The organism is Actinomadura chokoriensis, assembly GCF_041463665.1.
Lineage (GTDB): Bacteria > Actinomycetota > Actinomycetes > Streptosporangiales > Streptosporangiaceae > Spirillospora > Spirillospora chokoriensis_A.
Window position 1 is genome coordinate 1 of the sequence record NZ_JAXCEJ010000015.1, and the last position, 56,138, is coordinate 56,138.

Below are 56,138 nucleotides of genomic sequence, written 5' to 3' on the forward strand. Positions count from 1 at the left end.
CCCAGCACGACCTCGACGAGATCGCCCGCCAGCTCAACGGACGCCCCCGCCACACCCTGAACTGGAAAACCCCAGCCCAAACACTCAACGAGTACCTCGTTGCAACAGCCGCTTGACATCGCCGCGCCGGAAGCAACAACACGCCGCAAGTCAACGAAGTAGCGACCTGGTCGACGTTCGTGGACACCGCACTAGACGTTCAGGTCGAACTCGTTCGCCTTCACCCGACGCGCGAACGTCCGCCACTCAGCGGCACCGAACGCCAACCGCGGACCGTCCGGGTCCTTGGAATCCCGCACCGCGATCTCCGGGGCGAAAGTCGCGACCTCTACGCACTCACCACCCTGGTGTCCGCTCCGGCTGCTCTTCCGCCACTGGCTGCCCGACACCTCTGAGGTGCTCATAGCTGCTCCATCGTGTGTTGGATCATGGCCAACGACTCCTTGGCGGAGAGCGTGTGGCCTTGGACCAGATCCCACGTTACGACTTGCAGCGCAACCCTGTCGCGCTGCTTCAGCAGCATCCCCTCCCCCGAGGACTCTGTGTAGGCGACTTCCGGCCCATCCTCAAAGCCGAGGAGAATAAAGCTCCCCGTCAAGCCCGCGTGATATCCCGCGCTATACGGCACGATCTGGACCTGAGTTCTCTTGCGGCGCCCTACTTCCAGCAGAGCAGCGAGTTGATCGCGCATCACCTCCTGGCCTCCTACATTTCGACGGATGACACCCTCGTCCAGTATGAGGAATGTGTGTGGAGGGTCTGATCTATCGAATATCGCCTTCCGTTCCATACGCTCGGCGACGAGCCTTTCGGAGGCCGATCCCATGATGCCGCTGATCACCATGGTCGCGTATGCCTCGGTCTGGAAGAGGCCGCTGATCAGGTTAGTGCTGAAAATGCGGAGGTGGCTGGCCTTCTTTTCGTAGCCGAGATACTCCGGGAAGCCCGGCGGGAGGATGGCGAGGTGGCGGGTTTCGTTGATGCGTTCCAGCAGGCGCAGGAACAGGCCGTCCGTCTTGAAGAACGTGTCGAGGGCGGCGGCGAACTCTTCGGACGGCAGGTTCTTGCACAACTCGACCTGGCCGACGTAGGAGTCGGCGAAGCCGAGTTTCTCGGCGAGTTCTTTCTTGGTGAGCCCGGCCTGCGTCCGGCGGAACTCGACTTCCTTGGCGAACGTGACGATGGCGGGGGCTTCGTAAGGCTCTGATTTGGCGGGCATCTCGACCTCCGGGGACTGCACCCGGGGGGCGGGTGCGATCGATCTTGCCTGTGGTGCATTGCAGGTAGTACTCGGTCCATTTCTCAGCGTAGCCGACCGTGTGAAGGTGGTCACACCAATCGGTCAAGGCGAGCGATCAGAGGGTTCCGGATGGATGCGCGCGAGCGGGATGAGCAGGAACTGGGGCGGCTGCGGGACGACTTCGGCGGGTGGCGGATCTGGCGGGCCGTGAAGCAGGACGGCCGGCTGGGCGAGTGGGTCGCCAGCCTGCACGACCCACGCGTGGGCGTCGAGCCGACGCTGATGTTCCCCACCGCGCCTCTGCTGCGTCAAGCGCTGCTCCAGCAGGCCGAGCAGGCGCAGGTCCGGGCCCGCTGATGCGCGCGGCGGTGGCGCGTCCCGCCATCGCCCTACGAGCGCGGCGCGGCCGGTGGACGTCCCCCCGGGCTCACCGGCCGCGCCGTCCCACGAAAGGAGAAGACATGACCGCGGGAAAGCACAGCGCGACCGGTGTCCTCGCCACCAGGCGCAACGACCGGCATGCCCACCTGGACGCGTTGCGGGCCGGTGTGGAGGCGCGGCAGGAGCTGGCGTGTGAGGTCGTCGTGCGGCGCGGTGTCGCTTGGGTGAGCGTCATCGGGCCGTCCCAGGCGAGGGTCGAGGTCGGGTGCGACTACGTCCGGTCGGGATGGTGGTTCACCTGGGCGGACGGACGACTGTTCGCACCGGTGCGGGACGTCGAGGGCGTCATCGCGCGGCTCGTCGGCGAGTTGGGGGACGCGTGAGCGCGGGAGAGCTGGGTTCGCTCGCGTTCCAGGTCGTCCTGCTCGGGGGTTCCTGCACGGCGACCGGGTGGTTTTTCGGCTTCCTCGCCGGGAGCCGGGAAGGCGGACGGGCCCCGCCGCTGGTGAAGGGTGCGACGGGGCCGTCCGGTCAGAGGATCAGGGGGTCAGGGGCAGGGTCAGGGTGGTGTCGTGCAGGTCGACCTTGACCTTCGTGCCCGCCGGGTAGCGAAGGGTGTAGGCGTGATCGGTGGCGAGGAGCATCAGGCCGATGCGGTGGCCCTTCTTGAAGACGTAGTCGTACGGCTGCATCGGCCAGGTGAAGGTGTACTCCTTGCCCGCCTTGACGGGTGTGCTGCGCCAGATGGAGTCGCGGTTGCGGACGTCCGTCCAGCCGCGCGTCACGATCTTGAAGGGGCTGACGCCGGTGGTGTACTTGCGGACGGTCCGGCAGCCCTCGTCGCTCGGGATCGAGTCGCCGTAGCACCACCTGTCGGACGTCGGGACGAAGCCGGACACGCGCTCGTCGGTGCCGTAGTCGATCAGGACGGCCGACAGGTACGGCGATCGGCCGTCGAGGGAGGCGCGGAGCTTGATCTGCGCGGTGCCGCTGAGCTTGGTCGCCTTCGTCAGCTCCGGGGTCAGGTAGACGAGCCGGTTCGGGTCGGCGCTGCCGGGGTCGGCGGCCAGGTCTTCGGCCCTGCGGGACGGGTCGTCCACGATCTGCGCGGTGCCGTTCCCGTGCTTTCCGAGTCCGGCGGACGACAGGCCCAGCCGGACGGGACGGGCGGAGGCGTCCGGCCAGTCCTTGTGCGTCTCCCAGTTGCCGGGGGTTCGCTCCAGGTCGACGCGGGGCTGGCGCATGATGTCGTTGCGCACGTCGTAGAGCTCATGCGCGAACCACAGGTTCAGCGTTTCGAGCCACACGCTCTGGCGGACGTCCAAGGGCTCGTCGTGTGCGGCCTGGTGTATCCACAGTTTCCGGTCGACGCCGGCCTTCTTGAGGCCGTCCCAGAGCAGGGACATCTGGATCGGCTTCACGTTCCAGTCGGCGAGACCGCTGGTCATGAAGACGCTGGCCTGGAAGTGCGGCGCGGATTCGGCGAAGTTCCGCTCGTCCCAGGTTCGGTTGTAGTCGCCGGTCACGCGGTCCATCTTCTTTTCGAGGTCGTGCATGACGGGCGCGCAGACGGCCGGGTCCCGGCGGGTCAGGACGGCCTTGGCGTGCAGGTCGAGGTCCTCGCCCTCCCAGCCGTCCGGAGCGACGACGCCGCCGTTGGCGCGGTACTCGTCGTACCAGTTGGAGACACCCGAAATGGAGACGACGGTCTTGAGGCCGCGGACGCGGGTCGCGGCGGTGGCCAGGGGCAGCGTGCCGTCGTAGGACTTGCCCGCCATGCCGACGTTGCCGGTCGACCAGCTCGCGCGCACCTCGCGGCCGTTCGCGTCGTAGGCCGTCGCCTTGCCGGTGAGCCATTCGACGACGGACTTCATCCCGTTCGTCTCGTTCGGGCCGACGGCGGTGGGGCAGCCGTCGGAGTCGCCCGTCCCCAGGGTGTCGGCGGCGAGGACGGCGTAGCCGCGGGAGACGAAGTAGTTGTCGTAGTAGACGCGCGAGTAGCTCGTCGCACCGGGCGGGCCTGGCGGCGGCGTCCACGGGGCGAGGCGCGGGTAGTCGGTGACGTCGGCCGGGTGGTACGGCGGGTCCTGCGTGCCCGCGAAGTAGGGGCTGCCCTCAAGGATGGAGGCGACCTTGAGCCGGCCGTCCGTCTCCTTGGGACGGGTGATGTAGACGGACACGCGGTCGCGCTTGCCGTCCCCGTCACTGTCCACGTCGGTCTCGACGAACACCTTCTCCCGGATGGCGTCCGCGAACGAGAACGTGGGCTGCGTCTTGCCGTCCTTCACCACGATGTGGGGAGGTTCGGTGTCGGCGTGCGCGGGCAGTGTGCCGGCGACCAGGCCGGCCAGGCCCGCGAGTGCCGCTACGGGCAGGAGTGATGGTCTCAACGTCCGCTCCCTGAAGGCTGACAGAAACCTGATCAGCGTCCAGAGCGGGCATAGCCCCCGTCAACGGTGATTGTTAACAAAGCGGTTCGCAGCGGGGGCCCGCCTCGCCACGTGCGGGGGCCGACCCGTCAACCGACCTGGAAACCGAGAACGATCGACCGCTCGGGCTCCGACAGGTACTGGGTGTAGATCTGGACCTGGTTCAGCTTCGGCGGGCCGTCGGTCGTGACGGTGAACTCGCAGCCGGGGTTCTCCTCGCACCTGCTCTTGGGACCGTCGAAGTACACCGATTTCACGTTGGGCTGTGCCCGCAGCCAGTTGCCGACGGCGGTGACCATGCCGTCCACGTCGCATTCGTTGCGGGAGAAGCTGGCGTCGTCGCACAGTTCCGACTCGACATAGGCTTTGCCCGCCTCGTTGGACTGGTCGATTCGCACGACCTTCCCGGGGATCGACGTCATCTTTTCGGCCAGTCGCCTGTTCGCTTCGAAGCGCGCGTGCTCCCGATCCTTGCGGGCCTCCTGCCACCGGTCCTCGATGAACGCCGCCGCGACCACCGCGAGGCCGAGCGCCAGGACGGTGGCCACCACGGCGAGCACCAGGCGGACGGCCTTCCCCTTGCGGAGGCGGGCCGGACGCCGCGACGGGTCCGGCGGCTGGGGGACGGTCGGCGGCCCGGCCGGCCGGTCTTCGGCGAGCGCGGTGAGCCGGGTGTGCAGCTCGGCGGCGGTCGGGCGCTGCGACGGAACACGGTGCAGCAGCGCTCTGAGCACCGGTTCCAGCGGGCCGGCGCGCACCGGCGGCTCGGGGTCCTTAGTGGCGATGGCGACGAAGACCGCCCCGGTGCCCGCACCCCCGAACGGAGGGCGTCCCTCCACCGCGGTGTAGAGAGTGGCTCCCAGTGACCACAGGTCAGAGGCGGCCGTGACCTCCTCACCGTGTACCTGCTCGGGTGACATGTAGGCGGGAGTGCCCAGGACCGCGCCCGTCGCGGTCAGGGTCGCGTCGCCCTCGACGGCGGCGATGCCGAAGTCGGTCAGGACGACGCGGTCCTCCTCCAGCAGGACGTTGGCGGGCTTGATGTCGCGGTGCGTGATGCCCGCCTGGTGGGCCGCCCGCAAAGCGTCCAGCACCCGCAGTCCGATCTGCGCGACCTGGCTGGGCGGCAGCGGCCCCTCGGCTTTGAGCAGGTCGTCCAGGGAACGTCCGCGCACCAGTTCCATGACGATCCAGGGCCGCCCGTCCGGGCCGGTGACGCGATCGTGCACGGTGACGATCCCCGGATGCCTCAGCCGGGCGGCGGCGCGCGCCTCCCGGTCCAGCCGGGCGATCCAGGTCTGCCGCCCGGCGTCGTCCAGCTGCTCGGGGAGGCGCAGTTCCTTGACCGCCACCTCGCGGTCGAGGTTCTCGTCGTGGGCGCGCCAGACCGCGCCCATGCCGCCGCGGCCCAGCAGTGACACCAGCCGGTACCGGCCGGCCAGCACCCGCGTCCCCGCTGCCGCCTCCTGCCGCGTGGCGTCCTGTCTCAGCGGCTCCACCGGCGGCTCCCCTCACCGGAACATCCATGTCTGATCGACCCGAATTGAGATCATCTCAGACGCCGGGAGCCACGGAGGCCCGACGACGCATCGGTGGGGTCTCCCGGCCAGGTCAGGCGATGCGGTCGATGATCAGCGGGTGGAGGGACGGGACTCCGCCCTCCTCGATCTCGTAGGCGCCGTCCAGGGATTCCAGGGCTCGGGCGAAACGCTCCTCGTCGTCGGCGTGCAGGGTGAGGAGGGGCTGCCCCGCGCTGACCGTGTCGCCCGGCTTGGCGTGGCAGATCACGCCCGCGCCGAACGACACCGGGTCCTCCTTGCGGGCGCGGCCGGCGCCGAGGCGCCAGGCGGCGACGCCGACGCCGTAGGCGTCCAGCCGGGTCAGCACGCCCGAGGACGGGGCCGTGATCGTGTGGGTCTCGCGGGCGGACGGCAGCGGCGCGTCCGGGTCGCCGCCCTGGGCGGTGATCATGCGGCGCCAGACGTCCATGGCCGAGCCGTCCTTCAGGGCGTCGGCCGGGTCCGTCGACGTGAGCCCGGCGGCGGCGAGCATCTCGCGGGCCAGGGTCAGCGTCAGTTCGACCACGTCGGACGGGCCGCCGCCGGCCAGGACCTCGACCGACTCGGCGACCTCGACGGCGTTGCCGACCGCGTTGCCGAGCGGGCGGTCCATGGCCGTCAGCAGCGCGACGGTGCGCAGGCCGTGGTCGGTGCCGATCGCGACCATCGTCTCGGCCAGCTCGCGGGCGTTCTCCGCCGTCTTCATGAAGGCGCCCGAGCCGACCTTCACGTCCAGGACGAGCGCCCCCGTCCCCTCGGCGATCTTCTTCGACATGATCGAGGAGGCGATGAGCGGGATCGACTCGACGGTCCCCGTCACGTCGCGGAGGGCGTAGAGCTTGCGGTCGGCGGGGGCCAGGCCGCCGCCCGCCGCGCAGATCACCGCTCCGGCGGAGCGCAGGACGTCGAGCATCTCCGCGTTCGACAGCGACGCCCGCCAGCCCGGGATCGACTCCAGCTTGTCGAGCGTGCCGCCCGTATGGCCGAGGCCGCGGCCCGACAGCTGCGGGACGGCCGCGCCGCACGCGGCCACCAGCGGCGCCAGCGGCAGCGTGATCTTGTCGCCGACGCCGCCCGTGGAGTGCTTGTCGGTGGTCGGACGGTCCAGCCCCGACCAGTCCATCCGCTCGCCGGAGCGGATCATCGCCTCCGTCCAGCGCGCCACCTCGGCCCGGGTCATGCCGTTCAGCAGGATCGCCATCGCGAGCGCCGACATCTGCTCCTCGGCGATCGCGCCGCGGGTGTAGGCGTCCACCGCCCAGTCGATCTGCGCGGGGCTCAGCGCCCCGCCGTCGCGCTTGGCGCGGATGACGTCAATGGCGTCCACGGGTCACGCCCTCTCGATCAGGTCGTCGGGGCCGAACGCGTCCGGCAGGACGTCCGACATCGGCAGGATGCCGCGGGCGGTCTCCAGCAGCATCGGCGCGCCGCCGTGCTCCCAGAGGAGCTGGCGGCAGCGCCCGCACGGCATCACCGGGTCGCCGTGCTTGTCGACCACCGACACGGCGACCAGGCGCGGCCGCTTCGACCTGCCGGGGCCGTGCAGCGCTGACACGAGCGAGCATTCCGCGCAGAGCCCGACCCCGTAGGAGGCGTTCTCGACGTTGCATCCGGTGATGACCCGGCCGTCGTCCGCCAGCGCGGCGGCGCCGACCGGGAAACCCGAGTACGGGCAGTACGCGCGCGTCATCGCCTCCCGCGCGGCGTCGCGCAGGGCGGGCCAGTCGATCTCCATACCGGCTATTTTGCCTCGCCCCGCCGGTACCGCAGCCCGTTGGCGGCGGGCATCCGGAGCCGCTGGCTGGCCAAGGCCAGGACGAGCAGCGTCGTCAGGTGCGGGGTGAAGGAGACCAGCTCACCGGGGACGATCTCGCTCAGCAGGAACCAGCTGAGCAGCCCGGCGGCCGCGACCAGCGACAGGACGGCGCCGAGGTAGGCGTTGCGGACCTCGCGGCGGCCGAGGTCGGTGACCACCTGGCCGCGCAGCCGGTTCGCCCTGATCGCCTGCCAGACGGCGACGCCGATCAGCAGGATCGCCACGAACAGCAGCAGCGCGTGGACGGACTGCCCGCCGCCGCGCACGTTCATCGCGTCGGTGTAGCCGAACAGCAGCGACCCCGCGGCCAGCCCGCCGGGACGCCAGTTGCCGAAGATCATGGCGGCGAGGCCGATGAAGCCGCGGCCGTTCGTCTGGCCGTCCTGGTAGAGCGCGCCGGCGACGATGACGAGGAACGCGCCCGCCAGGCCGGAGAACGCCCCGGAGATGATCACGGCGGCGTACTTCATCCGGTACACCTGCACGCCGAGCGACTCGGCGGCGTACGGGTCCTCGCCGCAGGAGCGGATCCGCAGACCGAACGGCGTCCGCCACAGGATCAGGAAGCTCAGCGGGACCAGCAGCAGCGCCACCAGCGTCAGCAGCGACATGTCGCTGGTCAGCCCGCGCAGGATGCCCGCGATGTCGGAGACCAGGAACCAGTGGTGGCTCTCCAGCGAGCCGAGCCAGTCGGGGCTCTCCCAGCCGCCCAGCTTGCCGCCGGACAGCACCGGCAGCGTCAACGTCGTGATCGGATCGACCGGCGGCGACTGCCGGGGGCCGCCGCCGAGGGCCTTCGCCTCGCCCGTGTCGAAGATCAGGCCGGCGAGGAACTGCGTCAGCCCCAGCCCGAGGATGTTGATCGCGACACCGGACACGATGTGGTCGACGCCGAACGACACGGTCGCGATGGCGTGCAGCAGCCCGCCGAGCGCGCCGCCGATGATCCCGGCGAGGACGCCGATCCACGGGCCCCACTGGTAGCCGGCCCAGGCGCCCGTCCAGGTGCCGAGGATCATCATGCCCTCGAGGCCGATGTTGATCACGCCGGACCGCTCGGACCACAGCCCGCCGAGACCGGCGAGGAAGATCGGCACGGCGAGGCGCAGCGAGGCGCTGACCGTCCCGCTGGAGGTCACCGGCTCGGCGTCGTCGATCACCCGGACCAGCGACAGCAGCACCAGCAGACCGGAGGCGATCAGCAGGTAGTGCGGCCAGCGCAGCCGGAACTTGCCGTTCACGGCCTTCTTGACGGGGGCCGGCGTGGTCACGGCGCTCATGAGGCGCTCCCAGCGGCCTCGCGGGCCAGATCGTTGCCGGTGGCCAGCTCGGCGGCGACGGTGCGCTGCTGGAGCCGGATCTCCCAGCGCCGGACGAGCTCGTACACGATGACGACGGTCAGCACGACCACGCCCTGCATGACCCCGACGATCTCCTTCGGCACTTCGACCTCCTGGAGAATGTCGGAGGTCTGGTCGAGGAACGCGAACAGCAGCGCGGCGAGCGCGATGCCGACCGGATGGTTGCGGCCGAGCAGCGCGACCGTGATGCCGGTGAAGCCGAGCCCGGCCGGGAAGTTCTGGGAGTACTCGAACGAGGCGCCGAGCAGCTCCGGCATGCCGATCAGGCCGGCCACCACGCCGGACGCGATCATCGTGTAGACGATCATGCGGCGGGCGTTGACGCCGCTGGCCTGCGCGGCGGACGGCGACAGCCCCGAGATCTTCAGGTCGAACCCGAACCGGGTGTAGTTGATGACGACCCAGAACGCGATGCCGACCAGGATCGCGAGCGGCAGCAGCCCGTACACGTCGCCGGGCAGGTCGATGCCGATCGAGGACAAGAAGCCGTTCAGCGACCCGACCCGTCCCGACTCGGGGATCTGCGCGGTGGCGACCTTGTTGCTACCCGGCAGGACATCGGCGAGCCGCTTGTCGTTCAGCAGGTAGGCGATGAGGCCCGTCGCGATCGCGTTCAGCATGATCGTGGACAGCACCTCGCTGACCCCGCGGGTCACCTTCAACACGCCCGCGATCGCGGCCCACAGCCCGCCGACGACCATCGCGGCGACGATGACGAGGATCTGGCCGAACGGCGCGGGCAGCGTCAGCGCGCCGCCGAGCGCGGCGGCGAGGAACGCGGCCATCCGGTACTGGCCGTCCACGCCGATGTTCAGCAGCGCCATCCGGAAGCCGATCGCGACCGCGACCGCCGACAGGTAGTACCGGGTCGCGCGGTTGACGATGTCGACGATCGAGTTCTCGGTGGTCCCGTAGTCGATCATGCTCTGGATCGAGCTGATCGGGTCGGCGCCGGTGACCCGCAGCAGGATCATCGTGATGCCGAGCGAGATCAGCAGCGCCAGCACCGGCGCGCCGATCTTCAGCCCCAGCCCGGTCGGGCCCAGCCCGCGCAGGATCGCCTTCCAGGAAGGCACCGTCTCCGGCCCCGCCGGACCGGGCGCCTCACCGCCGGGAGCGCCGGACGTGTCACCGCCGGACGCCGCCTTCGACGGCTCCTCCGGCAGTTCCGGTTCCTTCGTGCCGGTCATGAGGCGCCGCCCGCGCCGGTCATGGCGGAGCCGAGCTCCTCGGGGGTGACGGTCCGCGGATCGACCTCCGCGACCAGCCGTCCCCGCAGGATCACGTGCAGGGTGTCGGACATTCCGATGAGTTCCTCAAGATCGGCGCTGATCAGCAGCACGGCCAGCCCGTCCGCGCGGGCCTGCCGCAGATGGTCCCAGATGGCGGCCTGGGCGCCGACGTCGATGCCGCGCGTCGGATGCGCGGCGATCAGCAGGCGCGGGTCGCCGGACATCTCCCGCCCGACGATGAGCTTCTGCTGGTTGCCGCCCGACAGCGCGGCGGCGGGCACCTCGATGCCCGGCGTCCGGACGTCGTACTCGCGGACGATCCGGGTCGTGTCGCGGCGGGCGCCGCGCCGGTCGACCCACGGGCCGCGGACGTTCGGCTTCTGGGTCTGGTGCCCCAGCATCCGGTTCTCCCAGAGGGTCCCCTCCAGGACGAGGCCGTGCCGGTGCCGGTCCTCGGGAATGTAGGCGATGCCCGCTTCGCGGCGCCGCCGGGTCGCCCACTGGGTGATGTCGTCGCCGCCGTAGACGATCGTCCCCGCGTCCGCCTTGCGGGTGCCCATGATCGCTTCGATGAGCTCGCTCTGCCCGTTGCCCTCGACCCCGGCCAGCCCGACGATCTCGCCGCGGCGGATGCGCAGCGACACGCCGTCCACCACCGGACGGCCCTCGCCGGTGAGCACCGTCAGCCCGCCGATCTCCAGCTGGACGTCCTCGGTGACGGTGGACTCGCGCAGCTCGGGGGTGGGCAGCTCGGACCCGACCATCAGCTCGGCCAGCCGCCGGGAGGTGACCTCCCGCGGGTCGATCCGGGTCGCGACGGTGGTGCCGCGCCGGATCACCGAGATGGTGTCGGCGACGGTCAGCACCTCGTCCAGCTTGTGCGAGATGAACAGCACGGTGAGGCCCTCGGCGCGCAGGTCCCGCAGGTTGCCGAACAGCTCCTCGACCTCGTGCGGGACGAGCACGGCGGTCGGCTCGTCCAGGATCAGCACGCGGGCGCCCCGGTAGAGCACCTTGAGGATCTCCACGCGCTGCCGCTCGCCGACGCCGAGGTCCTCCACCAGCGTGTCCGGGGCGACGCGCAGCCCGTACGCCCGCGACATCTCCGCGATCCTGGCGCGGGCGGCGGCGAAGTCGATCCGGCCGCGCCGCAGCCCCTTGCCGCGGGGCTCGGCGCCGAGGACCACGTTCTCCAGCACGGTCAGGTTGTCCGCCAGCTTGAAGTGCTGGTGGACCATGCCGATGCCCCGGCCGATCGCGTCGGCCGGGGAACGGAAGGAGACCTGCTCCCCGTCGACCTCGATGGTGCCCTCGTCCGGCTTCTGCATCCCGTAGAGGATCTTCATCAGCGTGGACTTGCCGGCGCCGTTCTCGCCGCAGAGCGCGTGCACCTCGCCGCGCTCGATGACGAGGTCGATGTCGCGGTTGGCCACCACTCCGGGGAACCGCTTGGTGATCGATGTCAGCCGTACGGCCGGCACCTGGTCAGGCACGAGTGCCCCTCCTGCCTCGAACATGCTGTGTACAGGGCGGACGCGCCGCCGCACCGGGAGCCACCCGTCCAGGTGACTCCCGGTGCGCGGTCAGGGCCGACAAGGCCGGCCCCACGTCACCGTGCGGGTGGGTTCCCGCACTCCCGGACCGCCGGGTCAGGCCTTCGTCGGGACCTTGATCTCGCCGCTGACGATCTTGGCCTTCAGCTCGTCCAGCTTGGCCTTGATGTCGTCGACGCCGCCGCCGGACGTGGAGTAGCCGACCCCGTCGTTGCTCAGGTCGTAGGTCGTGGTGCCCGCCTTGAACGAGTTCTTCGCGACGCTCTCCACGAAGTCGAACACCGAGACGTCCACGTGCTTCACCATGGAGGTGAGGATGTGCTGCTTCACCCCGGCGACCGCAGGCTGGTTGTACTGGTCGGAGTCGACGCCGATGGCCGACTTGCCGGCCGCGCCGACGGTCTTGATGACGCCGATGCCGGCGCCGCCCGCGGCGTGGTAGATGACGTCCGCGCCCTGGTCGAGCTGGCCCTTGGCGGCCTCGTTGCCGAGCCCGGTGTCCTTGAAGCCGTTGAAGTTCGGCGGCTGCGTCAGGTACTTGGGCGGCAGGACCTTGATGCCCGGCTTGGCCTGCTTCGCACCTGCCTCGTAGCCGGCCCAGAACTTGTGGATCAGCGGCACGTTGACGCCGCCGATGAACCCGATCGTCCCGCTCTTGGACTTCAGCGCCGCGGCGGCGCCGACCAGGAAGGAGCCCTGCTCCTCGGCGAAGCAGGCGCCGCTGACGTTCGCGCCCTCGACCTTGCACTGGTCGGCGTCGACGACGAGGAACTTGGTGTTGGGGAAGTCCTTGGCGACCTTGTTGATCGAGGCGGTGTAGGCGAAGCCGACCCCGATGATCGGGTTGTAGTTCTTGTTGGCGAGCAGCCGCAGGCGCGACTCCTTGTCGGAGTCCGGCTCGTCCGGCTTGGCCGAGATCTCCTCGGTCTTGACGTCCAGGTCCTTCTTGGCCTTGTCCAGTCCGGCGGCGGCCGAGTCGTTGAAGGACTGGTCACCGCGGCCGCCGATGTCGAAGGCCAGGCCGATCTTGAGGGCCTTCTTGCCGCCCTCGCCGGCCCCTCCATCGTCGTCCGCCTTCTTGCCACCGCATGCGGAAGCGCTGAGCAGCAGCGCCGCACCCGTCACGGTGACGAGCGAAGTCTTCAGTCCACGGCGCAAGGTAGCGCTCCTTCCGTTCCCCACCCACGGTCCGGCGACCGGTCCGGTCACCGAAATCGATCGGACGCTACCCCGCGAAAGAGGGCAAACTTCCGCCCTGCACTGATTCGCAATGCGTCCGTTACCAATGCGTACGCATATCGCCACAGGTCAGCGGCGACGCCCGTGTCTCGGGTCGGCTCGCGGACGCATCGCGGCACGTGGGAAACGGTGGGGGACGAGGATCACACTGGGTGATCGCCGTGGTGAGAGTCAGGCCAGGGCCGCGCCCTGGATCGGCTCGGCGTCGCCGGGACGGCCGCCCTCCCACAGCGCGGTCAGCGCGGTCGCGCTCAGCACCCGCAGGCCGACCGCGACGCACCGCTCGTCGACGTCGAAGTCGCCGCGGTGCAGGTCGTACTCGCCCGGCGAGCCGGGCGTGCGGACGCCGAGCCGGGCGAGCGCGCCGGGGATCGACTCCAGGTACCAGCCGAAGTCCTCGCCGCCGAGGCTCTGCGGGGTCGGGACGACGCCCTCCTCGTCCATGACCTGCGCGGCGGCGTCGCGGAACATCTGCACGCTGGCCGCCTCGTTCACGGTCGGCGGGACGCCCCGCACGTATTCGAGGGACGCCTCCACGTCGTAGGCGGCGGCGACCGACTGCAGCAGCGCCTTCATCATCTCCGGCGCGCGGTGCCACGCCTCGTCGTCCAGGCAGCGGACGGTGCCCTCGGCGATTCCGTCGTCCGGGATGGCGTTGGCGACGGACCCGGCCGAGACGCGCCCCCACACCAGCGACAGGCTGGAGCGCGGGTCGACGCGCCGCGACAGCGCGGACGGCAGCTCGGTGACGATCTTGGCGAGCGCGTACACGAGGTCGGCGGTCAGGTGCGGCCGGGCGGTGTGCCCGCCGGGGCCGGTGACCTTCACGTACACCTTGTCGCAGGCCGCGGTGATCGGTCCGGTGCGCAGGCCCAGCTGGCCGACCTCGATGCGGGGGTCGCAGTGCAGCGCGAACGCGCGGTCCACGCCCGCGATGCCGCCCGCGGCCATCACGTCGAGCGCACCGCCGGGGGTCTCCTCGGCGGGCTGGAACAGCAGCCGGACGCGGCCCGGCAGCAGCCCGGCCTCGGCCTGCTGCGCGAGGAACAGCCCCGCGCCCAGCACCATCGTGGTGTGGACGTCGTGGCCGCACGCGTGCGCGACGCCGGGGATCGTCGACCGGTAGGGGACGCCTTCCTTCTCGTCCTGCAGCGGGAGGGCGTCGATGTCGGCGCGCAGCGCGACCGTGGTGCCGTCGGCGGGGCCGATGTCGCAGAACAGGCCGGTGCCCTTGGGCAGGACCACCGGGTGCAGGCCCGCGGCGCGCAGCCGCTCGGCGATCTTCGCGGTGGTCCGGTGCTCGGCGTAGCCCAGTTCGGGGTGGGCGTGCAGGTCGCGGCGGAACGCGATCAGCTCGTCCTCGTGCGCGGCCAGGAACGCGTCGAGCTGCGGTTGCAGGACGGCGCCGCCGAGCACCGCGGGCACGATCGGGTGGCCCCGGCCGGGGACCGCCGGGGCGCCTGCCGCCGGCCCGTTGACCGCTCCGTTGAGACGCGCGGCGTCGGAACCGGCGTCCCGGTCCACGGGGTCGGCGGCGGTGGGTGGTTCAAGGCCGGGCATCACCCCGGGTCCCGGATGTGTCATCTGCGCCCCCTGCGCGACGGCGGAGCCGAACGGCGCCCGCCCGATGGTGTTCTCGTTCTCGGGAACGTTCTCTGCCTCTGCGATCTGTTCGCTCTCCGGCGTCTTCGGGTTCACGGCCCGGCCCGCGCCGCCCCTCCGGCGCGCGCCGCCCGCCCGGCCGTCCGGGCCGGTCGCCGGCCGTTGCGGCCTCTCAGGCTCCGGCATGAACGACCTCCCCCAGTGTGACGAACCGGTCCTCCGCGAGCTCGGTGATCGCCGCGTCGACGATGTTCTCCAGCGTCCCGCCCTCGGCCCGGATCGCGCGCTGCCGCTCGTACGGCGCCCCGTGCTCCAGCACCTCGCCGGCGACCTTCAGCTCCTCGGCGCAGCCGAGCCGGTCGGCCACCGGCTCCAGCTCCCTGATCAGCTCGTACAGGTCGTCGCGGAGCGGTGCGGTGTTGCCGCTGTCGTCGGTGATGACGATGGCGTCGAGCCCGTACCTGGTCGCGCGCCACTTGTTGTCGCGCACCACCCAGGCGGCCGGCCTCGGCAGGGTGTAGCCGCGGTCGAGCTGCTGGTCGAACAGCGTGACCAGGCTCTGGCACAGCGCCGCCGCCATGCCCACCTCACGCATGGTGGGAATGCCGTCGAACATCCTGATCTCGATCGTCCCGAAGTCGGGGTGCGGCCGGATGTCCCACCAGACGTCCTTGATGCTCCTTATCGTTCCCGAACGCAGGAGCGTGTCCATGTAATCCTCGAAGGCCGCCCAGTCGTCCAACAGGTGGGGTGGTCCGGCCGTCGGCATCTGACCGAAGACGATCGCCCTGCAGGACGCGAGGCCGGTGTCCCCGGCGCTCCAGAACGGGCTGGACGCGGTGAGCGCCAGGAAGTGCGGAAGGTAGGACGAGAGCGCGTTGACGATCGGGATCGCCTTGGCGCCGTCGGAGATGCCGACGTGCACGTGAACGCCGAACGTCTGGATGCGCCGGGCCAGCCACTGCATCTCCTCGACGAGCTGGGCGTAGCGGCCCATGGGGGCGGTGACCGCGTCCCGCCAGTCGCTGATCGGGTGGGTGCCGGTGCAGGCCAGCGCGATGCCGCGCTCGGCGGCGGCGCCGCGCAGCGCGGTGAGCGTGCCGGACAGGTCGGCCTTGGCCTGGCCCACGGTGTCGCAGATGCCGGTCACGATCTCGACCATCGACTCCATCAGCTCGTGCCTGATGCGCGGGTTGTCGCCGTCCAGGCTGAGCGTGGGCAGGTCGGCGAGCACCTCGCGTGCGTCCTGCCGCAGGTGCCTGGTCTCCGCATCGACGAGCTGAATCTCCCACTCGACGCCGAGCGTCGCCCCGTTCGATGCGTTGAAGTCAATGGCCACGGCCAACCTCCGTCCACAATCCTTGCAGGTCGTTGCGTGGCACGTGGCGCAATTCAGCCAGCGGGTCCCTAAGCCTGGACAAACGCCGGTCCAGGTCACGTGTTCGCTCCATGATGGCGCTCGTGCCCGCCACCCTGCCGGGTGTCCATGCCCTTTGTGGATCAATTGACTCATGCGGGCGAGGGAGGACCCCCTGGGGTGCTACTTTCCGATCATCGATCGCGTCCGGGGCACCACTAGATCGAACTAGTCAGTCGGCCCCAAAATACCGTTCGATGACGCACTGTGACCAATCTTTGATGTCTCCTACGTACCGTCATATCACGTATGCACCATGCGTCGCGTCCGTACCGCGCTTGACCATGTTCGCGGTCGGGTACCCCTTCGCCGGATACGTCGCCTAGTCTTCGGGGGAGTCATGGGCGTTGGGCGCCTGGGCGTCGGGAGCGATCGGGCTCCCACGGGAAAGAGGAGCGTCGAGAGCTTGCGAGCCGAGCGACGAGGGCCGGCCGGCGTCCGCCGCGCCCTGACGGTGATCACTGTTCCGGTCACGGCGGCCTCCGTCGCCGCCTCCCCCGTGCTCGTCGCGGCGCCCGCCGCCGCGTCCCCCCGTGCCGCCGCGCCGCCGACCGCGCCCCCGGCCGCGCCCGCGGCCGAGACCGTCGGCGGGTCGCAGCTCGCCGGCCGGGGCGTCGTCGTCAACAAGGCGCCCGGCGTCCCGGCGCTGCCGAAGGTCAACGCCTCCTCGTACCTGATCGCGGACGCCGACACCGGGCAGGTCCTCGCCGCCAAGGACCCGCACGGCCGCTACCTCCCGGCCAGCACGATCAAGACGCTGACCGCGCTGACGCTGATCCCCAAGCTGGATCCGAACCGGCTCGTCCGGCCGTCCCAGCAGGCGTGCGACGTCGAGGGCACCAAGGTCGGGCTGACCCCCGCGATGAAGTACAAGGTCTCCGAACTGTTCCACGCGATGCTCATGATGTCCGCCAACGACGCGGCGTTCACGCTCGCCGAGGCGGACGGCGGCGTGAGGCGGACGCTCGCCGACATGAACGCCGAAGCGAAGCGGATCAACGCCCACGACACCCTCGCCGCGTCCCCGAACGGGCTCGACCGCGACCTCGGGCTGAACGTCCGGACCCAGCACACCTCGGCCTACGACCTGGCGCTGATCCTGCGCGAAGGGATGAAGAACCCGCAGTACCGCGCGTACATGCAGGCCATCGACTTCAAGTTCCCCGCGCCGCCCACCAAGAAGCAGCGCAAGAAGGGCATCAAGGTCGGCGGATACCCGATCCACACGCACAACCACATGCTGCCGGGCGAGCGGCAGGCCTATGCGGGCATGCTCGGCGGCAAGAACGGCTACACGATCGCCGCCCAGCAGACGTTCGTCGCCGAGGCGCGGCGCGGCGGGCACTCCATCGTGATCTCGCTGATGCGCGCGGACCGGCCGCCGTCCCCGTACGCGGCCAAGCTGCTGGACTGGGGTTTCGCCGCCCGCGGCAAGGTGCGGCCGGTGGGGACCCTCGTCCCGCCCGGCGATCTGAAGCAGGCCAAGAAGGACCGCGACTCGGGCGGCGTGCTGCCCGACGCCCCGCTCGCCTCGGACGACTCGTCCCGCCGCCTGCTGCTCTTCGGCGGCGGCGCGGCCGGCGCGCTGCTGGCCATGGCGGTCCTGTTCGTGGTGCTGCGGCGGCGCCGCCGTCTGGAGGCGGTCCGCTCCGGCCCGCACGACACCGGCCGGTAGATCGGAGCCCGGGGCGCGTCAGCGGCTCAAGTGCGCGGAGGACGCTCCATGCCTGCGGGCGGGCTCGTCCCCCTCCGCACCGGGCTTCTCCCCGGCATCGGCCTCCTGGCCGCTCTCGGCGCGCTCCTGGAGGGCCTCCACCTCCGCCTGGTCCGCGCAGTTCTCCGGGTTCGCGGCGTCGGCGGTGAGGACGACGCGGCGCGTGGCCGTCCACGCGGCGGAGAACAGCACGAACCGGGACGCGACGTTGATCCACACCATCAGCCCGACCAGGACGGCGAACGCGCCGTAGACGGGGTTCGCCGTCGTATGGCCGACCAGGATCGTCGCGATCTGCTTGAGCACCTCGAAGCCGACGGCGCCGAACAGCGCGCCCCGGATGATCCGCCGCCAGGGCGCGCGGGTCCCCGAGAGCCGGGAGAACAACACCAGGAACACCACGGTGTTGAACAGGATCGCGCAGGCCAGCGACAGCAGCCGCAGCCCCGTCCCGGCTCCGGGTACGTCCTCCAGCCCGGCCCAGTGCAGGACGGTGCTGGTCGCGGACGTGGTGACCGTCGTGACCGCCATGCCGCAGATGAGGATCACGCCGAGGAACGCCAGCACGCCGGCGTCCCAGAACTTCTTCACGAAGAAGTTGCCGCCGCCGCCCGGCTCGTTGCCCCAGATGGCGCGCAGGCCCTCACGCAGCACCTCCACCCAGCCGAGCCCGGTGACCAGCAGCGCCACCAGGCCGACGACCCCGACGGCCGTCTTGGACTGGGCGATCTCCTCGACCCTGAGCTGCCCGGCGAGGCCGGGGAGCTGCGAGTTGACCGCCCGGACGAAGAAGTCGCGGGCCTGCACGCTGACGCCCACGAGATAGCCGAGCAGCGCGTACGCGAGCGCCAGCAGCGGGAAGAACGACAGGAAGGCGTAGCAGGTGAGGGCGGCGGCGAGCCGGTCGCCGCGCCGGTCCTGGTACCGCTCGAACGCGCGGACCTGGTGGTCGAACCACCGCGAGCGCTCGCGCGCGCCGCGCAGCAGGTCCTTGCCCTTGCCGAACAAGGACTCGATCCGTCCCTGCGCTCGGCTGATCACCTGCCGCATGTACGCACCGTACCCATTTTTATCGGGGGGGCGACTTTACCGGGGGGGGCGACCCCCCGAACCCCCCGGCTGCGCGGCACGGGTCTCCTCGCTCCACTCGCTGGCGCTCCCTCCGCGCTCCTGCCCGTGGGTGGGGCTGAGCTTCTGCTGCCGGGGCCGGGGGTCTACCTTCCGGGGGCGGGGAGGACGCCGTCGCCGAACACGAAGTCGGACTGCCGGCGCCACACGCCGTCCATCCCGTGCTCGTAGAGGGAGAACCCCCACACCTGGAAGTCGGCGCTGTAACCCGCCAGTTCCTTGAAGGCGCGGTCCATGACGTCGTCGGGCAGGTGGTGGGCGATGGTCACGTGCGGGTGGTACGGGAACGGCAGCGACCGGGCCAGCGGCCCTGACAGAACCTTCTCCTGGACGCGTTCACAACCGCCGATTCCTTCGGCGAGCGCCACGAACACCACCGGAGAGACCGGTCGGAACGTTCCGCTGCCGCGCAATCTGATTGTGAACGGGCGCTCGGTGCGCGCGATCCGGACCAGATGCTCCTGGATGGCGTCCAGCGCGGTCTCGTCCACCTCGGTGGGCGGCAGCAGCGTGATGTGCGTCGGGATCGCGTGCGCCAGCGGATCGCCGAACGAGGCGCGCCTCGCCTGGAGGAACGAGCCGTACGGATCCGGAATGGGGACCGCGACGCCGATCATGCGGCGGCCGGGCGCGCGAGGGCCCGTCACGCCGCCGGTCATCGTGGTCTCGGCCGCGGTGGGGGCCTCCCCCTGGCCCGCCGCGGCGACGTCGAGTGGTGAGCGGTCAGCGACCACGTCCCACGAATCCCACCCGTTCGCGCACCGTGTCCATCGTCCGCACGGCGACCTCGGAAGCACGCTCGGCGCCCCGGGCGAGGAGCCGGTCCAGGTGCTCCTCGTCGTCCAGCAGCTTGAGGGTGCGCTCCCTGATCGGGGTGAACGTGTCGAGGACGATCTGCGCGAGGTCCTTCTTGAACTGCCCGTAGCCGGAGCCCGCGTAGCGGGCCTCCAGGTCGGGGACGGACGTGCCCTCCAGCGCGGAGTAGATCCGCAGCAGGTTGGTGACGCCCGCCTTCTTCTCCTCGTCGTAGACGACCTCGGAGCCGGTGTCGGTCACCGCGCGCATGATCTTCTTGCGCATCGGTCCGGGCTCCTCCAGCACGTCGATGATCCCCTGCGGCGAGGACGCCGACTTGCTCATCTTCGCGCCCGGCTCCTGCAGGTCGGTGATCTTCGCGGCGCCCGCGGGGATGTGCGCGTCCGGCAGCACGAACGTCTCGCCGAACCGGTGGTTGAACCGCTGCGCGAGGGTGCGGGTCAGCTCCAGGTGCTGCCGCTGGTCCTCGCCGACGGGCACCCGCAGCGGGCGCTCCCCCTCGGCCGGGTCGGGCGTGTAGAGCAGGATGTCGGCCGCCTGCAGGATCGGGTACGTGAACAGGCCGACGCTCGTCCCGCTCGTGCCCTGCTTGGAGGACTTGTCCTTGAACTGGGTCATCCGGCCCGCCTCGCCGAACCCGGTGAGGCAGCCGAGCACCCACGCCAGCTCGGCGTGCTCGGGGACGTGGCTCTGCACGAAGACGGTGGCGCGGTCGGGGTCCAGGCCCATCGCGAACAGCTGCGCGGCGGCCACCTTCGTGCGGCGGCGCAGCAGCGCGGGGTCGTGCTCGATCGTGATCGCGTGCAGGTCGACCACGCAGTAGAACGCGTCGTGCGTGTCCTGCATGGCGACCCACTGCCGGAGCGCGCCCAGATAGTTGCCGAGGTGGAACGAGTCGGCGGTGGGCTGGATGCCGGAGAGCACGCGCGGCTCGGCCGCGGTGGTTCCGGCGTCGGACGCTTGCGGGCTTGGCGCTTCGGGCATCTGCACGGACCGATTCTCTCAGGTTTCACCGGAGGCTCCGCCGCCGCGGGCGGGCCCGCTCGGGGAGCCGGCGACGGCGTCGCCGGGCACCGCCCGCGGGGTCGCGGACGGCGTGCCGGGCGGCACCGGTACGGCCTGCGGTGCCGGCCGCGGCATGACGCGCACGCGGGCCACCCGCCGGCCGTCCATCCGGGCCACCGCGAGGCGGCGGCCGCCGGTCTCCACCGAGTCGCCCTCGGCGGGCACCCGGCGCAGCACCGCCATGATGTGCCCGGCGACCGTCTCGTACGGCCCGTCGGGCAGCCGGATGCCGGTCTCGGCGGCGAAGTCGTCCAGGTTGAGCAGGCCGTCGACCTCGACCACGCCGCCGTGCAGGCGCCGTGCCTGCGCGTCCTGCACATCATATTCGTCACGGATGTCCCCGATGAGCTCCTCCAGGAGGTCCTCCAGCGTGACGATCCCCGCGACGCCGCCGTACTCGTCCATGACGATCGCCAGGTGGCAGCCCTCCCGCCGCATCTCCGACAGCGCCGGGAGTACCCGTTTCGAGGAGGGGAGGAACTTCACCGGACGTACAAGATCGCCCACTGGAACGTCCTGCCCCGGCGCGTCGGGCGCGAGCAGGTCACGGATGTGGACGAACCCGACCACCTCATCGTGCGACTCGTGGCAGACCGGGAACCGCGAGTGCGGGCTGCCCGCGGCGAGCCGGGCGGCGGAGGTCAGCGAGAGCGCGGCGTCCAGGAACACCACCTCGGTACGCGGCACGAGGACCTCGCGCAGCGGCCGCTCCCCCGCCGCGAACACCTCCCCGATCAGGGCCCGCTCCTCCGCGGTGAGCTGGGTGTTCCCGGCCACGAGCGCCCGCATCCGCTCCGCGGTGATCTCCTCGCGCAGCGCGTCGGGGTCCCCGCCCGACAGCCGCACGACCAGGTTCGTCGAGCGCGACAGCAGCCACACCAGGGGGCGCGCGGGGCCCGCGGGCGGCCGGGGCGGCGTCCGGTCCATGGGTTCAGCCTTCCCCGATCGGGGTTCCGGATAGCCTGGACGCGCCCCGCCGACCCAGAGTCCCTTTCCAGGAGGTCAGTCAGTGAAGCTGCTCGTCACCGGAGGCGCCGGCTACATCGGCAGTGTCGTCTCCGCACTGCTCCTGGAGGCGGGGCACGAGGTCGTCGTCCTGGACGACCTGTCGACCGGGCACGAGGACGCGGTGCCGGAGGGCGCCCGCCTGGTGCGCGGCACCCTGCGCGACACGGCGGCGGACGTCCTCGCCGGGGCCGGGTTCGACGCCGTCCTGCACTTCGCGGCCAAGTCCCTCGTCGGCGAGTCGGTGGAGAAGCCCGGCCTGTACTGGGACAAGAACCTCGGCGAGTCGCTGGCGCTGCTGGAGGCGATGCGCGTCGCCGGCGTCCCCCGGATCGTGTTCTCCTCGACCGCCGCGACGTACGGCGAGCCGGAGTCGACGCCGATCCTGGAGACCGACCCGACCCGTCCGACCAACCCCTACGGCGCATCCAAGCTGGCGATCGACACGACGCTGGCCGAGTACGCGCGGCTGCACGGCATCGGCGGGGTGTCGCTGCGGTACTTCAACGTGGCGGGCGCCTACGGGCGGCACGGCGAGCGGCACACCGTCGAGACCCACCTGATCCCGAACGTGCTGAAGATCGCGCAGGGCGACGGCGAGGCCGTGCGGATGTTCGGCGACGACTACCCGACGCCCGACGGCACCTGCGTCCGCGACTACATCCACGTGGCCGACCTCGGCCGCGCCCACCTGCTGGCGCTGGACGCCTGCGAGCCGGGGGCGCACGAGATCTTCAACCTGGGCAGCGGCACCGGCAACTCCGTCCGCGAGGTCGTGGCCGTGTGCCGCGAGGTCACCGGCCGCGACATCCCGGCCGAGGTCTCGCCGCGCCGGCCCGGCGACCCGGCCGTGCTGGTCGCCTCGTCGGAGAAGATCCAGCAGCGGCTCGGCTGGAAGCCCGAGCGCGACCTGCGCACCATGGTCGACGACGCGTGGACCTTCCTGCGGTCCCGATGACCGACGGCTTCACCGAAGCGTTCGGGCGCGCCCCGGACGGCGTCTGGCACGCGCCCGGCCGGGTCAACCTGATCGGCGAGCACACCGACTACAACGACGGGTTCGTGCTGCCGTTCGCGCTGTCGCGCGGGGTCTCGGTGGCCGCGGCGCGGCGCGACGACGGCGTGATCGAGGTGCGGTCGCGCCAGGCCGCCGGCGCGGTGAGCGCGCCCGTGGACGGGCCGCCGGTCGTCTCCGAGGGCTGGCCCGCCGAGCGCGCGTGGGCGGCGTACCCGGTCGGTGTGGCGCGGGTCCTGCGCGAGCACGGGACGGGCGGCGCGTCGCTGCTGATCGACTCCGACCTTCCGCAGGGGGCGGGTCTCTCGTCGTCCGCCGCGCTGGAGTGCGCGACCGCGCTGGCGCTCTGCGACCTGCACGACGTCGAGATCGACCGTCCCGCCCTGGCCCGGCTGGCGCAGCGCGCCGAGAACGAGCAGGCCGGCATGCCGTGCGGGCTGATGGACCAGTCGGCGTCCCTGCTGTGCACGGCCGGGCACGCGCTGATGCTCGACTGCCGGAGCGGACTGTCGTCCCAGGTCCCGTTCGACCCGGCCGCCCGCGACCTGACCGTCCTCGTGGTCGACACGCGCGCCTCGCACGCGCTGACCGGCGGCGAGTACGGGCGGCGCCGCGCCGAATGCGAGGAGGCGGCGGCGCTGCTGGGCGTCGACGCGCTGCGCGACGTCAAGGACCTCGCCGGGGCGCTCGGGACCTTGCGCGATCCGGTGCTGCGGCGGCGCGTCCAGCATGTCGTCACCGAGAACCACCGGGTCGAGGCCGCCGTCGGGCTGCTGCGGGCCGGCGCCCTCCCGGAACTCGGCGCGATGCTGAACGCGTCCCATCTGTCGCTGCGCGACCAGTTCGAGGTGTCGTGGCCCGAAGCCGACACCACCGTTGACGCCGCGCTCCTCGCCGGGGCCCGGGGCGGACGCATGGTCGGCGGCGGCTTCGGCGGCTCCGTCATCGTCCTGACCCCCGCCTCCCGCGCCGAGACGGTGCGGGAGGCGATCACCGCCGCCTACGCCGAGCGCGACTGGACGCCCCCCGGGTTCCTGGAGGCCGTCCCGTCGCGCGGCGCCCGCCGCGTCAGCTGAGCGCGGCCCTGATGTCCTCCAGGAGGCGGGTGGCGTCCCCGGCGGGTTCGGTCTGGTCGATGGCGTTGAAGCCGTCCACGGCGGCGGACGCGTGGGAGGCGGCCTCGTCGAGGCGGCCCGCCTGAGCCAGGACGCGGGCCTGCTCGAAGGAGGTCAGCGCGGTCTCCCAGACGCGTGCCGGCTCGTCGTCCGCGGGCAGGGCCGCCAGGGCGGCGCGGGCCGTCTCCATGGCGGTCACCGCCTCGTCCGTCCCGCCGCTCCACATCAGGCACATCGCGCCGCGGCGGCGGGCGCGGACCACCCCGTACGGGTCGCCTGCCTTCTCGTACGCCTCGGCGGCCTGCGCGTACCGTTCGGCCGCCTGGGCGTCCATGTCGAGGCTCGTCAGGACGTCGGCGGCCTCGTTGAGGAAGTGCGCGACGGCGTCGTGCTGCCCCTCCCGCGCCGCGTCCTCGGCGAGGGACGCGAACAGGGCGGCGGCGTCCTCCTCGCCGAGCTGCTTCTGCGCGTGCGCGAGGATCAGCCGGCAGCGCCGCCCGTTGTCGTCGTCCAGGCCGGGCAGCGCCTCCTCGGCGGCCTCCGCCGCCTCCAGGGCGCGGTCGGTGGACAGGTAGGCGGCGGCGAGGTCCACCCGGAGCTGGACGGCCTGCTGGTGCAGGCCCTGCGCCGCCCATCCCGCGATGCCCTCGGCCAGGTCGGCGACGGCGTCGGCCGGGCGGTCCGTGGCGAGGAAGGCGAGGCCGCGCTCGGAGTGGGCCGCCGCGCGCATCGGCGACGGTCCGGGCAACGCGGCGATCACCTCGTCGAGCAGGGCGAACACCTCGCCGTCCGGGCCGCTCTCCCGCCTCGCCAGCGTCCGGGCCAGCAGCAGCGCGGGCGAGGCGACCACTTCGGGATCGCTCGCCGCACGCGCCGCCTCCATCGACCGGCGCAGCGCCGCGACCGCCTCGTCGCCCCGGTCGGTCAGCAGGAGCGCCTGCCCCCGCAGGAACCACAGTTCACCGGCGCGATCGGGCACGTCGTCCGGGGCGACCCGGTCCAGCACGGCGAGGGCGTCGGCCGGACGGTCGAGCTTGATGTACACGGTCGCGAGGCGGAGCAGCGCGGGCGCGGCGTCACCGCCCTCCCCCGGGTGCGCGGTGAAGTGATCGGCCGAGGCGATCACCTGCTCCAGCCCGCCCTCGTCGCCGAGGTCGACGCGGATCGCGCCGAGGCGGCCGAGCGTCCCGTGCCGGCGTCTCTCGTCGCCCAGCTCGCCGAACAGCCGCGCCGCCTCCTCCCAGCACGCGACCGCGTTCTCGCCGTCGCCGGCGACGGCGTGCTCGACGCCCCGGGCGTCCAGGCGGCGGGCCCGCTGCAGGGGCGTCGGCTCGGTCGCCTCGGCGACGGCGTCGAACCGCCGCAACGCCGCCAGCGTCCGGGACAGGTCGCCGCCCTTGCGGTGCCGGTCAGCGATGTCGAGGAGCTCGTCGAGATCGTCGACGGAGGCGAGGTCGTCCTGCGGGACGGGCGTCGGCGCGGGGGCAGGCGCCGGGGCCGGCGCTGGGGCCGGACGGCGGTGATGGGCGGCCAGCGGAACGAAGTCGACGACCGGCTCGGCGGCCAGCGTGGCGCGCACCTTGTCGCCCTGATGATACGTGCCGTTGCGCGCGTCGAACCGGGCGGCGAGTTCCGTCGCGCTTCGCGCCAGCTCGGCGTGCAGCCCGGCCAGGGTGACGTCGGCGGCCGGGCGGCCGTCCGCGGCGGGGCGCCGGATCGTCGCCGCGCCGTGCCCCGCGGCCGTCAGCCGGTCCAGCAGGAGGGCCGCGGCGGCGGCGAAGCCCATGGACGCGTGCGCGCTCGGCGCCCGGTCGAGCCAGCCGAGGTGCCGCTGCAGGATCTCCAGGCCGCGCGCCTCGTTGCCCGTGACCGCGCAGAACTCCAGGTGCTCGGCGATGTCGCCGAGGTCGGCGAGCCGCGTCCGGTGCACCCGGTAGGCGCGGCGGTGCGCGTCGGCGGCCTGCTCGGCGCGGCCCGTCCGCAGATACACCGGCAGCAGCGCCGTCTGGATGGACTGCGGCTGCTCGTTGCAGTTCAGCTGCGCGCTCAGCACGGGCGCGGCGATCTCGAACGCCTCCTCGTGGCGCCCGGCCTCGATGAGGTGGCGGGCCATGCCGGTGGGGTCGCAGCCCTCGCAGTCGGACAGTTCGTCGCGTTCGGCGGCGCGCCACTTCAGGTACCACTCGTCGGCCGTCCCGTCGCCCACGTGCCGCGCCACCACGTTGCGGTAGTGATACACCGCCTGGAGGCTGTGCCCACCGGCCTTGTAGCGCCGCTCCATGTCGTCCAGCACGGCGTAGGTGCGGTCTAGCGGGATCTCAGGGAAGAGAGTGAGGGAGCTGACGATCGCCTTCATCTGCCACAGCAGGCCGTGGGTCTCGTCGAACCGGCCTGGGTCGCGGTCGTGGTCGGCGAGCGTCCGGCTGAACGTCGCGAACGCCTTCGCGGGCTCGCCGCCGTACCGGTAGGCGTCGGAGAGCCGGACCCGCACGCGGAACGCCAGCACCTCGTCACCGGCAGCCTCCGCACGGCGCAGGGCGTCCTCGACCAGGACGGTGCGGGCCTCCCCGTAGGGCAGCTCCTGCGACCGCGCCATCAGCGCATAGACGTCGTCCGTGCTCATTCGGAAGCCTCCGGGGAGTGGACGGCCCACTCCAGCAGGCCGATGAAGGAACGGTTCAGCACCGCCGTGTCGGCGGGCCGCAGCGGATGGTGGCCGAGCAGCAGCGCCTGCCCGTACAGGGCCTGGACGGCCACCTCGACCGGCCCGCCGTCACCGAGCGAGGTGACCCGCCGGGCCAGCGGGTTGCGGTAGTTCAGCACCAGTTGCGGGCGTTCGACACCGGCGGACGCGTTGACGGCGCCGAGGACGTCCGCCCACAGCTCGTCGGCCTCCTCCTTCGCCCGCGCCAGCTCCTCCCGGAACTGCGCGTCGCGGCTGGTCAGGTAGAGCGCGGGCAGCGAGGCCGGATCGAAGTCGCGGACCACGACCTCGCAGCCGAGCCGCTCCACCGCCCGCTGCGCCGCCGCCAGGAACGGCCGCAGCGCCAGCTCCGCCGCCGGGTCGAGGACGCCGAACGTGGTGGTCAGCTCCGCCGCGTCCAGCCGGGTCAGCCGGATGTCGGGGTCCAGGTCCGGCAGCCGCTCGATGATCTCGGCGTCGTGCACGTAGCCGCCGTTGACGAGCCCGACGCCCTGCGCGCCCGCGACCGCCGACAGCCGCCGGAACTCGTCCACGCTCCCGGTGAACCGGCCGTTCGGATGCCGGCGGCGGAACTCGTGCAGCGTCATCGGCCCGGCGGACGTCTCATACTCCAGCCAGCGGTCGACGATCCGCAGCATGTCGTCGTCGTGCAGCGCCATCGCCTTCACGCCGAGCTGATGCAGCCGCAGGAACGCGCGCAGCCGCGCCGGGTCGGTCTCGGCCAGCTTCACCAGCCACTGCCGCAGCACCTCGCCGAGCCCGGACCGCGCCGATTCGAGCAGCTCGTCCTCGTAGAGGGCCTCGCGGCTCGCGGTCGGTCGCAACTCCCCGGCGTCCACGACGCAGCGCGCGAAGAACGCCCACTCGGGGAGGAGACCCTCCACGCTCTCGGCCAGCAGCATCCGCTTGAGGTAGACCCGGTGCGAGGCACGCGCGGTCGGCGCAACGGGCGCGGGCAGGATGAACGCGACCCCGGTCAGACCCGCCTCGGGGACGTCCAGGTCGACGACGTCGAACGGCGTGAACCCGTAAAGCTCCTCGCAGTACCGCTCCAGCGCGCGCCTGCGCCCGGCCGGATCACGGTAGGACGCCCGCCACGGCGGCCCGTCCCCGCCGACCGGCACCCCGTCCACGATCAACTCGACCGGCAGCAGCGACCCGTACGTACGAGCCAGCTCCGCCACGACCGGCGGGCTGAGCAGCTCCCCCGCGCCCGGACGGGCCCGGAGCGTCACCGTCGTCCCCGGCTCGTCCCGTTCGCCCGGCTCGACCTGGTAGCTGCCCTCAGACCGTCCCGTCCACCGGACCGCGCCGCCGCCCTTCGCGGACCGCGTCACGACCTCGATCTCGTCCGCGACGAGGAAGGCCGACAGCAGGCCGATGCCGAACTGGCCGAGGAAGTCATGCCGCGCGAACCCGAGCTCGTCCCGCTTGGACGAACGTCCGATCGTCGCGAGCAGCGTGTGGACCTCGTCCTCGGTGAGCCCGACACCGTCGTCATGGACTTTGAGCGTCCCGCCGCCGGTCTCGATCTCGACCCGCCCGCCCTCGCCCCGCGCGGTGATCGCGTCCACCGCGTTCTGCAGCAGCTCCCGCAGGTAGACGCGCGGGCTGGCGTAGAGATGCCGGCTCAGCAGATCCACCACGCCGCGCAGATCAACCTGAAACGCCTGTTCCGCCACCTGACGCCTTCCTGATCACACTTTGCGAGCGATCACACCCTAACGAGCCGCAAGGACAGGACGACCGGCTTTTCCGCCACCGCCCCCGACATGTGATCAGACGCGAACGAGCCCCGGCCTGTGGGGGCCGGGGCTCGTGGGGGTGTGGTGGGTCAGATGAGGCCGAGCTTGCGGACGGCGTCGCGCTCCTCCGACAGCTCGTTCACCGAGGCGTCGATGCGGGCGCGGGAGAAGTCGTTGATGTCCAGGCCCTGGACGATCTCCCACTTGCCGTCCTTGGTGGTGACCGGGAAGGACGAGATCAGGCCCTCGGGGACGCCGTAGGAGCCGTCGGACACGACCGCCATCGACGTCCAGGTGCCCTCGGCGGTGCCGTTCACCCAGGTGTGGACGTGGTCGATCGCGGCGGACGCGGCCGAGGCCGCCGAGGAGGCCCCGCGCGCCTCGATGATCGCGGCGCCGCGCTTGGCGACGGTCGGGATGAAGTCGTTCTCCAGCCAGGTCTGGTCGTTCACCGTCTCGGCGGCGTTCTTTCCGGCGATCTCGGCGTGGAAGATGTCCGGGTACTGGGTCGCGGAGTGGTTGCCCCAGATCGTCATCTTCCTGATGTCGGCGACCGAGACGCCGGCCTTCCTGGCGAGCTGCGCGAGCGCCCGGTTGTGGTCGAGGCGGGTCATCGCGGTGAACCGCTCGGCGGGGACGTCCGGTGCGTGCGACTGCGCGATCAGGGCGTTGGTGTTGGCCGGGTTGCCGACCACCAGGATCTTGACGTCGTCGGCGGCGCCCGCGTTGATGGCCTCGCCCTGCGGCTTGAAGATGCCGCCGTTGGCCTCGAGCAGGTCGCCGCGCTCCATGCCCTTCGTGCGCGGGCGGGCGCCGACGAGCAGCGCCACGTTCGTCCCCTCGAAGGCCTTGGTGGCGTCGTCGAAGATGTCGATGCCGGACAGCAGCGGGAAAGCGCAGTCGTCCAACTCCATCGCAGTGCCCTCGGCGGCCTTGACCGCCTGCGGGATCTCCAGCAGGCGCAGCCGAACGGGGACGTCCGCGCCGAGGAGGTGCCCGGACGCGATGCGGAACAGCAGCGCGTAGCCGATCTGGCCCGCGGCTCCGGTGACGGTAACGGTGACTGGGGTGCGAGACATGCGTCCTTCTCCTGCTGTGACCTGACGGGGCTCAGGCGGCCATCCTTCGAACCCGACCGCCGAAGACCCGCGCCGCCGCGGTTTCTCTCGCCGTCGAGATAGTTCCGACGTCAGGCTATCGCGCGCCCCCTACCCGCCGGCGCCCAGGTGCACCCACCGGCATGCGAACGCACCCGGAACGCGCGAAAGGCCGCCCCGGACGGGTCCGGGGCGGCCTTCGGCGGTCGCTCAGCTGTTGATCTTCTTCTGGAGGTTGGTGTCGAGCGCCTCCAGGAAGCCCTGGGTGGTCAGCCAGGGCGTCTCGCCGCCGACGAGCAGGGACAGGTCCTTGGTCATCTGGCCGGATTCGACGGTCTCGACGCAGACCGCCTCCAGCTTGCGGGCGAAGTCGATCACCTCGGGCTGGCCGTCGAGCTTGCCGCGGTGGTCGAGGCCGCGGGTCCAGGCGAAGATCGACGCGATGGGGTTGGTCGACGTCGGCTTGCCCTGCTGGTGCTGCCGGTAGTGCCGGGTCACCGTGCCGTGCGCGGCCTCGGCCTCGACGGTCCTGCCGTCCGGGGTCATGAGGACGGACGTCATGAGGCCGAGCGAGCCGAAGCCCTGGGCGAGGGTGTCGGACTGGACGTCGCCGTCGTAGTTCTTGGCCGCCCAGACGAAGCCGCCCTCCCACTTGAGCGCCGCGGCGACCATGTCGTCGATGAGCCGGTGCTCGTAGGTGAGGCCCTTGGCCTCGAAGTCGGCCTTGAACTCGCTCTCGTAGATCTCCTGGAAGAGGTCCTTGAACCGGCCGTCGTAGGCCTTGAGGATCGTGTTCTTCGTCGACATGTACAGCGGCATCTCGCGGCTGAGCGCGTACCGCATGCTCGTCCGGGCGAAGTCGCGGATCGAGTCGTCGTAGTTGTACATGCCCATGGCGACGCCGCCGCCGGGGAAGTCGGCGACCTCGAACTCCATCGGCTCGCCCTCGCCGGCGGGGGTGTAGGTGAGCGTCACCTTGCCGGGGCCGGGGACGACGAAGTCGGTCGCCTTGTACTGGTCGCCGTGGGCGTGGCGGCCGATGATGATCGGCTTGGTCCAGCCGGGCACCAGGCGCGGAATGTTGGACACCACGATCGGCTCGCGGAAGATCACGCCGCCCAGGATGTTGCGGATCGTCCCGTTCGGGGACCGCCACATCTTCTTCAGGCCGAACTCCTCGACGCGCGCCTCGTCGGGGGTGATGGTCGCGCACTTGACGCCGACGCCGTGCTCGCGGATGGCGTTGGCGGCGTCCACGGTGACCTGGTCGTCCGTGGCGTCACGGTGCTCGATCCCGAGGTCGTAGTACTTCAGGTCCACATCGAGGTAGGGCAGGATCAGCTGGTCCTTGATGAATTTCCAGATGATCCGCGTCATTTCGTCGCCGTCGAGTTCGACGACCGGGCCCGCTACTTTGATCTTGGGCATGCTTGTGCTGTCCCTTTCCTACACCTGGCCAGCAGTCCTTGTAAGGCTCAACTGGTTAGGCTAGCCGAGGCGGTCATGCGGTCTAGACCTGGCCTGGCCCGGAACGACGTCACCTGGCAGGACGCGCTAGCCCGGCGGCCCGTTCCCGGCCGCGGGGCGGCGGCGCCCCACGATGAGGAGCCGGACGCCGCGGGCCGCCGCGGTGAGCGCGATCAGGACCCCGAACGCGCCCGCGAGGACGAGGCCGGTCTTGTTCATCGGCGGGATGCTGAGCGAGACGAACGCCACCATCTCGCCGAGGATCACGAGCGTCCAGCAGTCGACGGACCGGCTGCGCACGGCGAGCGGGCCGAGCTGCGACTCCGGCAGCAGCAGCCGGGCGAGCGCGCCGATGAGGAGCGCGGCGGCCATCAGGCCGGAGCCCTTGCGGAAGTAGTTGAAGGCGCACAGGGTCAGCCCGGCGCCGACCCCGCTGAGCACGAGGAGGTAGGGCAGCTGCGCCAGCCAGTGCGGCGCGGCGCCGCCGCGTCGCGGCGCCTTCCGCCGGCGCCGGTGCACCTGAGTGCTCATGGCCCTCACGGTATCGCCGATCGCGGTGCGGGACGACCGCGCCGCGATGGAACGGTCCGGCTTGTCGCCCGTCGCCGGGAATAGGGGTGGGTCGGATGGTGCCCAGGGGATGCCCGAGAGGCCGGAATCCCTTGCACCATCGGTGCTACTCGCCAGTAGGAGGGTGTGACGGCACGGCGCCCGGGTAACCCGGCAGACAGGGGTCGCTAACTAGCTGGGAGGACTGCCGTGGAGGGGCCGTTCATGCGGATCGAGGACAGCGGACTGGTGGTGCCGCTGCGCCCCGACGTGACGACGGTCGGGAGAGGGAGAGGAGTCGACATACGCCTCGACGACCCGAGTGTGTCCCGTTTGCACGCTGAGATCGTCCGACGTGGCCCGTACGTCTACGTGGTGGACATGGGCCTGTCCCGCAACGGGACGCGCGTCAACGGCCGGCCCATCGCCCGCCGTGTGCTGGAGGACGGTGACGTCGTGAGCTTCGGCACGGCGCGCTGCCGGTTGGGGGGCATCCCCCGTGAGGAGGTCGACCCGGACGTCGAACTGCGGCGCGCGGTCGCGCCCGAGCTCACCCGCCGCGAGGTCGACGTGCTGACCTCGCTGTGCCGTCCCGCCCTGTCCGACGAGGCGTTCGTGGCCCCCGCCACGGCGCGCGACATCGCCGGCGAGCTGGTCGTCACGGAGGCGGCCGTCAAGCAGCACCTGCTGCGCCTCTACCAGAAGTTCCGCATCCCCGAGGGCGCCAACCGGCGCACGCGGCTCGCCAACGAGGTCATCGCGATGGGCCTCGTCCGTCCGCTGCCGCCGGTGCACGTGCCCCACCAGGGCCGTCCGCCGATGGAGGGCCGGGCCCCGGGAGTACGCGGCACGACGGAGACGCGGAGGCCGGGCACGCCCGGTCACAGCCACGGGCCGGGCCGTCCGGCACCGAGCGCCGCCGGGCGGAGGGCCAGTTGATGTGAACCCGCGGTCGCCCTCCCGGCAGCGCGCAACGAGGGCGATCGCTCAACCCACCCGGCCGCGGCCGCGCAGGTGACGGCGCGGCCACGGCCGGGAAGAGGCGTACGGGGCCGCCACCTCGGTGCTGGGGTGGCGGCCCCGACCGCGTCTCAGCCCGCCTGCTCGGCGGCCTCGACGACGTTCGCGAGCAGCATGGCGCGGGTCATCGGGCCGACGCCGCCGGGATTCGGCGCGACCCACCCGGCGACCTCCCGGACGTCGGCGGCGACGTCACCGGCGAGCTTGCCGTCCACCCGGGAGACGCCCACGTCGAGGACGGCCGCACCAGGCTTGACCATCTCGGCGGTGATGAGGCCCGGGACGCCGGCGGCGGCCACGACGATGTCGGCCGCTCGGGTGTGGGCGGCCAGGTCGCGGGTGGCGGTGTGGCACAGGGTGACGGTCGCGTTCTCGCTGCGGCGGGTCAGCAGGAGCCCGAGCGAGCGCCCGACCGTGATGCCACGGCCGACGACGGCGACCTCGGCGCCCTTCAGCGGGACGTCGTAGCGGCGCAGCAGCTCGACGATGCCCTTCGGGGTGCAGGGCAGCGGTCCCGGCTGCATCAGGACGAGCCGGCCGAGGTTCGTCGGGTGCAGGCCGTCGGCGTCCTTGGACGGGTCGATGCGCTCCAGCACGCGCTGCTCGTCCAGGCCCTTCGGCAGCGGGAGCTGGACGATGTAGCCGGTGCAGGCCGGGTCGGCGTTCAGCTCGGCGACGGCCTGCTCCACGTCGTCCTGGGTGGCGGTGGCGGGCAGGTCGCGGCGGATGCTCTCGATGCCGACCTCGGCGCAGTCGCGGTGCTTCATGTTGACGTAGGAGTGGCTGCCCGGGTCGTCGCCGACCAGCACGGTGCCGAGACCGACGGACACGCCGCGGTCGCGGAGCGCCTCGACGCGCACCTTGAGGTTCGAGCGGATCTCGGCGGCCGTGGCCTTGCCGTCCAGAATCTGTGCCGTCATGCGTTCCTCCGCGTGGATCTCGCCGGGCCCCGGCAGGACCGAGCCCGGCTCGAGGTCCCGTCCACCCAGGCGCGCGGTGTCCGGACTGTCGTTCGCTCCCCGGTGGTGATCCACCTTGCCGCGCCAGTCGCGTGAAAACCCATGGTAACGGCCGAGTGGCACGCGGAAATCGGCGCCGAGTGGCCCTGCCGGGGCGGGCGCCGGGCCTTCTAGCGTGGGCGGCATGAGCGACGCATGGTTCGAGCGGCCCGTCCTGGTCGGGCGTCACGTGCGGCTGGAGCCGCTGTCCCCCGAGCACGCCGGGGGGCTGTTCGAGGCGTCCAAGGACCCGGACGTGTGGACGTGGCTGAGCGAGCGGCGGCCGGGGACAGCCGGCGAGATGGCCGCGCTCGTCGGCAAGGCGCTGGACGACTGCGAGCGCCGCGTCCGGCTCCCCTGGGTCCAGATCGACGCGGCAACCGGGGAGGTGGCGGGGACGACGTCGTACTACGAGGTGGCGCCGGCCCACCGGGGCCTGTGCATCGGCCACACCTGGCTCGGCGCGCGGTGGCACCGGACGGCGGTCAACACCGAGGCGAAGCTGCTCCTGCTCGGGCGCGCGTTCGACGAGCTGGGCGCGATCCGGGTGGGCTGGCACACGCACGTCCGGAACGCGCGGTCGCGGGCGGCGATCGAGCGGCTCGGCGCCTCGTTCGAGGGCGTGCACCGCAAGCACCGGATCCGGGCGGACGGTTCGATCCGCGACACCGCCGTCTACGGCATGACGGACGACGAGTGGCCCGCCGCGGCGCGGGCCCTGCGGGAACGGCTGCGCTAGTCCTCGGAGCGCTGCCGGCGGGCGAGCGCGCGGTCGGTGCCGTGCCAGCCGAGCCGGGCGGCCAGGACGGCGGCCAGGAAGGCGGCGACCAGCCCGATCACCTGCCGGGAGTCCATCAGCAGCGCGTCGACCAGGTACACCGATCGCAGCATGAGGGCCAGCAGCACGTCCATCGCGCCTCCATCACCGAACGCCCGCGCCGGGGTCAAGGGAGGGTCATGAGGCGCGGTCAGCCTGAGGCTACCCCCAGTGCGAAGCAAAGGGTTCCGGGCCTAAACCCGGTGCGGCGGTGTTCCGCGCCACACCGGGCCGGCGCCGATCAGTGGAAGAAGTGCCGGACGCCGGTGAAGTACAGGCTGATCCCGGCCTTCGCCGCCGCCTCGATCACCTTGTCGTCGTTGACGGACCCGCCGGGTTCGACGACGGCTTTCACGCCCGCCTCGGTCAGCACCTCGAGGCCGTCCGGGAACGGGAAGAACGCGTCGGAGGCGCCCACGGCGGACGCGGCCCGCTCCGCGCCGGCCCGCGCGACCGCGAGCTTGGCGGAGTCGACCCGGTTGACCTGGCCCATCCCGACGCCGACGGTCGCGCCGCCCGCGGCCAGCAGGATCGCGTTCGACTTCACCGAGCGGACCGCCCGCCACGCGAACGCCAGGTCGCGCAGGGTCGCCTCGTCCACGGCGTCGCCGGTCTTGAGCTCCCAGGTGGACGGGTCGTCGCCGGGCGCGTCCACGCGGTCGACGCCCTGCAGCAGGACGCCGCCGTCGATGCGCCGGTACTCGGTCGCGCCCGCGGGGGCGTCCGGGCAGACGAGCAGCCGCACGTTCTTGAACCGGCCTTCGAGGACGGTGACGGCCTCGGCGTCGAAGGCGGGCGCGATGACCACCTCGGCGAAGCTCTCGGTGACCTGCCGGGCCATGTCGGCGCTGACCGGGCGGTTCGCCGCGATCACGCCGCCGTAGGCCGACACGGGGTCGCAGGCGTGCGCCTTGCGGTGCGCCTCGGCGATGTCCGCGCCGACCGCTATGCCGCACGGGTTGGCGTGCTTGATGATCGCGACGCAGGGCTCGGTGAAGTCGTAGGCGGCGCGGCGGGCGGCGTCGGTGTCCACGTAGTTGTTGTAGGACATCTCCTTGCCGTACAGCTGCTCCGCGCCGGCCAGGCCGGTCTCGCCCGGCGAGCGGTACAGGGCCGCGCGCTGGTGCGGGTTCTCCCCGTACCGGAGGGTGTTCGAGCGCTCCCAGGTGGCGCCGAGGAAGTCGGGCCACTGCGTTTCGGCGGCGGTCTCGTCAGGGGCGTAGGCGCTCGCGAACCAGGAGGCCACGGCCACGTCGTAGGACGCGGTGTGCGCGAACGCCCGCGCGGCGAGGCGGCGGCGCTCCGCCAGGGTGAACCCGCCGGCCTTCACCGCGTCGAGGACCGTCCCGTAGGCGGACGGGTCGACGACGACGGACACGCTCGCGTGGTTCTTCGCGGCGGCGCGCACCATCGTCGGGCCGCCGATGTCGATCTGCTCGACGCACTCGTCCGGCCCGGCGCCCGAGTCGACCGTGTCGGCGAACGGGTACAGGTTCGCGATCACGAGGTCGAACGGCTCCACGGCCAGGTCGTCGAGCTGCTGGAGGTGGTCCTCCTTGCGGCGGTCGGCGAGCAGGCCCGCGTGCACCTTGGGGTGCAGGGTCTTGACCCGTCCGTCCAGGCACTCGGGGAATCCGGTGAGCTTCTCCACCTTCATCACCGGGACGCCGGCGGCGGAGATCCGGCCCGCCGTGGAACCGGTCGAGACGATCTCCACTCCGGCCTCGTGCAGGCCGCGGGCCAGCTCCTCCAGCCCGGACTTGTCGTACACGCTGATCAGCGCGCGCCTAATCGCCACCCGACTCACCGGCCGAGCTCCCCTCATGATCGTCGGAAGTTTCCCTGTCGGACGCGTCACCGCAGGTCCTGCACTTCATGGAGACCCGCCTGCCGCGCGTGGTCCAGCCGTCGCGGGCGAGGCGTCCGACGACGTCGACGAGGAGCCGGCGCTCCACCCGCTTGATCCGCTCGTGCAGGGAGTCTTCGTCGTCGTGCCAGCCCACGGGGACGCTCTCCTGGGCGATGACGGGCCCGGTGTCCACGCCTTCGTCGACGAAGTGAACCGTACAGCCCGTGACCTTGACGCCGTACGCCAGGGCGTCCCGTACGGCGTGGGCGCCGGGGAACGAGGGCAGCAGCGCGGGATGGGTGTTGACGGTCCGGCCGCCGAACCGCGCCAGGAAGCGCGGGCCGAGGATCTTCATGAAGCCGGCGGAGACGACGAGATCGGGCTCGTGCGCCGCGATGGCCTCGGTGAGCGCCGCGTCCCAGTCGTCCCGGGACGGGAAATCGGGGATGCAAACCGTAAAAGTGGGCAAACCCACACGTTCTGCGCGTTCGGTTCCCGCGATATCGGGGCGGTCCGCCCCCACGGCAACGACTTTCGCCCCGTAGGCTGGATCCGCGCACGCGTCGAGCAGCGCTTGTAGGTTGGTCCCCGCGCCGGAGACGAGGACGACGAGCCGGGCGGACACCATGACTCCCCGGTGGACGTTGCTGGGACACCACGAGCCTATCGGGCCGGTTCGACGCCGCTTCACCGCAGATCCGCACTTCACGCAGATCCGCACCACTCGACGTGCACGCGGCACGGGCCAGGAGGAAACGAACGTGAGCGAGCAGCGGGGCCGCGAGGTCAGTCCCGATGACCGCCCGGACGGGCGGCCGGCGGGAGAGCCGCCCGCAGGACCGTCGCAGGCGCGGCAGACCGGGCTGCGGGCCCTGTGGCTCGGCGGCATCGCGCTGCTGACCTCGTTGTTCTTCTACCCGCTCGGCCTGGTGCTCGGGATCGCCGCGCTCGTCGTCGGGATCAAGGCCCGGCGGCAGGCGCGCGCGACCCGCGACTCCGTGCCCGGCGCCGTCCCCGGCATGGTGATGGGCGCGATCGGCCTCGCGACGTCGGTGCTGATGGTCGCGATGGCGGTCTTCCTGCGGACGGAGTTCAGCGGCTACTGGGACTGCGTCAACGCGGCCAACACCAACACCGACCAGCAGGTCTGCCGCGACGAGTACTACCCGCAGTTCGAGGACAAGCTCGACCTGCCGCCCGGCTGGATGGACAGGTACGGGCACCTGCTCTAGTCGTCCCGCTCGGGCTCCTCGCGCAGGACGTAGATCGCGCCGCCCCGGTTCTCGGTGCGGCTCGGGTCCGCGCGCGGCGGCGGGACGGGCCTGCGCGGCTCCTCCGGCTCGGGCTCGTCCACGATGTGGCCTTCGACGACGACCGTGCCGTCGCCCTGCGGCGGGGACGGTTCCGGGCGGGGCCGCCGCTCCTCGACCGGGTCGGGCGACGGTTCGGCCCGCCGGCGCGGCCGCCGCGGGGCGAGGACGGGGTCGGCCTCCTCGAACTCCAGCGGATCCGGCGCGTGCGGGGCCCTCGGCGCCACCGCGGGCTTCGCGGGCAGGTCGTAGTCGCCCGGGACCGGCGCCGACAGCGGCACCGACAGCGGCACCGCAACGGGCTCCGGCCGGACGGGCTGCTTCGCCCGCTTCGCCTGCTTCGCCTGCTTCGGCTTCGCGGCCTTCCCTGCCTTCTCGACCTTCTTCTCGGACGCCGCGGCCCGCGCCGGACGCCGCAGCAGGATCGAGTTCGCGACCCACGCCGCGATCGCCGCCGAGATCCCCACCTCGAGGGCCGCCAGCAGCCCCACCTGCCAGGCGGACGGCCCCACGGTCGCCATCCGCCCGCCACCCAGCGGCCCGCCCGACAGCGCGCTGAGCAGGGCCGCCACGGCACCGGTCAGCGCCCCCGACAGGAAGCCCCACAGCGGCGCGCCCTCCGCCGCCGGGCTCGGCAGCGACCTGACCGTGAGGACGCCGCCGACCGCGCCCGCGACGAACGGCGCCGCCAGCGCGATCAGCGACAGCGCGGGCGCCGGGCCGGGCTGCGGCAGCGCGGCGAGCGGCGGGAACGCCGGGACGACGTCCAGGAACACCCCGGTCGGCGAGACGCTCGTCCCGGCGCCGACCGAGAACCCGGGCCCGACCGCGTACGCCATGCCCCAGATCACGGCGTTCGGCAGGAAGGCCAGCTCGACCAGCAGCAGGAGGACGCCGCCGACCACACCTGGGGCGAGCATGTCGTACAGGTCGCCCGCGGCCCGCATGTTCATGGCGAGCGCCGCGCCCACCAGCACCGCGCCCGAGGCGAGCAGCACGCCGAGCGCGCCCGCCACCCCGATCACCAGCGAGCGGGGCCGCTCGGGCAGCAGCCGCAGCAGCGCGCCGAGCCCCGACCTGACCCGCCGCCCGCGCGCCTCCGCCGCGACCTGCGCGGCGACGACGGCCCGCGCCGCGCCGAGCCCGCCCGCGACGGCGGCGACGACGAAGCACGCGACGAGCGCCTGCCACGCCGACGACCGCACCTCCTTCGAGGAGGCCGCGAGCGCGAGCAGCGCCGCGAGCGCCGCGTACGGCGCGGCCAGCGCGACCGCCACGTGCACGACCGCGATCCGGGGACGCCGCCGCAGCCCCGCCACCCGGATCATCCACCCGCCGCCCCGGTACAGCAGGACGCCGGGCAGGACGAGCACGCCGAGCGGCAGCAGCCCGACCCGCCCCTGCCCGTAGGAGAAGCCCGCGTGGTGGGACACGAGCCAGAAGTTCACGGCCGTCCGGAACACCCCGGACATGCCGTGGCCGAGCGCGGTCTTCGGCGCCGCGATCCATCCGATGAGCGTGATCGTGGTGAGCACCGCGAGCCCGATCCCGACGCACCACAGCGCCGCGACCAGCCCCGTCACGTACAGCGGCCGCGCCGCGGCGGCCGCCGGCGGGCGCCCCCTGGCGGGCTCGGCGCGCGGCCGTCCGGTCTCGCCCTTCGACGGCTCGGGCCTCGCACGCTGCCCGCGGGTCTGCTCGCTCACCGCCCCATGCTGACACCACCCCCGCCGCCCAGCGCCCCCCGCGCCCGGCGTGTCGCCTTTGTCGTCACCCCCGGACGTGAAAGACGCCCGGGCCGGGGCGGCTCGGGCGTCTTTCGGTGGTGCTGGGGAATCAGCGGTTCTGCATGATCTCCCGCATGAGGACGGCGGTCTCGCTGGGGGTCTTGCCGACGCGGACGCCGACCTTCTCCAGGGCCTCCTTCTTCGCCTGCGCGGTGCCGGCGGAGCCGGACACGATCGCGCCCGCGTGGCCCATGGTCTTGCCCTCGGGGGCGGTGAACCCGGCGACGTAGCCGACGACCGGCTTGGTCACGTGCTGCTCGATGTAGGCGGCGGCGCGCTCCTCGGCGTCGCCGCCGATCTCACCGATCATCACGATGGCGTCGGTCTCCGGGTCGTCCTGGAACGCCTGGAGGGCGTCGATGTGGGTCGTCCCGATGACGGGGTCGCCGCCGATGCCGACGCAGGTGGTGAAGCCGATGTCGCGCAGCTCGTACATCATCTGGTAGGTCAGCGTGCCCGACTTGGACACGAGGCCGATGCGGCCCGGCGTGGTGATGTCGGCCGGGATGATGCCGGCGTTCGACTTGCCGGGGGACGCGATGCCGGGGCAGTTCGGCCCGATGATGCGGGTCTTGTTACCGGCCTTTTCGGCGTAGGCCCAGAAGTAGGCCGTGTCGTGCACGGGGATGCCCTCGGTGATGACCACGCAGAGGGGGATCTCGGCGTCGATCGCCTCGACGACGGCGTCCTTGGTGAACTTCGGCGGGACGAACACGACGGAGACGTCCGCGCCGGTCTGCTCCATGGCCTCCTTGACGGTGCCGAACACCGGGAGGCTGGTGCCGTCGAAGTCGACCGTCTGGCCGGCCTTGCGGGCGTTCACGCCGCCGACGACCTGCGCGCCGGACGCGAGCATCCGGCGGCCGTGCTTGGTGCCCTCGGAGCCCGTGATGCCCTGGACGATGATCTTGCTGTTCTCGGTGAGCCAGATGGCCATTGTCATGCACCTGCCGCTGCGAGTTCGGCGGCGCGCTTGGCCGCCTCGTCCATGGTGTCCACCTGCTGAACGCCGGGCAGCGCCGCGTCGCTGAGGATCTGGCGGCCGAGCTCGGCGTTGTTGCCGTCCAGCCGGACGACGAGGGGCCGGTCGACGGACTCGCCCCGGTCGGCCAGCAGCTTGTAGGCCGAGACGATGCCGTTGGCGACGGCGTCGCAGGCGGTGATGCCGCCGAAGACGTTCACGAAGACCGACTTGACGGCTGCGTCGGACAGGACGATCTCCAGCCCGTTCGCCATCACCTCGGCGGACGCGCCGCCGCCGATGTCGAGGAAGTTGGCCGGCTTCTGCCCGTCGAACTGCTCGCCCGCGTAGGCCACGACGTCCAGCGTGGACATGACCAGGCCGGCGCCGTTGCCGATGATGCCGACGCTGCCGTCCAGCTTCACGTAGTTGAGGTCCTTGGCCTTGGCCGCGGCCTCCAGCGGGTCGGCGGCGGCCTTGTCCTCGAACTTCTCGTGGTCCTGGCGGAACCCGGCGTTGTCGTCCAGCGTGACCTTGCCGTCGAGGGCCTTCACCTGGCCGTCGGCGGTGAGGATCATCGGGTTCACCTCGACGAGGGAGGCGTCCTCGTCGGTGAACACGGCCCACAGCCGCTCGATCAGCTCGGCGGCGCCGTCCAGGGCCTCCTGCGGGAGGCGTCCCTGCTCGGCGATCGCGCGGGCCTTGGCCCGGTCGACGCCGTCCAGCGGCGAGACCGGCACCATCGCCAGCCGGTCGTGCGGCACCTCCTCGATCTCCACGCCGCCCTCGACGGAGCAGATGGACAGGAAGGTGCGGTTGGCGCGGTCGAGCAGGAAGGAGAAGTAGTACTCCTGCGCGATCGCGCTCCCCTCCTCGATCAGGACCTTGTGGACCGTGTGGCCCTTGATGTCCATGCCGAGGATCTGACCGGCGAGCGTCTCCGCCTCGTCGGCCGTGTCGGCCAGCTTCACGCCGCCGGCCTTGCCCCGGCCGCCGGTCTTCACCTGGGCCTTGACGACGACCTTCTTGCTGCCCGCGGAGAACAGTTCCTCCGCGATGGCGCGTGCTTCCTGGGGAGTATGGGCGACCTTGCCGGTAGGCACCGGTACCCCGTACTCGGCGAAGAGTTCCTTCGCCTGATGTTCGAACAGGTCCACGAGGCGTCCTTAAAACGGATCGACAGCCAAAGACCACACGAGTCGGCGATCTACACGGGTTCCCGTGCGGCCGGCACTCTGCGGTCCGCTCCGTCGATGCAGCCTAGTCAACCCCGCTCCGTGGTGACGCCGCCGGGTCCATATGTCACGACCCGTCCGCCCGGAAGGCAAGTGTCCCCCGGCGGAAGGTGTCTCCTCCTGAGGGGTGGGCACGAGTGGCTCGTGAGGAGGATGAACCTATTGACGTAGTTTGATGTACTTATTTCGCTGCCACGGACGCGGCATAGGGGGCGAACGCATGGCGATGGCGGAGAAACGGGATACACCCGTCGCAGCCTCCGTCCCCGCGCAGGCCGTCCACACCGGCTCGGTACCGCCGCCCGCACGCCGCCCGGGCGCCGGGCGGGGTCCGGCGCGCCGGCCGCCCGGCTCCCGCAGGCGGTCGGGCGCGCGCAAGGTCCGCCGCACCGCCGCCCTGCTGATCGTGGCCGCGCTCGTCGCGACCGGCGGCGCCAACGTGCCCGAACCGTCCGGCCCCGGCTGGGCGAGCCCCGGGCTTATCGGCGGAGGCGGCTGGCCGTTCGAGGGCGTCCCGCTCTCCCCCGAGCAGGCCGAGGGGGCCGCCTACCTGCCCGGCAGTTCGGTCATCCGGCTCGCGGACGGACGGATCCGGCTCATCCCGTCCGGCGGTGACACGCCCATCACGGTGGACGCGTCCGACCCGCGCGTCGGCCGGGCCGTCCGGTCCGACAGCGCGTGGCTGTCGAAGGGCACGATCCCGACCGGCGGCAAGGACCAGACCTACCACGACATGGCGGCGCGCGCGCTGCTCGACCTGCGGCTCCTCACCCGCCCGAACGGCGCGTCGCTCGCCTCCTGGTACACCAACTGGCACTACTGCTGGCCGCGCGACTCGGCGTTCACCGTCGCCGCGTTCACCGTCACCGGCCACCCGTCGGAGGCCCGCCGCGTCCTGCGCTTCCTCGCCCGCGCCCAGAGCGACAACGGGATGTGGGCCGCGCGGTACAACGCCGACGGGACGGCGGTCGCCGACGGCCGCGCGCCCCAGCTCGACTCGCTCGGCTGGGTGCTGTGGGCGGCCTGGCTCTACGGCGTCCAGGCCGGCATGACCGACGACCTGCCGGACCTGTGGCCGATGGTGCGGCGCGCCGCCGACCACCTCGCCGGCTCGCTGGACGCCGAGGGCCTGCCGCCCGCCTCGTCCGACTACTGGGAGCGCGACCCCCGGCGCGAGCAGGACCCGCGGCGCCCGACGCTCGGCGTCGTCGGCCCCGTGCTCGCCGGGCTGCGGTCCGCCGCCGACCTCGCGCGCAGGCACGGCGAGAGCGGGAAGGCGGCCGAGTGGGGGCACGCGGCGCAGCGGGCCTCCGACGCGGTGGCCAGGCAGTTCGCGCCCTACGGCTACCCGCGCTCGCCCGTCCCCGGCGGCCTGATGGACACCTCCGTGACGTTCCTCGCCCCGCCGTTCGCGCCGGCCGACGCCGCCGTCACCGCCGCGATCCAGGACGCCGCCCGCAAGCAGGCGCTGCCGAACGGGGGCGTGCTGCCGGGCGAGCGCTGGTCCGGCGCCCCGGACGTCGCCTGGACCCCGGAAACAGCCCTTTTCGGGCTGAACGCCGCGGCCTCCGGCCGGACGGACGAGGCCCTCGGCCGGTTGAGCTGGCTCAACGCCCACCGGACGTCCCTCGGCGTCCTGCCGGAGAAGGTCGGCCCGACCGGCAGGCCCGCCGGCCCGGCGCCGCTCGGCTGGACGGCGTCCCTCGTCCTGCTCAGCCTCTCCGCCCTGGAACGCCCGCTCCCCATCCCCTAGCCGAACTGCTCGTAGGCGAGCTTCGCGACCAGCGCGGCGACCACGCAGAGCAGGACGACCCGGACGAACCCGGCGCCGCGCCTGATCGCCATATGGGCGCCGATCTGCGCCCCGGCCGCGTTGCACACGGCCATGGCCAGCCCCACCGCCCACAGCACGTGCCCCTGTGCGGCGAAGACCACCAGCGCCCCCAGGTTGGTCCCCGTGTTAATGATCTTCGAGGTGGCAGACGCGTCCACGAAGTCCATGCCGAGCAGCGCGGTGAACGCGACGACCAGGAACGTCCCGGTGCCGGGCCCGACGAGCCCGTCGTAGAAGGCGATCGCGACGCCCGGGACGAGGACCGCGGCGGCGACCCGGCGGCGGGTGCGCAGCACGTGCCGCGGCACCCGGCCGAGCTCCGGCCTGAGCACCACGATCGCGGCGACGGTCAGCAGCACGACCATGATGACCGGTTTGAGCACGTCCGACGAGATCGCCGACGCGCACAGCGCGCCGCCCGCCGCGCAGCACACCGCGAGCAGGCCTGCGGGGACCGCGACGCGGACGTCCGGCTTGGCCTTGCGCGCGTAGGCGACGGCGGCCGAGGCGGTGCCCGCGATCGAGCCGAGCTTGTTGGTGGCGAGCGCTGTCGCGACCGGCTGCCCGGGGTTCGCCAGCAGCAGCGCGGGCAACTGGATCAGCCCGCCACCGCCGACCACGGCGTCGACCCAGCCGGCCGCGACGGCAGCGGCCAGCAGCATGAGCACCTGCTCGGCGTGCACGGGGACTCCCGGGGGTAAGGAGTTAAATTAAGATCACTAATTACCCTACCGGTTTCCCCGGGACGTCACGAGGTCCATTCGTCGGCGAGGACGGCCCAGACCTGGGTGTCCCGGCGCTCGCCGCCCAGCACGAACGCCTGCCGCAGGACGCCCTCGCACGTCATGCCGAGGCGCGTCGCGACCGCCGCGCTGGCGGTGTTGCGCGGATCGCAGAGCCACTCGGCCCGGTGCAGGCCCCGCACACCGAACGCCCAGTCGATCATGTGGCGGACGGCCGTCGTGACCAGCCCGCGCCCGCGCACCCCGGCCGCGAGCCAGACGCCCACCTCGCAGACGCCCTGCCCGGCGTCGAACGTGCGGAAGAGCGTTCCGCCCTGGAGGACGCCATCGACCCAGATGCCGTAGATGCGCCCCCTGTCATTGGCCTCCCGCTCCGCGTAGGACTGGAGCAGGGCGCGGGCCGTCTCCTCGTCCACGATCGTCCGGGCCCAGGGGATGAACTCCTCGAGGTCGGCGCGGACCGTCCGCACGTGCTCGGCGAACTCGGCCGCCTGCCACGGCTCCAGCGGACGGAGTTCGGCGCCGTCGGCGAGCGTGCGAGCGAACATGGAACCTCCACAGGGGTACATACCGAACGTTTGTTATGTACTCTACGGGCATGCCCGCCCGAGGTGATCACGACGCCCGACGCCGGGACGTGTCCGAGGCCGTCTGGCGCGTCCTCGCCGAGCACGGCTTCGGCGGCCTCACCCTGCGCGCCGTCGCGGCCGAGATGGGCGCCTCCACCGGCCTGCTCACCCACTACTTCCCGAACAAGAAGGCCCTCGTCGCGCACGCCCTCGACGTGGCCGACGAGCGCACCGCGAACCGTCCACTCCGCACGGCGCCGCCGGGCATGCCCGCCCTGCGCGCCGCCCTCCTCGACGTCCTGTCCCTCACCCCCGCCGCGACGGCCATGAACCGCGTATGGGTCAGTTCGTGGGACGTCTCCCTCGCCGACCCCGCCCTCGCGTCCCGCCAGAAGGACCGCTACGACAGCTGGCGCGGGCGCCTGCGCCCGCACGTCGCGGCGGCCGTCGCACTCGGCGAACTGCCCGCCGGCAGCGACGTGGACGATGTCACCGCGTCCGCCGCCGCCTTCGCACACGGCCTCGTCGTCCACGCCCTCTTCGACCCCGCCCGCTTCCCGCCGGGCCGGCAGACCGCCCTGCTCGACGGCTTCCTCGCGTCCCTGAACCCGGCCTCCCCGCCGGAGTGAGGAAGCGCTCAGAGTTTCTCGATGGTGGCGAAGCGCAGGACCAGGGTCCGGACGCCGTATTCGCCGCCGAAGTCGACGCTGGCCTTTTCGCCCCGGTCGTAGACGGAGACGACGGTGCCGAGGCCGAAAGCGTCGTGGGTGACCTTGTCGCCCGGCGAAAGGGACGGGACGGGACGGTTGCCCGGGGAGCGGACCCCCGGACGTTCGGCCATTCTGGCCATTGCCGGAGTGGACGTCGAGGACGCCTCGCGCTCCCATTCGACAAGGGCCTTCGGGACCTCGCCGAGGAAGCGGGACGGCGGGTTGACCTGAGGTGCGCCCCATGAGCTGCGCATCGCGGCGCGGGAGACGTAAAGGCGCTGCCGGGCGCGGGTGATGCCGACGTAGGCGAGGCGGCGTTCCTCTTCGAGTTCCTTGGGGTTGCTCATGGCGCGGAGGTGCGGGAAGACGCCGTCCTCCATTCCGGTGAGGAACACGACCGGGAATTCGAGGCCCTTGGCGGTGTGCAGGGTCATCAGGGTGACGACGCCCTGCTCGGATTCATCGGGCTGCTCGCCGGGCGGGACGGGGCCGCCCTTCGCGCCGCCGGGAATGGAGTCGGCGTCGGCCACCAGGGCGACCTGCTCCAGGAATTCGGGGAGGCGGCCCTCGGCGGATTCGCCGTCGAGGCGCTCCTCGAATTCGCGGGCGACGGCTTCGAGTTCCTGGAGGTTCTCGACGCGGGTCTCGTCCTGCGGGTCCTTGGAGTTCTGGAGCTCCTCCAGGTAGCCGCTCGCCTTGAGGACCTCGGCGATCAGGTCGGCCGGGGCGAGCGTCTCGGCGGCGGCGCGCAGCTCGTCCAGCAGGGTGACGAACTCCCGGACGGCGTTGATCGAGCGGGTCGCCATGCCGGGCACGTCCTCGGGCACCCGGAGAGCCTGCCAGAACGAGATGCGCTCGCGGGACGCGTACGCCTCGACACATGCCTCGGCGCGGTCGCCGATGCCGCGCTTGGGGACGTTCAGGATGCGGCGCAGGGAGACGGCGTCCTCGGGGTTGGCGAGGCAGCGCAGGTAGGCGAGCGCGTCGCGGATCTCCTTGCGCTCGTAGAACCGGACGCCGCCGACGACCTTGTACGGCAGCCCGACCCGGATGAACACCTCTTCGAAGACACGCGACTGCGCGTTGGTGCGGTAGAAGACGGCGACGTCGCCGGGACGGGCGTCGCCGTCGTCGGTGAGCCGGTCGACCTCGTGGGCGACGAACGCGGCCTCGTCGTGCTCGTTGTCGGCCACATAGCCGGTGATCTTGTGGCCTTCGCCCTGGTCGGACCACAGCTTCTTCGGCTTGCGGTCGGCGTTGCGCTCGATGACCGCGTTGGCCGCGGACAGGATCGTCTGGGTGGAGCGGTAGTTCTGCTCCAGCAGGATCGTGGTGGCGTCCGGGTAGTCGCGCTCGAACTCCAGGATGTTGCGGATCGTCGCACCGCGGAACGCGTAGATCGACTGGTCGGCGTCGCCGACCACGCACAGTTCGGCCGCCCCCACGCCCTCGATGGGGGCGGTCAGCTCGCGGACCAGCTCGTACTGCGCGTGGTTGGTGTCCTGGTACTCGTCGACGAGGACGTGCCGGAACCGCCGCCGGTAGTGCTCGGCGGCCTCCGGGAAGACCTGGAGCAGGTTGACCGTCATCATGATCAGGTCGTCGAAGTCCATGGCGGCGGCCTGCTGGAGGCGCGCCTGGTACATCTCGTACGCCTCGGCGAGCGTCTGCTCCATGTGCGTCGAGGCGCGCGCCTTGAACGTCTCGTAGTCGATCAGCTCGTTCTTCAGGTTGGACACCTGGGCGCTGAACGACTTCGGCGGGTAGCGCTTCGGGTCGAGGTCGAGCTCGCGGCAGACCAGCGCCATGAGGCGGTTCGCGTCGGCCTGGTCGTAGATCGAGAAGCTCGTGGGGAAGCCGAGGCGCCCCGCCTCGCGGCGCAGGATCCGCACGCACGCGGAGTGGAACGTCATCACCCACATGGCGCGCGAGCGCGGCCCGACGAGGGCGTCGACGCGCTCCTTCATCTCGGCGGCGGCCTTGTTGGTGAAGGTGATCGCGAGGATCTGGCCGGGGTGCGCGCCGCGCTCGCCGAGCAGGTGGGCGACGCGGTGGGTGAGCACCCGGGTCTTGCCCGAGCCGGCGCCGGCGACGATCAGCAGGGGGCCGCCGGAGTGCACGACGGCGGCGCGCTGCTGCGGGTTGAGGCCATCGAGCAAGGGGTGAGCTTCGGTCTTCGACATCAGATGCGAGTCTACGGCGCGGCGCGGACGTTTTCGGCGCGTCCGCCGACACCCGGCGGCCCGCCCGCGTCCGCCGCTCCCGGCCGCCCTCCCCGCGGCCGGGGCCGTTGGCGGGATGTGGACAGATGGCGGGGCTTTTGAACTCCACAGGTTGACTCGATCTCCCGACCGGCGGAGCGTCGGTCGAAAGGGAGCGGACGCACGGACCGCCGGATCACCGTCCCGGCCGGGTCCGCGGACGCAAGGCCCCGTACTTCGAAACCCGCAGGTCCGCTCGCAGCCGCGCGCAGTCAGCAGGGACGCGCGCACTGTCAGGGGGAGGTGGCTTCGAATGAAGATCCACCAGCAGGATGTCCAGACGCAGCGGGACGCCGAGACCGTCGAGGTCTCGATTCCCGCGCAGCGGCCGAAGGCCGTCCGGAAGGAGGCTCCGCCGGTTCCGCGGGCCGTGCCGCGCCCGGTTCCGGTCCCGGCGCCGCTGAGAACGGGGCACCGGTTCCTCGTCTACAAGCAGGACCCGTCGGTCACCGAACTCGGCGCCCGGCTGGTGTTCCTTCCGAGCGTGGTGCTGAACGGCCCGACGGACGCCCGCGTCCGGACGGATCTGGCGGGCGTCACCCCGGTCGCCCGCAACATCAGCGGCGACTTCGTCTTCGCCCCCGGAAGCCCGCAGTTCGACTGCGCGCACACGTTCGCCGTCGTCCGGCAGACGATGGCCATGTACGAGCGGCACAACAAGGGCGAACCGATCCCGTTCGCATGGAACGTCAACGGCAACACCGACCGCATCACCGTGTTCCCGCACGCGGCCGAGGGCGCGAACGCGTTCTACACGCGGACGGGCAAGGCACTCAAGTTCCTCTTCTTCACGCCGGAGGGGCAGAGCGACGTCCTGTACACCTGCCAGTCGCTCGACATCGTCGCCCACGAGACGGGCCACTCGATCCTGGACGGCCTCAAGCCGGGCTGGCTGTCAGCGGACAACCCGCCGCAGACCGGCGGGCTGCACGAGTCGTTCGGCGACATCACCGCGATCTTCCTGGCGCTGGCGGAACCGGACCAGGCGGACGCGCTGGTGGCGCTCACCAAGGCGAACCTGCACGACAAGTCGTTCCTGACCGAGCTGGCGGAGCAGTTCGGCAAGGCGCTCGGGATGCCGTCCGGGCTCCGCAACGCCGACAACGACCTCAAGCTCAGCCAGGTCGGCAACGAGGTCCACGCGATCTCGCAGGTGTTCACGGGCGCGATCTACGACGTGCTGGCGGACGTGTACACGTTCGAGCTGAGCCGGCAGCAGCGCACCAAGGACGCGACGATCGTGCTGATCGAGACGGCGTCCGCGCTGTGCCGGCTGGTGTTCGACGCGATCGTGGCGTCCCCGGCGACCGGCGCCCGGTACGTGGACGTCGCGAACAAGATGCTGCAGGTCTCGGCGAGCCGCGGCGACCCCGCGATCTACCGGACGTTCATCCGCAACCGGTTCGCGGTCCGCGAGATCACCACGGCGGAGACGCCGCTGCGCGACCTGATGAGCGGGCGGATGATGATGAGCGACCCCGCCTACACCGGCGACGGGCAGGACGTCACGGAGGTCGCGCCGCACGACGAGCACTCGGCGAGCCTGCGGGCCGACCAGGACAGGTCCCGCTGCTGCGGCACCATGCAGATGCCCGAGTACCAGGTCGTCGCCCCGGAGAAGCTGGCCAGGCGGGGCTCGCTGGAGGACGATGACATCCTCCGGGACGAGCTGGACGAGTTGCGCGAGGCGTTCAGCAAGTAGCGGCGGCGCAACCGGCGCATCGGGGAGGCGGTCATGCGCGTGAAGGTGGAGAGCACCGGCGGGTTCACCGGCCGGACTGCTCTGGTCGCGCTGTACGACACCGCCGCGCTCCCCGCCGGGCGGGCCGAGCGCGTCCGCGACGCCGTGGACGCGCTCGCCGCCGCCGAGGCCCGCGGCGAGCCGGGCGAGATCGGCGCCGACCTGCCCGCGTACCGGGTCACCGTGGACGAGGCCGGCGAGCCGCCCCGCGTCTACGAGGTGCGGGGCGACCCGACGGCGGGCGTCACGTCCGTCCTCGGCGTCCTCCTCCAGGGCCCGGACGACCCGGCCTGACCGTCACGGTCCCGCCACGGTCAGCCAGCCACGTCAGCCCGTCTTGCGGTGCTCGCGGGCGGATTCGGCGGCGGCGTGCACGGTGCGGAGGCCGGCGCCCGTGGCGGCCATGGACGCGGCGGCGACCGCGCCCTCGACCAGCGGCGCGTCCGCGAGCAGCACCTCGTGGCCCACGGCGTCCTCGATCAGCATTTTGGCGGTGAGGACGGAGCTGCCGAGGTCGGCGAGCAGGACGACGCCGTCACCGTCGTCGGCCGCGGCGACGGCCTGCTCGACGAGGTCGATGCTGGTGCCGAGCCGCCCTTCGGAGTCGCCTCCGGCGGGTTCGACGACGGCCTTCCCGACGCCCAGCGCACGGGCGACCTCGGCGACGCCTTCGGCGAGCGTCCGGCTGTGCGAGATGATCACGATCCCGACCATGTCAGTCCTCCCCCGTCACGTCGGCGAGGCCCCGCAGGAGAAGCGCGGTGGACGAGGCGCCCGGGTCCAGGTGACCGACGCTGCGCGGCCCGAGGTAGCTGGCCCGGCCCTTGCGCGCCTGCATCGGGACGGTGTCGTCGGCCCCCCGGGCTGCGGCCTCGGCGGCGGCTCGCACGCAGCCGGGGAGGTCCGAGCCGCCGGCCAGCGCCGCCTCGTAGGCCGCGACGGCGGGCGCCAGCGCGTCGACCATCGTCTTGTCGCCCTCGGCGGCCTTCCCGAGGTCCTGGACGCCGTCCAGCGCGGCCCGGAGCGCCCCGCCGAGCCCGGCGGCGTCCACGTCCTGCGCGTCGCCGAGCGCCTTGCCCGCGCGGCGCAGCGCCGTCCCGTAGAGGGGGCCGGACGCGCCGCCGGTCTTGGACACGATGGCCCGCCCGGCGGCGACCAGCACCCTGCCGGGAGGTGCGTCCTCCGGGAGCGCGTCGACCGCCGCGCGGAAGCCCCGGTCGAGGTTGTGGCCGTGGTCGCCGTCGCCGATGGCCGCGTCCAGCCGGGTGAGCCGCTCGGCGTCGGCGGAGACGAGATCGGCCGCGTGCCGGACCCATGCGGCGAAGCCCTCGGCGTTCACCTGCCCCACCGCAGCCCCGGCGTCTCGACCGGCGCGTCCCACAGGCGGGTCAGCTCGGGCGTCACCCGGCACACGCTGATCATGCAGCCGGCCATCTCCAGGCTCGTCACGTACGGCCCGACCAGGCGGCGGACGACGGTCGCGCCGTGCCCCTCCAGCCACCGCGCCGCCGCCGCATAGGCGATGTACTGCTCGATCAGCGGGGTGCCGCCCATCCCGTTCACCAGCACCAGCACCTCGGACCCGCGCAGCGGCATGTCGGCGTCGATCGCGCTGAGCGAGGCGTCCACGATCTCCGTCGCCGTCCCGATCCTGACGCGTTCCCGGCCGGGCTCGCCGTGGATGCCGATGCCGAGCTCCATCTCGTCCTCGCCCAGTTCGAAGGTGGGCGCCCCGGCGGCGGGGACCGTGCAGGACGACAGCGCGACGCCGAACGACCGGCTGCGCTCGTTCACCTCCCGCGCCACCGCCGCCACGGCGGAGAGCGAGGCCCCCTCCTCGGCGAGCGCGCCGGCGATCTTCTCGGCGAACAGCGTGCCGCCGGTGCCGCGCCGCCCCGCGGTGAACGTGCTCTCCTCCACGGCCACGTCGTCGTCGACGACGACGGAGGTGACCTCGATCTCCTCGTCCTCGGCCAGTTCGGCGGCCAGCTGGAAGTTCATGACGTCGCCGGTGTAGTTCTTCACGAGATGGAGGACGCCGGCGCCGCCGTTCACCGCCATCGTCGCCGCGATGATCTGGTCGGGCACCGGGGAGGTGAACACCTCGCCGCAGCAGGCGGCGTCCAGCATGCCGTGGCCGACGAACCCGGCGTGCAGCGGCTCGTGACCGGACCCGCCGCCCGACACCAGGGCGACCTTCCCGGCGCGCGGCGCGTCCGCCCGCACGACGGTGCCGTTGCGCGGGTCGACCGTCAGTTCCGGATGCGCGGCGGCCAGTCCGCGCAGCGCGTCGGAGACCACGTCCGCCGGAGCGTTGATGAGTTTGCGCATGTCTCAGCTCTACCCCGGTGCGCCACCGGGTCCCAGGCCCAACCGGTGATCATCCGGCGTCCCGTCTGGATAGGGTGCGTTCGTGACGAATGGACCCACGTTCCTGTACGACTGCGACACCGGCATCGACGACGCCATGACGCTGCTCTACCTGGCCTCACTCGTCAGGGCGGGCGAGGCGGAACTGGTGGGGGTCGGCACGGTGCACGGCAACATCGACCCCCTGACCGGAGCGCTGAACACGCTGCGCGTGCTGGAGGCCGCCGGGATCACCGAGGGCGTGCCGGTCGCGGTCGGCGCGGCCCGGCCGATGGCGCAGGACGTCCACTACGCACTGGACTGGCACGGGACGGACGGCCTCGGCGAAACCCGCCTCCCCGACCCGGCGGGACGTCCGGTCGCCGAGCCCGCGCCGGCCCAGCTCGTCCGGCTGGCCCGCGCGATGCCCGGCGAGCTGACCCTCCTCGCGACCGGCCCGCTGACGAACCTGGGCGCGGCGCTGCTGCTGGACGACGAGCTGCCGTCGCTGATCCGCGAGGTCGTCGTCATGGGCGGCGCGTTCGACCACCCCGGCAACATCACCACGCACGCCGAGGCGAACATCTGGCACGACCCGGAGGCCGCCGACATGGTGTTCGCGGCGGACTGGCCGGTCGTCCTGGTGCCGCTGGACGCCACGCACCCGACCGCCGTCCACGACGACTGGCTCGACCGGCTCGCCGCCCACGACTCCCCGGTCGCCCGGTTCGCCGCCCGCATCCTGAAGTTCTACGAGGACGCCTACACGCCCACGCTCAAGCGCAGGGGCGCCGTCATCCACGACGCGCTCGCCGCGATGCTGGCCGTCGACCCGGATCTCGGCGAGTACGCGCACCGTCCCGTCCGGGTGGAGCTGCGGGGCGACCTGACGCGCGGCACGACCGTCTGGGACGCTCGATCGCTGCCCGCCGACGACGTCCGCCGCCCGGTCAAGGTCGCCACCGGCAGCGACGTGGCGGCGTTCCAGGAACGCCTGCTCGCGTCCCTCACCTCGTTCTGAACGGGCCGGTCAGCGGAGCGCGGCGGGGACGGCGTCCATGACCGCGCGCGGGAAGCCGCCGGGCCCTGCGTCCTGGGTGTCGTACACATCTCCATTCCAGACCTTATTGTTGAAACCGTGACCAATGTTCTGGACGATGGCGAACTGCAGCGAATCCTCGTCGTGATGGCCCATCCCGACGACGTGGACTTCGGCGCGGCCGGGACGGTGGCGGGCTGGACGGCCCGGGGCGTCGAGGTCGTCTACCTCATGGTGACCGACGGCGACGCCGGCGGCTTCGACGACAACGTCTCGCGCAAGGAGATGGCCGAGCTGCGCCGCAAGGAGCAGTTCGCGGCGGCCGGGTGCGTCGGGGTCAGCGACGTCCGGTTCCTCGGGTACTCCGACGGCCGGGTCGAGGCGACGCTGGACCTGCGCCGCGACATCACCCGGGTGATCCGCCAGGTCCGGCCGGACCGGGTGCTGATGCCGAGCCCGGAACGCAACTACGAGCGGATCTACCCGAGCCACCCCGACCACCGGGCGGTCGGCTCGGCCGCGCTCGACGCCGTCTACCCCGACGCCCGCAACCCGTACGCGTTCCCGGAACTGCTCGCCGACGAGGGCCTGGACGCGTGGACGGCCCGGGAGGTGTGGCTCACCGGCGGGCCGGTCGTGAACCACTACGTCGACATCACCGACCAGTTCGGGCGGAAGGTGGAGGCGCTGCGGGCGCACACCAGCCAGACCGGGCACATGGGCGACGGGCTGCCGGAGATGCTGCGCGGCTGGCTGGGCGCCAACGCGTCCGCGGCAGGGCTCCCCGAGGGCCGGCTCGCCGAGGCGTTCCAGGTGGTCGACACCGCCTGAGTTCCGGTCACTCTATAAATACATCGCATTACAAGCCGTAATCGCTTCCAGATCGGGCATGCACCCCATGTGACGGGACTTGGGGGGTTGTCATGCCGCATGAGATCGAGGCCACCGCCGTCTCGCGCACCACGCCGGACGTCATCTTCAAGCATCTGTGCGTCCCGGAGGCGTGGGGCGAATGGGGCGGGTTCTGGCTCCGCGCGAGGCGCGAGTCCGGCGGGGCCGAGCACCCGAACGGGCTCGGGGCCGTCCGCTACGTCCGGCCGTGGCGTGAGGAGGTCGTGGCCTGGGATCCGCCGCGGCACTACGGCTACGTCGCGCTGGCGGGGCCACCGCCGCGCCCGTTCCGTCCGCCGCGCCGCTTCCGGGCGGACGTCACGCTGGAGCCGCACCCCGCGGGCACGCTGATCCGCTGGCGCGGCGAGTTCGACGGGTTCCCGGGAACGGGGCCGTTCACCCGGCAGGCGCTGCGCCGCCGCCTCGGAACGTCCGCGCGCCGGGTGGCATGGCACGCCGAGCGCTGCGAGCCCGGCTGCCCCGCCCGCCTTCCAGGCGTCCTCTGACACCTCACCGGCACACCGCTCACTGGCACACCGCTCACCGGCGCACCGCTCGCCGACACGCCCCCCACCGGCGCACCACCGCGCACCACTCCATGTCCGCATGAATTCGGGGGGATCGATGCGGCGTCGCATCATCGCGCTCACCTTGGCGCTGGGCGCCACCGGGGCGGGGTTCACCGCCCACCGGCTGATCACGGACGCACCGCCCCGCAGGAGCGGCGCCACCGTCGGCGCGACCAAGCTGATCGCGGCCGGACGGGGGCCGGCCGTGGCGAAGGAGATCACCCGGCCGTTCGAACCGGCGGCGCTGACGCAGGCCGTCCGCGCCTACCTCGGGACGCGTCCGGGCAAGGCCGGGGTGATGGCGACCGACCTGCGCACAGGGCTGTCCTTCGGGCAGAACGAGAAGGGCCGCTTCGTCACCGCCAGCATCATGAAGGTCGACATCCTGTCGAGCCTCGTCCTGCAACGGCAGCGCGACCGCCGCGGCCTGACCGCGGGGCAGCGGGAACTGGCCGGACGGATGATCCGCGAGAGCGACAACGGCGCCGCCGACTCCCTGTACTCCGCGGCCGGCGGCGGGGACGGGGTCAGAGCGACCAACAAGCGCTTCGGCCTGAAGAGCACGACACCGTTCCCCGGGTCATGGGGTTCGTCCCTGACGACCCCGTCCGATCAGGTCCGCCTGCTGCGGACCCTGGTGTCGGACAAGAGCCCCATCAAGCCGTTGAGCCGTCAGTACATCCTGGGCCTGATGGGTTCGGTGCTGCACGAGCAGGCGTGGGGGGTCAGCGCGGCAGCCCTTCCGGGCGAGAAGGTGGCGCTGAAGAACGGCTGGACGCCCGTTCACCACCAGGGACACGGCTGGGCGGTGAACAGCATCGGCCGCATCACCGGCCCCGATCACGACTTTCTCGTCGCGGTGTGCAGCGGCGACAGCCCGACGATGGAGGCGGGCGTGTCCACGGTCGAACACGTCGCCGAGATGGTCGTGAGCACCATGCGCGACTCGCGCTGAGGGGGACGCGTCCCGGGCGGCGGGCCGGCCGCCCGGCGGACGCCGGAGAAGGTCAGCGCTGCAGCGGCCGAGTGAGCTTGGTGCCCTCGTTCGCGGCGACGGCCACGCAGGTGACGCTGCGGTCACCCGACTTCCACGACTCGTCCGTGGGGTAGTAGTAGGAGTTCGCGAGGCTGCTCGCCGCGGGGTCGCGGCGGAGCCTGGCCGCGGTGCGGAGCTTGCAGCCCGTCGAGGCCCGCTGCCGCAACTCCGCCTCCGGCGGCAGCGTGGCCGCCGACAGCCGGAAGACGGCCGTCACCTCGCCGTCGTGGGGCGAGGTGCACGCGACGATCTTGACGCTGTCGACCTCGACCGGCTCCGTGGCGGAGGGGTTGGGCGCGGCCGTGTTGTCGTTGATGCAGTCGCCGACCTTCATCTTCTGCGCGTCCACCTCCTTCGGCTTGGTCCGGGTCGGGCTGGGCGTCGCCCCGTCACCGGAGGAGTCGCTGCTCGCCGCGATGACGCCGAAGACGATGCCGGCGACGAGCCAGAAGGAGGACAGGACGATGCCGGCGATCGCGAAGCCGCGGCCCTTGCCGCCGTTGCGGCCGATCTGGCTCAGCGAGATCGCACCGAGGATGATCCCGAGAATGCCGAAGCAGCCGAGCAGGCCGGTGACGAAGGCAGCGATCGCCAGGCCGTTGGTCTTGTCGCTTGCGGACGAGGGCCCGAAGTCGGGGCCGGACGGCATGGGCGGGACCGGCGGGGGGCCGGGAGGATAAGGCGGTTGGGAATCCGGATACCCGGATCCGGGGGGAGGGTATGTCATGACCAGCGACTGTATCGGCCATTGATACCGGTTCCAGCGAAGACGAGTGTTAAGCGAGCCGACCGTTACACGAGACGGCGCGCCGCGGCCCAGCGCGACAGCTCGTGCCGGTTCGACAGCTGGAGCTTGCGCAGGACGCTGCTCACGTGCGTCTCCACCGTCTTCACCGAGATGAACAGCTCCTTCGCGATCTCCTTGTAGGCGTAGCCGCGCGCGATCAGCCGCAGGACGTCCCGCTCCCGCTGGGTGATCTGGTCCAGCTCGGGGTCCACGGCGGGGGCGTCCGACGCGGCGAACGCGTCCAGCACGAAACCGGCGAGGCGGGGCGAGAACACCGCGTCGCCCTCCGCGACCCGGCCGATCGCGTCCGTCAGCTCCGGTCCCGAAATCGTCTTGGTGACGTAGCCGCGCGCCCCGCCGCGCACGACCCCGATCACGTCCTC

The 56,138-nt window shown here is 72.0% G+C and carries 52 protein-coding genes, 1 pseudogene and 1 riboswitch (1 of these 54 running past the window's edge); of the genes and pseudogenes, 17 read left to right on the forward strand and 36 right to left on the reverse strand.

Annotated elements, in window-relative coordinates:
* Positions 1 to 116, forward strand: a pseudogene (locus SM418_RS37970) (IS30 family transposase); the annotation flags it as partial.
* Positions 117 to 191: 75 nt separating this feature from the next.
* Here the strand turns inward: SM418_RS37970 and SM418_RS22360 are convergent.
* Positions 192 to 404 carry a DUF397 domain-containing protein gene (locus tag SM418_RS22360; protein WP_371942839.1) on the reverse strand — a complete coding sequence of 71 codons (213 nt, stop codon included), beginning with the start codon at positions 402 to 404 and terminating at the stop codon, positions 192 to 194.
* Positions 401 to 1,219, reverse strand: a complete 819-nt coding sequence (locus SM418_RS22365) for a helix-turn-helix domain-containing protein (protein ID WP_371942840.1) — start codon at positions 1,217 to 1,219, stop codon at positions 401 to 403. Before SM418_RS22365 ends, SM418_RS22360 begins: the two co-directional genes overlap by 4 nt.
* A 150-nt stretch (positions 1,220 to 1,369) precedes the next feature.
* Here SM418_RS22365 and SM418_RS22370 point away from each other — a divergent pair, with 150 nt between their 5' ends.
* Both SM418_RS22370 and SM418_RS22375 read left to right on the forward strand, forming a co-directional pair.
* Positions 1,370 to 1,597, forward strand: a complete 228-nt coding sequence (locus SM418_RS22370; RefSeq protein ID WP_371942841.1) for a hypothetical protein — start codon at positions 1,370 to 1,372, stop codon at positions 1,595 to 1,597.
* A 104-nt stretch (positions 1,598 to 1,701) separates the two neighbouring features.
* Positions 1,702 to 2,004: a hypothetical protein gene (locus SM418_RS22375; RefSeq protein ID WP_371942842.1), complete on the forward strand. Its 303-nt coding sequence runs from the start codon at positions 1,702 to 1,704 to the stop codon at positions 2,002 to 2,004.
* A gap of 156 nt (positions 2,005 to 2,160) precedes the next feature.
* On the opposite strand, the gene SM418_RS22380 is transcribed toward SM418_RS22375, so the two are convergent.
* From SM418_RS22380 to SM418_RS22425, 10 genes are all read right to left on the reverse strand, one after another.
* Positions 2,161 to 4,011: a Xaa-Pro dipeptidyl-peptidase gene (locus SM418_RS22380; protein ID WP_371942843.1), complete on the reverse strand. Its 1,851-nt coding sequence runs from the start codon at positions 4,009 to 4,011 to the stop codon at positions 2,161 to 2,163.
* A 128-nt stretch (positions 4,012 to 4,139) separates the two neighbouring features.
* Complete coding sequence (locus SM418_RS22385; protein WP_371942844.1) at positions 4,140 to 5,549, reverse strand: serine/threonine-protein kinase; 1,410 nt, start codon at positions 5,547 to 5,549, stop codon at positions 4,140 to 4,142.
* A gap of 112 nt (positions 5,550 to 5,661) precedes the next feature.
* Positions 5,662 to 6,936, reverse strand: a complete 1,275-nt coding sequence (locus SM418_RS22390) for a thymidine phosphorylase (RefSeq protein ID WP_371942845.1) — start codon at positions 6,934 to 6,936, stop codon at positions 5,662 to 5,664.
* A gap of 3 nt (positions 6,937 to 6,939) precedes the next feature.
* Positions 6,940 to 7,344, reverse strand: a complete 405-nt coding sequence (locus SM418_RS22395) for a cytidine deaminase (RefSeq protein WP_371942846.1) — start codon at positions 7,342 to 7,344, stop codon at positions 6,940 to 6,942.
* A gap of 5 nt (positions 7,345 to 7,349) precedes the next feature.
* Positions 7,350 to 8,705 carry an ABC transporter permease gene (locus SM418_RS22400; protein WP_371942847.1) on the reverse strand — a complete coding sequence of 452 codons (1,356 nt, stop codon included), beginning with the start codon at positions 8,703 to 8,705 and terminating at the stop codon, positions 7,350 to 7,352.
* Positions 8,702 to 9,976: an ABC transporter permease gene (locus SM418_RS22405; RefSeq protein WP_371942848.1), complete on the reverse strand. Its 1,275-nt coding sequence runs from the start codon at positions 9,974 to 9,976 to the stop codon at positions 8,702 to 8,704. The genes SM418_RS22400 and SM418_RS22405 overlap by 4 nt, the downstream gene beginning before the upstream one ends.
* On the reverse strand, positions 9,973 to 11,535 hold the full coding sequence (locus SM418_RS22410; RefSeq protein ID WP_371942849.1) for an ABC transporter ATP-binding protein: 1,563 nt from the start codon (positions 11,533 to 11,535) through the stop codon (positions 9,973 to 9,975). Before SM418_RS22410 ends, SM418_RS22405 begins: the two co-directional genes overlap by 4 nt.
* Positions 11,536 to 11,667: 132 nt before the next feature.
* The gene (locus tag SM418_RS22415; RefSeq protein ID WP_371942850.1) at positions 11,668 to 12,729 is read right to left on the reverse strand and encodes a BMP family lipoprotein; all 1,062 of its coding nucleotides are present in this window, start codon (positions 12,727 to 12,729) and stop codon (positions 11,668 to 11,670) included.
* 252 nt (positions 12,730 to 12,981) lie between these two features.
* Complete coding sequence (locus tag SM418_RS22420; protein ID WP_371943026.1) at positions 12,982 to 14,394, reverse strand: amidohydrolase; 1,413 nt, start codon at positions 14,392 to 14,394, stop codon at positions 12,982 to 12,984.
* Between the two features lie 190 nt (positions 14,395 to 14,584).
* A complete protein-coding gene (locus tag SM418_RS22425) occupies positions 14,585 to 15,751 on the reverse strand; it encodes a glutamate--cysteine ligase (RefSeq protein ID WP_371942851.1) in 1,167 nt (388 codons plus the stop codon).
* 484 nt (positions 15,752 to 16,235) lie between these two features.
* Here SM418_RS22425 and SM418_RS22430 point away from each other — a divergent pair, with 484 nt between their 5' ends.
* Complete coding sequence (locus SM418_RS22430) at positions 16,236 to 17,504, forward strand: D-alanyl-D-alanine carboxypeptidase family protein (protein WP_371942852.1); 1,269 nt, start codon at positions 16,236 to 16,238, stop codon at positions 17,502 to 17,504.
* Positions 17,505 to 17,522: 18 nt separating this feature from the next.
* Here the strand turns inward: SM418_RS22430 and SM418_RS22435 are convergent, their stop codons facing one another.
* The 4 genes from SM418_RS22435 to SM418_RS22450 all read right to left on the reverse strand — a co-directional run bounded on the left by SM418_RS22435 (position 17,523) and on the right by SM418_RS22450 (position 21,479).
* The gene (locus SM418_RS22435) at positions 17,523 to 18,593 is read right to left on the reverse strand and encodes a YihY/virulence factor BrkB family protein (RefSeq protein ID WP_371942853.1); all 1,071 of its coding nucleotides are present in this window, start codon (positions 18,591 to 18,593) and stop codon (positions 17,523 to 17,525) included.
* A 164-nt stretch (positions 18,594 to 18,757) separates the two neighbouring features.
* Positions 18,758 to 19,405, reverse strand: a complete 648-nt coding sequence (locus SM418_RS22440; RefSeq protein WP_371942854.1) for a 2'-5' RNA ligase family protein — start codon at positions 19,403 to 19,405, stop codon at positions 18,758 to 18,760.
* Complete coding sequence (gene trpS, locus SM418_RS22445; RefSeq protein ID WP_371943027.1) at positions 19,395 to 20,471, reverse strand: tryptophan--tRNA ligase; 1,077 nt, start codon at positions 20,469 to 20,471, stop codon at positions 19,395 to 19,397. The genes SM418_RS22440 and trpS overlap by 11 nt, the downstream gene beginning before the upstream one ends.
* 18 nt (positions 20,472 to 20,489) lie before the next feature.
* Entirely contained in the window at positions 20,490 to 21,479 is a 990-nt protein-coding gene (locus SM418_RS22450) for a hemolysin family protein (RefSeq protein WP_371942855.1), read from the reverse strand.
* 82 nt (positions 21,480 to 21,561) lie between these two features.
* Between SM418_RS22450 and galE the strand changes: the two genes are divergently transcribed.
* Both galE and galK read left to right on the forward strand, forming a co-directional pair.
* The gene (gene galE / locus SM418_RS22455) at positions 21,562 to 22,515 is read left to right on the forward strand and encodes a UDP-glucose 4-epimerase GalE (protein ID WP_371942856.1); all 954 of its coding nucleotides are present in this window, start codon (positions 21,562 to 21,564) and stop codon (positions 22,513 to 22,515) included.
* Positions 22,512 to 23,648 (forward strand): galactokinase, encoded by a 1,137-nt coding sequence (gene galK / locus SM418_RS22460; RefSeq protein ID WP_371943028.1) that lies wholly within the window; start codon positions 22,512 to 22,514, stop codon positions 23,646 to 23,648. The genes galE and galK overlap by 4 nt, the downstream gene beginning before the upstream one ends.
* On the opposite strand, the gene SM418_RS22465 is transcribed toward galK, so the two are convergent.
* From SM418_RS22465 to SM418_RS22485, 5 genes are all read right to left on the reverse strand, one after another.
* A complete protein-coding gene (locus SM418_RS22465) occupies positions 23,641 to 26,310 on the reverse strand; it encodes a hypothetical protein (RefSeq protein ID WP_371942857.1) in 2,670 nt (889 codons plus the stop codon). The two genes, galK and SM418_RS22465, sit on opposite strands and share 8 nt — an antisense overlap.
* Positions 26,307 to 28,073 carry an HSP90 family protein gene (locus tag SM418_RS22470; protein ID WP_371942858.1) on the reverse strand — a complete coding sequence of 589 codons (1,767 nt, stop codon included), beginning with the start codon at positions 28,071 to 28,073 and terminating at the stop codon, positions 26,307 to 26,309. Before SM418_RS22470 ends, SM418_RS22465 begins: the two co-directional genes overlap by 4 nt.
* Before the next feature lie 152 nt (positions 28,074 to 28,225).
* A complete protein-coding gene (locus SM418_RS22475) occupies positions 28,226 to 29,215 on the reverse strand; it encodes a malate dehydrogenase (protein WP_371942859.1) in 990 nt (329 codons plus the stop codon).
* A 228-nt stretch (positions 29,216 to 29,443) separates the two neighbouring features.
* A complete protein-coding gene (locus SM418_RS22480; RefSeq protein ID WP_371942860.1) occupies positions 29,444 to 30,661 on the reverse strand; it encodes an NADP-dependent isocitrate dehydrogenase in 1,218 nt (405 codons plus the stop codon).
* A gap of 126 nt (positions 30,662 to 30,787) precedes the next feature.
* Positions 30,788 to 31,231, reverse strand: a complete 444-nt coding sequence (locus SM418_RS22485) for a DUF3017 domain-containing protein (RefSeq protein WP_371942861.1) — start codon at positions 31,229 to 31,231, stop codon at positions 30,788 to 30,790.
* 243 nt (positions 31,232 to 31,474) lie between these two features.
* Between SM418_RS22485 and SM418_RS22490 the strand changes: the two genes are divergently transcribed.
* Positions 31,475 to 32,188 (forward strand): FHA domain-containing protein, encoded by a 714-nt coding sequence (locus tag SM418_RS22490; RefSeq protein WP_371942862.1) that lies wholly within the window; start codon positions 31,475 to 31,477, stop codon positions 32,186 to 32,188.
* Between the two features lie 152 nt (positions 32,189 to 32,340).
* On the opposite strand, the gene SM418_RS22495 is transcribed toward SM418_RS22490, so the two are convergent.
* On the reverse strand, positions 32,341 to 33,189 hold the full coding sequence (locus tag SM418_RS22495; protein WP_371942863.1) for a bifunctional methylenetetrahydrofolate dehydrogenase/methenyltetrahydrofolate cyclohydrolase: 849 nt from the start codon (positions 33,187 to 33,189) through the stop codon (positions 32,341 to 32,343).
* A gap of 56 nt (positions 33,190 to 33,245) precedes the next feature.
* Positions 33,246 to 33,330: riboswitch (ZMP/ZTP riboswitch) on the reverse strand.
* Between the two features lie 82 nt (positions 33,331 to 33,412).
* Between SM418_RS22495 and SM418_RS22500 the strand changes: the two genes are divergently transcribed.
* Positions 33,413 to 34,006 carry a GNAT family N-acetyltransferase gene (locus tag SM418_RS22500; RefSeq protein ID WP_371942864.1) on the forward strand — a complete coding sequence of 198 codons (594 nt, stop codon included), beginning with the start codon at positions 33,413 to 33,415 and terminating at the stop codon, positions 34,004 to 34,006.
* Here SM418_RS22500 and SM418_RS22505 read toward each other — a convergent pair.
* The 3 genes from SM418_RS22505 to purN all read right to left on the reverse strand — a co-directional run bounded on the left by SM418_RS22505 (position 34,003) and on the right by purN (position 36,561).
* A complete protein-coding gene (locus SM418_RS22505) occupies positions 34,003 to 34,179 on the reverse strand; it encodes a hypothetical protein (protein WP_371942865.1) in 177 nt (58 codons plus the stop codon). The two genes, SM418_RS22500 and SM418_RS22505, sit on opposite strands and share 4 nt — an antisense overlap.
* 146 nt (positions 34,180 to 34,325) lie before the next feature.
* Positions 34,326 to 35,891, reverse strand: coding sequence for a bifunctional phosphoribosylaminoimidazolecarboxamide formyltransferase/IMP cyclohydrolase (gene purH, locus SM418_RS22510; protein ID WP_371942866.1), 1,566 nt, complete (start codon positions 35,889 to 35,891; stop codon positions 34,326 to 34,328).
* Positions 35,872 to 36,561, reverse strand: coding sequence for a phosphoribosylglycinamide formyltransferase (gene purN / locus SM418_RS22515; RefSeq protein WP_371942867.1), 690 nt, complete (start codon positions 36,559 to 36,561; stop codon positions 35,872 to 35,874). The genes purH and purN overlap by 20 nt, the downstream gene beginning before the upstream one ends.
* Before the next feature lie 133 nt (positions 36,562 to 36,694).
* Between purN and SM418_RS22520 the strand changes: the two genes are divergently transcribed.
* Positions 36,695 to 37,165, forward strand: coding sequence for a DUF4190 domain-containing protein (locus tag SM418_RS22520; RefSeq protein ID WP_371942868.1), 471 nt, complete (start codon positions 36,695 to 36,697; stop codon positions 37,163 to 37,165).
* Here SM418_RS22520 and SM418_RS22525 read toward each other — a convergent pair.
* The 3 genes from SM418_RS22525 to sucC all read right to left on the reverse strand — a co-directional run bounded on the left by SM418_RS22525 (position 37,162) and on the right by sucC (position 41,148).
* Positions 37,162 to 38,949, reverse strand: coding sequence for a cell division protein PerM (locus tag SM418_RS22525; protein WP_371942869.1), 1,788 nt, complete (start codon positions 38,947 to 38,949; stop codon positions 37,162 to 37,164). The genes SM418_RS22520 and SM418_RS22525 overlap by 4 nt on opposite strands.
* A gap of 130 nt (positions 38,950 to 39,079) precedes the next feature.
* Positions 39,080 to 39,967 (reverse strand): succinate--CoA ligase subunit alpha, encoded by an 888-nt coding sequence (gene sucD, locus SM418_RS22530; protein ID WP_371942870.1) that lies wholly within the window; start codon positions 39,965 to 39,967, stop codon positions 39,080 to 39,082.
* A 2-nt stretch (positions 39,968 to 39,969) separates the two neighbouring features.
* Positions 39,970 to 41,148, reverse strand: coding sequence for an ADP-forming succinate--CoA ligase subunit beta (gene sucC, locus SM418_RS22535; RefSeq protein WP_371942871.1), 1,179 nt, complete (start codon positions 41,146 to 41,148; stop codon positions 39,970 to 39,972).
* Positions 41,149 to 41,446: 298 nt separating this feature from the next.
* Here sucC and SM418_RS22540 point away from each other — a divergent pair, with 298 nt between their 5' ends.
* Complete coding sequence (locus SM418_RS22540) at positions 41,447 to 42,979, forward strand: glycoside hydrolase family 15 protein (protein WP_371942872.1); 1,533 nt, start codon at positions 41,447 to 41,449, stop codon at positions 42,977 to 42,979.
* On the opposite strand, the gene SM418_RS22545 is transcribed toward SM418_RS22540, so the two are convergent.
* Positions 42,976 to 43,722: a sulfite exporter TauE/SafE family protein gene (locus SM418_RS22545; RefSeq protein WP_371943029.1), complete on the reverse strand. Its 747-nt coding sequence runs from the start codon at positions 43,720 to 43,722 to the stop codon at positions 42,976 to 42,978. The genes SM418_RS22540 and SM418_RS22545 overlap by 4 nt on opposite strands.
* Positions 43,723 to 43,808: 86 nt before the next feature.
* Entirely contained in the window at positions 43,809 to 44,351 is a 543-nt protein-coding gene (locus tag SM418_RS22550) for a GNAT family N-acetyltransferase (RefSeq protein WP_371942873.1), read from the reverse strand.
* A 50-nt stretch (positions 44,352 to 44,401) separates the two neighbouring features.
* Here SM418_RS22550 and SM418_RS22555 point away from each other — a divergent pair, with 50 nt between their 5' ends.
* On the forward strand, positions 44,402 to 45,001 hold the full coding sequence (locus SM418_RS22555; protein WP_371942874.1) for a TetR/AcrR family transcriptional regulator: 600 nt from the start codon (positions 44,402 to 44,404) through the stop codon (positions 44,999 to 45,001).
* A gap of 8 nt (positions 45,002 to 45,009) precedes the next feature.
* On the opposite strand, the gene pcrA is transcribed toward SM418_RS22555, so the two are convergent.
* Entirely contained in the window at positions 45,010 to 47,265 is a 2,256-nt protein-coding gene (gene pcrA, locus SM418_RS22560) for a DNA helicase PcrA (RefSeq protein ID WP_371942875.1), read from the reverse strand.
* A 331-nt stretch (positions 47,266 to 47,596) separates the two neighbouring features.
* Between pcrA and SM418_RS22565 the strand changes: the two genes are divergently transcribed.
* Complete coding sequence (locus SM418_RS22565; RefSeq protein WP_371942876.1) at positions 47,597 to 49,045, forward strand: gluzincin family metallopeptidase; 1,449 nt, start codon at positions 47,597 to 47,599, stop codon at positions 49,043 to 49,045.
* Between the two features lie 33 nt (positions 49,046 to 49,078).
* Complete coding sequence (locus SM418_RS22570; protein WP_371942877.1) at positions 49,079 to 49,378, forward strand: protealysin inhibitor emfourin; 300 nt, start codon at positions 49,079 to 49,081, stop codon at positions 49,376 to 49,378.
* Positions 49,379 to 49,411: 33 nt separating this feature from the next.
* Here the strand turns inward: SM418_RS22570 and SM418_RS22575 are convergent, their stop codons facing one another.
* Genes SM418_RS22575 through dhaK form a run of 3 tightly spaced genes read right to left on the reverse strand, consistent with a single transcriptional unit; the run spans position 49,412 to position 51,415 of the window.
* The gene (locus tag SM418_RS22575) at positions 49,412 to 49,798 is read right to left on the reverse strand and encodes a PTS-dependent dihydroxyacetone kinase phosphotransferase subunit DhaM (protein ID WP_371942878.1); all 387 of its coding nucleotides are present in this window, start codon (positions 49,796 to 49,798) and stop codon (positions 49,412 to 49,414) included.
* Between the two features lies 1 nt (position 49,799).
* Complete coding sequence (gene dhaL, locus SM418_RS22580) at positions 49,800 to 50,423, reverse strand: dihydroxyacetone kinase subunit DhaL (protein ID WP_371942879.1); 624 nt, start codon at positions 50,421 to 50,423, stop codon at positions 49,800 to 49,802.
* A complete protein-coding gene (gene dhaK / locus SM418_RS22585) occupies positions 50,420 to 51,415 on the reverse strand; it encodes a dihydroxyacetone kinase subunit DhaK (RefSeq protein WP_371942880.1) in 996 nt (331 codons plus the stop codon). The genes dhaL and dhaK overlap by 4 nt, the downstream gene beginning before the upstream one ends.
* Positions 51,416 to 51,497: 82 nt before the next feature.
* On the opposite strand from dhaK, the gene SM418_RS22590 reads away from it, so the two are divergent.
* The 4 genes from SM418_RS22590 to SM418_RS22605 all read left to right on the forward strand — a co-directional run bounded on the left by SM418_RS22590 (position 51,498) and on the right by SM418_RS22605 (position 54,887).
* Entirely contained in the window at positions 51,498 to 52,454 is a 957-nt protein-coding gene (locus SM418_RS22590; protein ID WP_371942881.1) for a nucleoside hydrolase, read from the forward strand.
* Between the two features lie 165 nt (positions 52,455 to 52,619).
* Complete coding sequence (locus SM418_RS22595) at positions 52,620 to 53,303, forward strand: PIG-L deacetylase family protein (protein WP_371943030.1); 684 nt, start codon at positions 52,620 to 52,622, stop codon at positions 53,301 to 53,303.
* Between the two features lie 92 nt (positions 53,304 to 53,395).
* Positions 53,396 to 53,869 carry an SRPBCC family protein gene (locus SM418_RS22600; RefSeq protein WP_371942882.1) on the forward strand — a complete coding sequence of 158 codons (474 nt, stop codon included), beginning with the start codon at positions 53,396 to 53,398 and terminating at the stop codon, positions 53,867 to 53,869.
* A gap of 118 nt (positions 53,870 to 53,987) precedes the next feature.
* Positions 53,988 to 54,887, forward strand: coding sequence for a serine hydrolase (locus SM418_RS22605; RefSeq protein WP_371942883.1), 900 nt, complete (start codon positions 53,988 to 53,990; stop codon positions 54,885 to 54,887).
* 52 nt (positions 54,888 to 54,939) lie between these two features.
* Here the strand turns inward: SM418_RS22605 and SM418_RS22610 are convergent, their stop codons facing one another.
* Positions 54,940 to 55,617 carry a DUF4190 domain-containing protein gene (locus SM418_RS22610; protein ID WP_371942884.1) on the reverse strand — a complete coding sequence of 226 codons (678 nt, stop codon included), beginning with the start codon at positions 55,615 to 55,617 and terminating at the stop codon, positions 54,940 to 54,942.
* Positions 55,618 to 55,760: 143 nt separating this feature from the next.
* Positions 55,761 to 56,138 carry the 3' portion of a LuxR C-terminal-related transcriptional regulator gene (locus SM418_RS22615; protein WP_371942885.1) on the reverse strand. The gene runs 264 nt beyond the window's last position, so 378 of the gene's 642 nt are visible here — the last part of the coding sequence; its start codon lies off the right edge, out of view; the stop codon is at positions 55,761 to 55,763.

Bases quoted from the DNA above. Each gene is read 5' to 3' on its own strand.
- SM418_RS22360 (WP_371942839.1), bottom strand. From the start codon at position 404: ATGAGCACCTCAGAGGTGTCGGGCAGCCAGTGGCGGAAGAGCAGCCGG.
- SM418_RS22365 (WP_371942840.1), bottom strand. From the start codon at position 1,219: ATGCCCGCCAAATCAGAGCCTTACGAAGCCCCCGCCATCGTCACGTTC.
- SM418_RS22370 (WP_371942841.1), top strand. From the start codon at position 1,370: ATGGATGCGCGCGAGCGGGATGAGCAGGAACTGGGGCGGCTGCGGGAC.
- SM418_RS22375 (WP_371942842.1), top strand. From the start codon at position 1,702: ATGACCGCGGGAAAGCACAGCGCGACCGGTGTCCTCGCCACCAGGCGC.
- SM418_RS22395 (WP_371942846.1), bottom strand. From the start codon at position 7,344: ATGGAGATCGACTGGCCCGCCCTGCGCGACGCCGCGCGGGAGGCGATG.
- SM418_RS22400 (WP_371942847.1), bottom strand. From the start codon at position 8,705: ATGAGCGCCGTGACCACGCCGGCCCCCGTCAAGAAGGCCGTGAACGGC.
- SM418_RS22405 (WP_371942848.1), bottom strand. From the start codon at position 9,976: ATGACCGGCACGAAGGAACCGGAACTGCCGGAGGAGCCGTCGAAGGCG.
- SM418_RS22410 (WP_371942849.1), bottom strand. From the start codon at position 11,535: ATGTTCGAGGCAGGAGGGGCACTCGTGCCTGACCAGGTGCCGGCCGTA.
- SM418_RS22420 (WP_371943026.1), bottom strand. From the start codon at position 14,394: ATGACACATCCGGGACCCGGGGTGATGCCCGGCCTTGAACCACCCACC.
- SM418_RS22435 (WP_371942853.1), bottom strand. From the start codon at position 18,593: ATGCGGCAGGTGATCAGCCGAGCGCAGGGACGGATCGAGTCCTTGTTC.
- trpS (WP_371943027.1), bottom strand. From the start codon at position 20,471: ATGCCCGAAGCGCCAAGCCCGCAAGCGTCCGACGCCGGAACCACCGCG.
- SM418_RS22450 (WP_371942855.1), bottom strand. From the start codon at position 21,479: ATGGACCGGACGCCGCCCCGGCCGCCCGCGGGCCCCGCGCGCCCCCTG.
- galK (WP_371943028.1), top strand. From the start codon at position 22,512: ATGACCGACGGCTTCACCGAAGCGTTCGGGCGCGCCCCGGACGGCGTC.
- SM418_RS22465 (WP_371942857.1), bottom strand. From the start codon at position 26,310: ATGAGCACGGACGACGTCTATGCGCTGATGGCGCGGTCGCAGGAGCTG.
- SM418_RS22475 (WP_371942859.1), bottom strand. From the start codon at position 29,215: ATGTCTCGCACCCCAGTCACCGTTACCGTCACCGGAGCCGCGGGCCAG.
- SM418_RS22480 (WP_371942860.1), bottom strand. From the start codon at position 30,661: ATGCCCAAGATCAAAGTAGCGGGCCCGGTCGTCGAACTCGACGGCGAC.
- SM418_RS22485 (WP_371942861.1), bottom strand. From the start codon at position 31,231: ATGAGCACTCAGGTGCACCGGCGCCGGCGGAAGGCGCCGCGACGCGGC.
- SM418_RS22490 (WP_371942862.1), top strand. From the start codon at position 31,475: ATGCGGATCGAGGACAGCGGACTGGTGGTGCCGCTGCGCCCCGACGTG.
- SM418_RS22495 (WP_371942863.1), bottom strand. From the start codon at position 33,189: ATGACGGCACAGATTCTGGACGGCAAGGCCACGGCCGCCGAGATCCGC.
- SM418_RS22500 (WP_371942864.1), top strand. From the start codon at position 33,413: ATGAGCGACGCATGGTTCGAGCGGCCCGTCCTGGTCGGGCGTCACGTG.
- SM418_RS22505 (WP_371942865.1), bottom strand. From the start codon at position 34,179: ATGGACGTGCTGCTGGCCCTCATGCTGCGATCGGTGTACCTGGTCGAC.
- purN (WP_371942867.1), bottom strand. From the start codon at position 36,561: ATGGTGTCCGCCCGGCTCGTCGTCCTCGTCTCCGGCGCGGGGACCAAC.
- sucD (WP_371942870.1), bottom strand. From the start codon at position 39,967: ATGGCCATCTGGCTCACCGAGAACAGCAAGATCATCGTCCAGGGCATC.
- SM418_RS22540 (WP_371942872.1), top strand. From the start codon at position 41,447: ATGGCGATGGCGGAGAAACGGGATACACCCGTCGCAGCCTCCGTCCCC.
- SM418_RS22545 (WP_371943029.1), bottom strand. From the start codon at position 43,722: ATGCTGCTGGCCGCTGCCGTCGCGGCCGGCTGGGTCGACGCCGTGGTC.
- SM418_RS22550 (WP_371942873.1), bottom strand. From the start codon at position 44,351: ATGTTCGCTCGCACGCTCGCCGACGGCGCCGAACTCCGTCCGCTGGAG.
- SM418_RS22555 (WP_371942874.1), top strand. From the start codon at position 44,402: ATGCCCGCCCGAGGTGATCACGACGCCCGACGCCGGGACGTGTCCGAG.
- pcrA (WP_371942875.1), bottom strand. From the start codon at position 47,265: ATGTCGAAGACCGAAGCTCACCCCTTGCTCGATGGCCTCAACCCGCAG.
- SM418_RS22565 (WP_371942876.1), top strand. From the start codon at position 47,597: ATGAAGATCCACCAGCAGGATGTCCAGACGCAGCGGGACGCCGAGACC.
- SM418_RS22570 (WP_371942877.1), top strand. From the start codon at position 49,079: ATGCGCGTGAAGGTGGAGAGCACCGGCGGGTTCACCGGCCGGACTGCT.
- SM418_RS22575 (WP_371942878.1), bottom strand. From the start codon at position 49,798: ATGGTCGGGATCGTGATCATCTCGCACAGCCGGACGCTCGCCGAAGGC.
- dhaK (WP_371942880.1), bottom strand. From the start codon at position 51,415: ATGCGCAAACTCATCAACGCTCCGGCGGACGTGGTCTCCGACGCGCTG.
- SM418_RS22595 (WP_371943030.1), top strand. From the start codon at position 52,620: ATGGCCCATCCCGACGACGTGGACTTCGGCGCGGCCGGGACGGTGGCG.
- SM418_RS22600 (WP_371942882.1), top strand. From the start codon at position 53,396: ATGCCGCATGAGATCGAGGCCACCGCCGTCTCGCGCACCACGCCGGAC.
- SM418_RS22605 (WP_371942883.1), top strand. From the start codon at position 53,988: ATGCGGCGTCGCATCATCGCGCTCACCTTGGCGCTGGGCGCCACCGGG.
- SM418_RS22610 (WP_371942884.1), bottom strand. From the start codon at position 55,617: ATGCCGTCCGGCCCCGACTTCGGGCCCTCGTCCGCAAGCGACAAGACC.